Raw genomic sequence first — 57,671 nt, 5'->3', positions numbered from 1 at the left:
GCAGCCGCACCGACGTTCCCGAACTCCTGGCCGCTGCCGACCTGGTCGTGCTGTCCAGCCGTTGGGAGGCGCGGTCGCTGCTGGCCCAGGAGGCGTTGCGGATCGGTGTGCCGCTGGTCGCCACCGCTGTCGGCGGTGTGCCCGAACTCGTGGGCGACGCGGCGGAACTCGTGCCGTACGCGAACGCGGAGGCGCTCGCCCGGGCCGTGGCCCGCCTGCTCGGCGATCCGACGGAACGGGACCGGATGGCGGCCGCCGGGCTCCGGCAGGCGGCGAGTTGGCCGACCGAGGACGACACGATCGCCCAAGTGCTCAGCGTGTACGACGAGTTGGCGCAGCCGCTGGCGGCGGTCCGGCGCTGACGGCGTCGGTCACGTCGCGTGGCGGCGGGCGCGCAGGGCCAGGCTCAGCGCCAGGACGGCCTGCGGGTCGTCGAGATCGGTGCCGAGCAGCTCACCGATGCGGGCCAGCCGGTTGTACAGCGTCTGACGGTTCAGATGCAGTTCACGTGCCGTCTCCGCCTTGCGGCCCGCATGGGCCAGATACGTCTCCAGCGTGGGCAGCAGCGGCGGGCGCGAGGTGCGGTCGTGATCGCGCAGCGGGCCGATCGCCCGCTCGACGAACGCCGCCAGGTCCGGATGGTCCCGCAGCCGCCACAGCAGCAGATCGATGTCGAGCCTCCGGGCGTCGTACCAGGGCCGGTCGCCGAGCCCCTGCGCCGCCGTGGCGGTCTCCGCCGCGTGCCGCAACCCCGCCCCGGCCACCGCCCAGCCGCCCGCCACCCCGACCACCACCACGGGAGGATGGGAACCCGCCCGCTCCAGACCGGCCCGTTCCACCCCCGCCCGCAGCGCCGCGGCGACCCGGTCGGCCACCGCCGTACGTTCCGTCTCCGTGCGCAGCCCCAGCAGCAGCGGCACCCGGCCCTCCACCGGCCGCACGCCGAGCAGCACCGGCACACCGACCGAGGACAGCTCCTCCAGGACCGCGCGCGCCAGCAGGGCCCAGTTGCCGGAGGGCGAGAGCTCCGGAGCCAGCCGCATCACCACGGGCAGCAGCGGCGTCTCGCCCGGCCTGAAGCCCAGCACGCGGGCCTGCGCCGGCGCGTCCTCGGGCGCGATGCGGCCCTCCGCGAGATCGGTGAGGAAGTCGCCCCGGCCGCGTGCCGCGAGCTCCTCCTCCTGACGGGCCTGCATCAGCACCACCGCGAGGATGCCCGCCGCCCGCTCCGCCGCCATCCGGTGCACCGGCACCAACGGCCCGTCCACCGCCAGCAGGACCAGCCTGGCCCGCACCGAACCGGTCCCCGGACCGCCGCCCGGCACATCCACCAGCACCGCGCCGACGGGCGGCGACTCGCGGGCCGCACGGTCGCCGCGCATCCCGTCCCACACCTGCAGCGGATCGGCGGAGACGGGGCCCGACTCGGTGCCGGCCGCGTACAGCAGCTGGCCGTCCGCCGTCTCCAGGAAGACCGGATTGGCCGTGAAATCCGCCAGGATGCCGAGCACCTGGGGTACCCCGCCGCCACCGAGCAGCGCCTGCGTACAGCGCCGGTGGACCTCCTCGGCCTGCTGGAGGAGCGCGTAGTGGCCGTTGACGATCTCGGTGTGGATCTCCTCCGTCACCGTCACGAACGGCACCTCGCGGTGCAGCTGGACCAGCGGCAGCCCGGCCGCGCGGGCGGCGTCCACGATCGACGACGGCAGCCTGCTGAACCGCGGACCGAGCTCCACCACGAGCGCGGCGATGCCGCGGTCGGCGAGCCGGCGGACGAACGCGCGCTGCTCGGCGGGGCGGGTGCCGAGCCCCAGACCGGTGGTGAGGAGCAGCTCACCGCCCTTGAGCAGCGACGCGATGTTGGGGACCTCGCCCGCGTGCACCCAGCGCACGGTGCGGCCCAGCCGCTCGGCGCCGGTCACCACCTCGGGGAGTCCGCTGCGCAGCCCCGGCAGCTCAAGGGCACGCTGCACGGTGATGCCGCCTCGGGTCTCCACTGACTCTGGCCTCGCGCTTCACGTCGGTCGGACCGGGCGGTCACGCGATTGCGGTCGCCCTGGTCAGGAAGGTACCGGCCCGGGGCGCGCGCGGCTTCGTCGGGGCGGTACGCCGTTGACAGGGCCCGGGCACGCTGCGATCTTGAAAAAATCCCGTACCCGGACGCGTGGGAGGAACCCATGGGCCGCGATGTGCCTCGGCACGACCGTCTTCCCGGCCCGCTCGTCGGCGCCGACTGGCTCGCCGCGCGGCTCGGGTCGCCGGGGCTGCTGGTGCTCGACGCCTCCGTCGGCGCGCACCGGGGGAGCGCCCGGCGGATCGTGGGGGCGCGCCCGTTCGACATCGACGGCGCGCTCTCGGACCACTCGGGGCCGCTGCCCCACACGATGCCCGGAGCCGACCGCTTCACCGAGGAGCTGCGCACCCTGGGCCTCCACGACGGCGACACGGTCGTGGTCCACGACGCGGTGGGCATCTACTCCAGCGCCCGGGCCTGGTGGATGCTCAGGGCGATGGGCTTCGACCGGGTCGCGGTGCTCGACGGGGGCCTGCCCGGCTGGACGGCCGCGGGACTGCCGACGGAGAGCGGCGCGCCCGCGGCGCTCGCGGAGCGCGGCGACTTCACGGCCGCTCCGCGCGCGGGGATGTTCGTGGGCGCGGACGAGGTGGCGGCGGCCCTCGCCGACCCGGCGTCCGCCGTCTTCGACGCCCGGTCCCGGGAACGCTTTCGGGGTACGGCTCCCGAGCCGCGTGCGGGCCTGCGCGGCGGCCATATGCCGGGGGCGGTCAACCTGCCCTTCGGTGAGGTCCAGCACGAGGGCCGGATGCGTCCGGCGGCGGAACTGCGGGCCGCGTTCACCGCTCTGGCGCAGGACCGGGAGCGGCTGCTCCTCAGCTGCGGATCGGGTGTCACCGCCTGTGTCCTGGCGCTGGGCGCCGCGCTGGCCGGATACCGCGACCTGGCGGTGTACGACGGCTCCTGGAGCGAGTGGGGGCTGCCTTCGCAGGACCGCCCGGTGGTGACGGGACGGGAGACGGAGCCGAGCTGACGCCGGCGGTGCAGTCCCGTCTCCGCATCGTTCTGCTCCGCGGACACGCTGTGACACCGGCCGCCCGGTGACGGCGCCCTAACCGGTGGACTCCGATCCGGAAGGCCGCAGCAGCCGCCCGCCGAGCAGCACTGCGCATGCCCCCAGCGTCAGTAGCCCGCCGAGGAGGAAGGTGCCCCGCGCCCCGGCCGGCGGCAGGACCAGTCCGCCGAGTGCGGCGCCCGCTGCGATACCGGCGTTGTACGAGCCGGAGTTCGCCGCGAGTGCGATGTCTGTGCGGCCCGGCGCGCAATGCAGCATCGCGTTCTGGGTGGTCATGAACACCGGCCCGAGTGCACTGCCCATCAGCGCCAGGAACACGACCGCAGCCACCCGGTCGCTGCCGGCCGCGTAGAGACCGAGCATGCCCACCGCCTGCGTGGCAACGGCAGTCGTCAGCGTGGCCTGCGGAAAACGATCCAGCAGCGCCCCGGTGACGGTTACTCCGGCCAGGCACGCAACACCGAAAGCCACCAACAACGCACTGACCGCGCTCGCGGAGAACCCGGCCACGTCGCCCAGGAACGTGACGACGTAGGTGTATCCCGCGAAGGCTCCGGCAGAGGACAGGGTCCCGGCGGCCAGCACGATCCCGAACCGGCGGACGTCGGGACTGGTTCCGTAGGCGGCGGCCTCTTCTTCCGGACGGGAGGTGGGCAGCAGAACGGCGATGGTCACCAGCGAGACAAGCCCCAGAGCCGCGAGCAAGGCGATGGGCGCCTGCCAGCCGCTCTGCCGGCCCAGCCACGTCCCGGCGGGAACACCGAGCACGAGGGCGAGCGAACCGGCGACGGACAGCGCTCCGACCACCCGTCCACGGATCCCGGGCGCGAACAGGCCCACCGCGACCGGCCCCATCACGGCCCAGAACAACGCTTGGGCGAGCGCTGTCAGAAGCCGCGCGAAGAGGAGCACCCCGTAGGAGGTGGCCAGCGCCGCGACCAGGCTGGACACGACCAGCGCGGCCAGCAGTCCGGTGAGCACATGGCGCCGGGGCACCGTCCGTACGACGTGGGCGAGCGGTAATGACGCGACGGCCACTGACACGCCGTAACCGGTGACCAGGAGGCCGACCGCTGACACTGACACCTGGAGGCTTTCGGAGATGAGCTCCAGGAGGCCGATCGGCAGGTTCTCCGCGGTGTTGAGGGTGAAGGCGGCCAGCATCAGGGCCACGAGCACCGCGGCCCGGTGCCACGCAGGCGGACGCGTCGTGACCTTGCGGGCTCTGCCTGAATTCGCCCCTTGCGCCTGCTCGGCGGCATCGTTCATGTCGGTAGCCCACCGGGCCGCCCGGTTCCGCCGCAACCGGATTCAGCTGCGCGCGCAGGCGGGCATGCCCCGGTCGTCTGCGTCGATGACGACCGGGACGGTCCGGTGCAGGAGGGGAACCACCGAGGTCAGAGGCATGAATCCCGCCCCCGTGTCGTATCCGGCACGGCTACGGCATCCCCCGCGCGGAATCCGGCACGGGAAACGGGATCCCACAGCACGTCAGCCCACGTACGCCCCGCTCGCCGTCAGCCGCAGCGCCGTGTCGATCAGTGGCACGTGGCTGAACGCCTGCGGGAAGTTGCCCACCTGGCGCTGGAGCCGCGCGTCCCACTCCTCGGCCAGCAGGCCCAGGTCGTTGCGCAGGGACAGCAGGCGTTCGAAGAGCTGGCGGGCCTCGTCGACCCGGCCGATCATCGCCAGGTCGTCCGCCAGCCAGAACGAGCACGCCAGGAACGCGCCCTCGTCGCCCTCCAGGCCGTCCACGCCCGCGTTCTCGCCCGAGGTGGGATAGCGCAGGACGAAGCCGTCCTCGGTGGACAGCTCGCGCTGGATCGCCTCGATGGTGCCGATGACCCGCTTGTCGTCGGGCGGCAGGAAGCCCATCTGCGGGATCAGCAGCAGGGAGGCGTCCAGTTCCTTCGACCCGTAGGACTGGGTGAAGGTGTTGCGCTCGGGGTCGTAGCCCCGCTCGCAGACGTCGCGGTGGATGTCGTCGCGCAGTTCGCGCCACTTCTCCAGGGGCCCGTCCGTGTCGCCGGACTCGATCAGCTTGATGGTCCGGTCGACCGCGACCCAGGCCATCACCTTGGAGTGCACGAAGTGCCGGCGCGGACCGCGCACCTCCCAGATGCCCTCGTCCGGCTCGTCCCAGTGGTTCTCCAGGTACTCGATCAGCTTGAGCTGGAGACCGGTCGCGTAGTCGTTGCGGGTCAGGCCCGTCATGTGCGCCAGGTGCAGCGCCTCGGTGACCTCGCCGTACACGTCCAGTTGGAGCTGGCCCGCGGCACCGTTGCCGACGCGGACCGGGCCGGAGTTCTCGTACCCGGGCAGCCACTCCAGCTCGGCCTCGCCCAGCTCGCGCTCGCCCGCGATCCCGTACATGATCTGCAGGTTCTCGGGGTCGCCCGCGACCGCCCGCAGCAGCCATTCGCGCCAGGCACGGGCCTCCTCGCGGTAGCCGGTGCGCAGCAGCGAGGAGAGGGTGATCGCGGCGTCGCGCAGCCAGGTGTAGCGGTAGTCCCAGTTGCGGGAGCCGCCGATGTCCTCCGGCAGGGAGGTGGTCGGCGCGGCGACGATGCCGCCGGTCGGCGCGTACGTCAGGGCCTTCAGGGTGATCAGCGAGCGGACCACGGCCTCGCGGTAGGGGCCGTGGTACGTGCACTGATCCACCCAGTCGCGCCAGAAGTCCGCGGTGGCCTCCAGGGAGCCCTCCGGGTCCGGGAGCGCGGGCGGTTCGCGGTGCGAGGGCTGCCAGCTGATGGTGAACGCGATCCGGTCACCCGGGGCGACGGTGAAGTCGGAGTACGTCGTCAGGTTCTCGCCGTACGTCTCCGCAGGGGTGTCGTACCAGACCGAGTCGGGGCCCGCGACGGCGACCGTACGGCCGTCCACCTTGTGCACCCAGGGGGTGACACGACCGTAACTGAACCGCATCCGAAGCTCCGAGCGCATCGGAACCCGGCCGCTGATGCCCTCCACGATCCGGATCAGCTGGGGCGCGCCGTCGCGCGGCGGCATGAAGTCGGTCACTCTGACCGTGCCGCGCGGCGTGTCCCATTCCGATTCCAGGATCAGTGAGTCCCCGCGATAGCGGCGACGGTCCGCCGACGGCGGTTCCGTGCCCTCCGCGCGGGCCGGTCCCAGGCGCCAGAAGCCGTGCTCCTCGGTACCCAGCAGTCCCGCGAAAACGGCGTGTGAATCGAAGCGGGGCAGGCACAGCCAGTCGGCCGTGCCGTCCCGGCAGACCAGGGCGGCGGTCTGCATGTCTCCGATGAGTGCGTAATCCTCGATGCGCCCGGCCACGTGCATCTCCAGTCGAACGGCCATGTCGCCCCGTGGGGCATTACTGCGGGTCAAGAGGTCGTTGCAAGGGGTTGATGTGGGGGAACCTGCGAGCTCGTACCTCGCCCGGAGCGAGTGTCCGAGCAGGATACGACGCACCCGGGTGATCCGCGCGACGCTCTTGACAACAAGGAGAGCCGAACGGGTGGGGAGTGAGGGACATGCGGGGATCCCGTGCCCCGAGTGTGCCGGGAGTGGCCGGAAGCAGGCTCCCCTCGTCGCTGTTACCCTGGTAGCCCGTGGACGGTGGTCGTCAGCGAGAGCAGACGAGGCCCCCGAACCGCAGCGACGGCACCTCCGGACTCTCCGGACGGAAACGCCGGTACGCACCTCACGATCGCGACCACGGGAGCCCCCTTTGGCTATGCAGCCCACATCCACGACGACCAAGCACATCTTCGTCACCGGGGGTGTCGCCTCTTCCCTCGGCAAGGGTCTGACTGCCTCCAGCCTCGGTGCCCTGCTCAAGGCGCGCGGCCTCCGGGTCACCATGCAGAAGCTCGACCCGTACCTGAACGTCGACCCGGGCACGATGAACCCGTTCCAGCACGGCGAGGTGTTCGTCACCAACGACGGCGCCGAGACCGACCTGGACATCGGCCACTACGAGCGCTTCCTGGACGTGGACCTCGACGGCTCCGCCAACGTCACCACCGGCCAGGTCTACTCGACGGTCATCGCCAAGGAGCGGCGCGGCGAGTACCTCGGTGACACCGTGCAGGTCATCCCGCACATCACCAACGAGATCAAGCACCGGATCCGCCGCATGGCCACGGACGACGTCGACGTCGTCATCACCGAGGTCGGCGGCACGGTCGGCGACATCGAGTCGCTGCCGTTCCTGGAGACCGTCCGCCAGGTCCGCCACGAGGTGGGCCGGGACAACGTCTTCGTCGTGCACATCTCCCTGCTGCCCTACATCGGCCCGTCCGGCGAGCTCAAGACCAAGCCCACCCAGCACTCGGTCGCCGCCCTGCGCAACATCGGTATCCAGCCGGACGCCATCGTGCTCCGCGCCGACCGTGACGTACCGACCGCCATCAAGCGCAAGATCTCGCTGATGTGCGACGTCGACGAGGCCGCCGTGGTGGCCTGCCCGGACGCCAAGTCGATCTACGACATCCCGAAGGTGCTGCACTCCGAGGGTCTGGACGCCTACGTCGTGCGCAAGCTCGACCTGCCGTTCCGCGATGTCGACTGGACCACCTGGGGCGATCTGCTGGACCGCGTCCACAACCCCGACCACGAGGTCACCGTCGCCCTGGTCGGCAAGTACATCGACCTGCCCGACGCCTACCTCTCGGTCACCGAGGCCATCCGGGCCGGCGGCTTCGCCAACAAGGCCCGCGTCAAGGTCAAGTGGGTCGCCTCCGACGACTGCAAGACCCCGGCCGGTGCCAAGAAGCAGCTCGGCGACGTCGACGCCATCTGCATCCCCGGCGGCTTCGGCGAGCGCGGTGTCATCGGCAAGGTCGGCGCCATCCAGTACGCCCGTGAGAACAAGGTGCCGCTCCTCGGCCTCTGCCTGGGCCTGCAGTGCATCGTGATCGAGGCGGCGCGCAACCTCGCCGAGATCCCCGACGCCAACTCCACCGAGTTCGACGCCGCCACCGCCCACCCCGTCATCTCGACGATGGAGGAGCAGCTGGCGTACGTCGAGGGCGCGGGCGACCTGGGCGGCACCATGCGCCTGGGCCTGTACCCGGCGAAGCTCGCCGAGGGCTCGCTGGTCCGTGAGGCCTACGACGGCCAGCCGTACGTGGACGAGCGCCACCGTCACCGCTACGAGGTCAACAACTCCTACCGCGCCGAGCTGGAGAAGAAGGCCGGTCTGGTCTTCTCCGGCACCTCCCCGGACAACAAGCTCGTCGAGTACGTCGAGTACCCGCGCGAGGTCCACCCGTACCTGGTCGCCACCCAGGCGCACCCGGAGCTGCGCTCCCGCCCGACCCGCCCGCACCCGCTCTTCGCGGGCCTGGTGAAGGCGGCAGTCGCGCGCAAGACGGGCGCCAAGCCGGGTAAGTAGCGGCATCCCCGCAGGCGTTACGGTTGACCGGGGTACGCATCCTTCGAGGACGCGTACCCCGGTCACTGTTTTTTGTGGGAGGACGTAGATGGGTTTCCAGGACACGCCCGAGGACTGGCCGGTCACCGCGACCGGGACTCCGTTCCGGGGCAAAAAGACCAGCGTCCGCACCGACGACGTCGAGATGCCCGACGGCACGATCGCGCGCCGCGACTACCAGGTCCACCCCGGTTCGGTCGCCGTGCTCGCGCTCGACGACGAGGACCGCGTCCTCGTGCTGCGCCAGTACCGGCATCCGGTGCGCCACAAGCTGTGGGAGATCCCGGCCGGACTGCTCGACGTCCCCGGCGAGAACCCGCTGCACGCCGCGCAGCGCGAGCTCTACGAGGAGGCGTACGTCAAGGCCGAGGACTGGCGGGTGCTGACCGACCTCTACACCTCGCCCGGCGGTTCCGACGAAGCCGTACGGATCTTCCTCGCCCGGAACATCTCCGAGGCCGACGGCGAGCGCTTCGCCGTCTCCGAGGAGGAGGCCGACATGGAGCTGGCCCGGGTGCCGCTCCAGGACGTGGTGCGGGGCGTCCTCGCCGGGGACCTGCACAACAGCTGCCTCGTGGTGGGTGCGCTCGCGCTCGCGGCGGTGCTCGCGGGCGACGGGGCCGACTCGCTGCGGCCCGCGGAGGCGCCCTGGCCCGCCCGGCCGTTCGAGGCCTGATGGCCCGCGGGGAACACCGGGGGCGGGCCTCGGCACGCTTCCCGGTACCTCTTCGCGTCCCCTGATCGGACAAAATGCTGATCCGATCGGGGGACCTCCCCGTCGCGCTCCACCCGATTCGCCCACCCGCCTGAACTACGCTCGGAACGCCCTGACCGGAGTCCCGGCGGGCGACGCGTGCAGCGAAGTGGAGCGTGGCCCGTGACGGATCAGGCGGTGGACACCAGCGACCCGGCCGAGGCAGCGGGGACCGAGGAGCCGGCCGCCGTCGAACCACCCCGATTCTTCGGACGCGAGCGCGAGTTGAAGGAACTCCGGGCCGATATCGAACGGGCCGGACTGGACACCATGGCCGGTCGCAAGAGCGGCCGGGCCCGGGTCCTGCTGATCGCCGGCCGCCCCGGATCCGGCCGTACCGCGCTGGCGGACGAGCTCGCCCGCAGACTGCTCGCCGCCGGTGACTACCCCGACGGGATGGTCCGCGTCCGGCTCACCGAGCCCGGCGGCGGCGCCGTCCCCGCCGAACGCGCCGCGCGCGAACTCCTGCGCGGGCTGGGCGTGGCCGGGCCGCCCGGCGCGGATGCGGACGAACTGTCCGAGATGGTCCGCGAGGCGCTCGCCGTACGCCGTGTCCTGCTCCTGCTCGACGACGCCCCCGACGCCGAACAGGTCGACCCGCTGCTGCCGGACAACCCGGACTGCCTCGTCATCGCCACCGCACAGGGCCCGCTGACCGGGATCCCCGGCGTCCGGCCCTGCACCCTCGGCGGTCTGGACGCGGGCTCCGCCGTGGAACTGCTCGCCGGGGCGATCGGGCAGGTCAGGATCACCGTCGACCCGCTGACGGCCGAGACGCTGGCGGAGGAGTGCGGCGGTCAGCCCGCCGCACTCGTCATGATCGGGGGCTGGCTGGCCACCCGTCCGACGGCCTCGGTCGCCGATGTCACCAAACAGCTGCGGGACCTGCCGGACGACACCGAGCAGTCCGCCGGTGCCCGACCGCTGGCCCGTGCCTTCCGGCTGGTCCACGACTCCTTGCCGCCGACCGCCGCCCGGATACTGCGTCTGCTCTCCCTCGCCCCGGCCGGACTCGCCGACGCCCACACCGCCTCGGCGCTCGCCGGCTGTTCCGTCTCGGCCGCCCGGACCACCCTCGACGACTTCGTGCGCCTGGGCCTGCTGCGCAGCGACGGGGCCGAGCAGCCGCAGTACGAGGTGCCGGGCTGCCTCGCTGCGCTGCTGCGGGCGCTGCTGGAGGACCGGGACCGCCCGGCCGAGATCCAGCTCGCGCAGGCCCGGATGCTGGAGCGCACCGTGCGCCTGCTCCAGTCCTGCCGCGCGGTCACCGAACCGGAGGGCTCCCCGTCCCGGCGCAAGCTCGCCGGGCTGCCGCGCTCCCTGCGGTTCCCCGGCCCCGAGGCGGCGGCCGCCTGGCTGCGGATCCGCAGACCCGCACTGCTCGCCTCCGCCCGGATCGCCGTCGAGGACGGCGAACTCGACACCCTGGCCCGGCGGTTGGTGGCCGCACTGGTACGGGCGCTGGCCGCGCACGAGGGCACCGAGGCGGCCGCGCCCGAGCTCTACGGGCTGCACGGCCTGGTGCTGGCCGTCGCGGAGCGGCGCAATCTGCCGCGGGAACGGGCGGCCGCCCTCCTCAACCTCGCCGATCTGGACGCCGGGACCGGCCGGACCCGGGAGGCGCTGGCCCGCTACCGGGCGGCGCTGGACGCCGGACGGGCCGCGAAGGATCCGTACGCCACGGGCCGCGCCATGGAATCCGTGGGCGGCGCCTACGCGGAACTGGGCGACTTCCACCGGGCCTCCGACTGGTACGGCCGGGCGCTGGCCCAGCGCCTCACCCAGGGCGAGCGTGCCGACGAGGCGAGGCTCTACGGGCGCCTCGGCACCGTCCACACCTACGCGGGGCGGTACGGCGAGGCGCTGCGGAACTGGCGGGCGGCGGCGGCCGGCTACCGCAGGCTCGGTGATCTGCCCGCCCATGCCCGGGCGCTCAGCGAGGTCGCCCGGGTCCAGGAGTACGCGGGCCGCCCGCAGGAGTCGCTGCAGACCTGCCGGGAGGCCGTGGAGTGGGCGCGGCAGGCCAAGGACCTGCGGCTGCAGGCCGCACTGGAGCTCCGGCTGGCCGACACCCTCGACCGCCTCGGAGACCCCGCAGCTGCGGGGCTGCACCGGGGTGCGGCCGAGAGATTGCTGGGTGAGGAGAGCACAGCCTACGAAATCCGTAGTGCGACGACAGAAAATTAATGCTTTGTAAGGCTAGACAGCGAGAAGTCCTTCATTAGACTGGCTCTGCCGCGGGTGTTCGCGGTGTCTCCATTTACGCTGTGTCTATCCGGGTATGTATAGCTATGCCCTGATAACCCTCTGAGCCAAGGACCGTGATCGACGTGAAGGTCGGCATCCCCCGCGAAGTCAAGAACAACGAGTTCCGCGTGGCGATCACGCCTGCCGGTGTGCACGAGCTCGTCCGTCACGGCCACCAGGTCGTCGTCGAGGAGAACGCCGGGGCCGGCTCCTCCATCACGGACGAGGAGTACGTCGCCGCCGGAGCGCAGATCCTGCCCACCGCCGACGAGGTCTGGGCCACCGCGGACCTGCTGCTGAAGGTCAAGGAGCCGGTCGCCGAGGAGTACCACCGCCTCCGCAAGGACCAGACCCTCTTCACGTACCTGCACCTCGCCGCCTCCCGCGCGTGCACGGACGCGCTGCTGGAGTCCGGCACCACCGCCATCGCCTACGAGACCGTCGAGACCGCGAACCGCGCGCTGCCGCTGCTCGCCCCGATGTCCGAGGTCGCGGGCCGGCTGGCCCCGCAGGTCGGCGCCTATCACCTGATGCGTTCGGTCGGCGGCCGCGGTGTGCTGCCCGGCGGCGTCCCGGGCACCGCGGCCGGCAAGGCCGTCGTCATCGGCGGCGGCGTCTCCGGCTGGAACGCCACGCAGATCGCCGTCGGTCTCGGCTTCCACGTCACGCTGCTCGACAAGGACATCAACAAGCTCCGCGAGGCCGACAAGATCTTCGGTACCAAGGTGCAGACCGTCGTCTCCAACGCCTTCGAACTGGAGAAGGCCGTCATCGAGGCCGACCTGGTCGTCGGCGCCGTGCTGATCCCCGGAGCGAAGGCCCCGAAGCTGGTCACCAACGAGCTCGTCGCCAAGATGAAGCCCGGAAGTGTACTTGTCGACATTGCAATTGATCAGGGTGGCTGCTTCGAGGACTCGCACCCGACGACGCACGCCGAGCCGACCTTCATGGTTCACGGATCGGTCTTCTACTGCGTCGCGAACATGCCGGGTGCCGTCCCGAACACCTCGACGTACGCCCTCACCAACGCGACGCTGCCCTACATCGTGGAGCTCGCGAACCGTGGCTGGGTCGAGGCGCTGCGCCGGGACGCCGCGCTCGCCAAGGGCCTCAACACCCATGACGGGCAGGTCGTTTACCGCGAGGTGGCCGAGGCGCACGGCCTCGACCACGTCGAACTGAGCACGCTTCTCGGCTGACGGGTCAACACCCTTCGTCAACCTCACGCGTCCGGCCGGACCTTGCCGAGCAAGGTCCGGCCGGACGCGTGTCGGGCCTTGTCGGGGCCGCGCGCAACTCGTCTCGAACGTAACCCTTTAACCGATTCGTGCACCCGCGAAAAGTACGCCCGAGGGGCTGCGCGCCCTTGACAGCGGGGTGTTCGATTGCCGACACAACGGGCCGGGTCCGGCGGATTGTGTTGCTGCGGACCGGTGACACGCCATAGAGTCGCCAATCGTCGGCATGGTGCCACGCTGACCTATCGATAAGTTTCCTGGTCACGTCCAAGGAGGTAAGACGACTTGTGAATGAGTCGACATTTACTCCCGGGGGTGTTCATCCAGGGATGCCGGCGCGGGGCCAGAGCCCGAACGGGCTGGAGGCTGTCGGCTCCGTCGCTGTCCGCACCTTCGCCACCCACCAGCACATGACGACAGCCCCCCAGATGATGGACGGCCTACACGTGAACGCCATGGCCGGCAACGAGAGTGGCCGGGACACCGCCCACTTCGCCGACTTCGACGAAGCGCCCCAGGGGCACTTCTACGACCCAGACGCCGAGTACGAGCCCGATCCGGAGTACGCGGCCACCCTCGCGCCCGACGCCGCCCGGCAGCGCCGCGAGCGGATCGGCCCGACCGGCCGGCCCCTGCCCTACTTCCCGATCCCGGGCCCGCTGACCGATCACGGTCCCGCGAAGATCATCGCGATGTGCAACCAGAAGGGCGGCGTCGGCAAGACCACGTCGACCATCAACCTGGGTGCCGCGCTCGCGGAGTACGGCCGGCGCGTCCTGCTCGTCGACTTCGACCCGCAGGGAGCCCTGTCGGTCGGCCTCGGCGTCAACCCGATGGAGCTCGACCTCACGGTCTACAACCTGCTCATGGAGCGGGGCATGGCGGCCGACGAGGTCCTCCTGAAGACCGCCGTGCCCAACATGGACCTGCTGCCGAGCAACATCGACCTGTCGGCCGCCGAGGTCCAGCTGGTCAGCGAGGTCGCCCGCGAGTCCACGCTGCAGCGCGCCCTGAAGCCGCTGATGGCCGACTACGACTACATCGTGATCGACTGTCAGCCCTCGCTCGGGCTGCTCACCGTGAACGCGCTGACCGCCGCGCACAAGGTGATAGTGCCGCTCGAGTGCGAGTTCTTCGCGCTGCGCGGTGTGGCCCTGCTCACCGAGACCATCGAGAAGGTCCAGGAGCGGCTCAACCCGGAACTGGAGCTCGACGGCATCCTCGCCACGATGTACGACTCCCGTACGGTGCACAGCCGCGAGGTCCTCGCGCGCGTCGTCGAGGCCTTCGACGATCACGTGTACCACACGGTCATCGGGCGCACGGTCCGCTTCCCGGAGACCACGGTCGCCGGTGAGCCCATCACCACGTACGCCTCCAACTCGGTCGGTGCCGCCGCCTATCGCCAGCTCGCCAGGGAGGTGCTCGCCCGGTGTCACGCCGAGTGAGTCTGCCCGGGGCCGACGAACTGTTCCGTACGACCGGGGGGATGGGGCTCCAGTCCTCGTCCCCCGCGGAGCGGCGGCGCAAGGCGAACGGTGAGACCCGGGTGCCGGCTCCGGCCGGCGAGGCGGATTCCGGGGACGGCACGCCAGGGGAGGGCTCCGAAGCCTCCGAGGGCGCGGCCCCCTCCTCGCAGGAGGAGCACTCCGCGGCGGACACCGACGCCAACGCCGGCGGCTCGCGCAGCCGGGGCGGCGAGAACGACCGCGTCGCGGTGGCCGCACAGGCAGGCCGCCGCCCACAGCCGCCGTCCTCGCAGGAACCCGTGCCCGCCCCCGTCGTCCAGCAGCAGCGCAGACGGGGCGGCGGACGCGGCGCGAACCGACGGCCCAGCGGCCGGGAGCGCCACGACGAGAAGATCACGGTCTACGTCTCCGCCGAGGAGCTGATGGACCTCGAACACGCGCGTCTCGTGCTCCGCGGCGAGCACGGCCTTGCCGTCGACCGGGGACGCATCGTCCGTGAGGCCGTCGCCGTGGTCCTCGCGGACCTGGAGTCACGGGGCGACGCGAGCATCCTCGTCCGGCGGCTGCGCGGCCGCTGAGCGGTGCGGCGCCGGTAGCCTGCCCGCAGGGCGCCCGCCGGCCGAGCGGTGCGGCCCGTACCCGTACGGGCCGCCGCCCGTCTCCCGTCGCACCCTGGATCTCCATGCCGACACCCGACCAGTCCGCCCGTGCCTCCCGCCGCCCCCTGGGCCGCGGGCCGGGCGGCGGACCCGTGCCCGGGGACGGGCCGGCGGCGCAGGACGTTGCCCCGGTGCCGGACGAGGTCCTTCCGACGGAGGTTCCGGCAGCGGATGAGGGCCTTCCGGCCGAGGATCCGGTGGCTGACGAGGCGCCCGGACCCGTAGAGCCCGAGCCTGAGCCCGAGTACGAGCCTGAGCTCGATCACGAGCCTGAGGCTCAGCGCGAAGCCGAACCCGAACCCGAGCCGACCCCCGCCCCCGCCCTCGCCCCCGACGACGGGCGTTTCACCGTCCGGCTGGCGAACTTCGAGGGCCCGTTCGATCTGCTGCTCCAGCTCATCTCCAAGCACAAGCTGGATGTGACCGAAGTCGCTCTGTCCAAGGTCACCGACGAGTTCATGGCCCACATCCGGGCCATGGGGCCGGACTGGGACCTCGACCAGACCACCGAGTTCCTCGTCGTCGCCGCGACCCTCCTCGACCTGAAGGCCGCCCGGCTGCTGCCCGCCGCCGAGGTGGAGGACGAGGGCGATCTGGCGCTCCTGGAGGCCAGGGACCTGCTCTTCGCGAGGCTGCTGCAGTACCGCGCGTACAAGCGCATCGCCGAGATCTTCAGCGCCCGACTGGAAGCGGAGGGCCGGCGCTTCCCCCGTACCGTCGGGCTGGAACCGCATCATGCGCAGCTGCTGCCCGACGTCGTCATCAGCATCGGGGCCGAGGGCTTCGCCCGGCTCGCCGTGAAGGCGATGCAGCCGAAGCCCCGGCCGCAGGTCTACGTCGACCACATCCACGCCCCCCTGGTCAGCGTGCGCGAACAGGCCGGGATCGTGGTGGAGCGGCTCCGCGAGGCGGGGGAGATCAGCTTCCGGGAGCTGACCGAGGACGCTCCGGACACCCTCACCGTCGTCGCACGCTTCCTCGCCCTGCTGGAGCTCTACCGGGAGAAGGCCGTCGTCCTGGACCAGGAGGAGGCGCTCGGCGAGCTCACGGTGCGCTGGGCCGGGGGAGCGGGAGCCGGGCCCACCGTGACGGACGAGTTCGATCAGGAGGCACAGGACGTGCACGATGCACAGCGGGACGTGAAGGAATGAGCGAGCAGGACACCACCGGCTCCGCCGTCGCGGACCTCGATCTCAAGCCCGCTCTGGAGGCCGTCCTCATGGTCGTCGACGAGCCCGCGACCGAGGAACACCTGGCCAAGGTGCTGGAGCGGCCCCGGCGGGCCGTCGCCGACGCACTGCGGGAACTGGCCGACGAGTACACCGTCCAGCGCCGCGGTTTCGACCTCAGACTCGTCGCCGGCGGCTGGCGCTTCTACACACGCCCGGAGTACGCGCCCGCGGTCGAGGGCTTCGTCCTGGACGGGCAGCACGCCCGTCTGACGCAGGCGGCACTGGAGACCCTGGCGGTGGTCGCGTACCGCCAGCCGGTGAGCCGGTCGAGGGTCTCGGCGGTGCGCGGCGTGAACTGTGACGGGGTCATGCGGACCCTGCTGCAGAGGGGTCTGGTCGAGGAAGCGGGCGCGGAACCCGAAACAGGTGCGATCCTGTACAGGACGACGAACTACTTTCTGGAGCGAATGGGCCTGCGTGGCCTGGACGAGCTCCCGGAGCTCGCGCCCTTCCTCCCCGAGGCGGACGCGATCGAGGCTGAGACGCTAGAGGGTGTGCCGTCGTTCGATCCGGACGCACCGGACACCCCGGATACTCACGCACACGACAAGACGGAATTTTGATGCGAAGCAGTGGCAGGAACAGCGGCAGCAGCGGCGCCGGCGGCAGGAGCGGCGGCAACAGCGGCGGCGGCGCCAGGAGCGGCGGCAGCGGCGGCGGCAGGAGCAGCAGGAACAACACCGGCACCGGCAGGAACAGCAACCCGAACCCCCGGACCCCCGGCTCCGGGCGCGACGACAAGCAGGAGCAGCGCCCCCGTCGTCCCCGCCCCGAGGAGCGCCGCTACGACGTCGGCAACGACAAGCCGGGCGGCGACGGCGGTACCCGCAAGGGCCGCGGCGAGGCTGCCCGCGGCGGAGCCAAGGGCGGCCCGAAGGCGGCGTCGAGCGGCTCCAGGGGCGGCGGCCGGCGTGCCCCGTACGGCTCCCCGGCCCGCTCGCGCGAGCTCGACGCCAAGATCGAGCAGCGCAACCGCGACCGGTACGCGGACAAGCCCGAGATCAAGACGCCCAAGACCCACCCGGGCGCCGAGCAGGAGGGCGAGCGGCTGCAGAAGATCCTCGCCCGGGCCGGCATGGGCTCGCGCCGCGCGTGCGAGGAGCTCATCGAGCAGTCCCGCGTCGAGGTGAACGGCGAGATCGTCGTCGAGCAGGGCATGCGCGTCGACGTGAACCACGACGAGATCAAGGTGGACGGCCTGACCGTCGCCACCCAGTCGTATCTCTTCTTCGCGCTGAACAAGCCGGCCGGTGTCGTCTCCTCCATGGAGGACCCGGACGGTCGTCAGTGCCTCGGCGACTACGTCACCAACCGTGAGACGCGTCTCTTCCACGTCGGCCGGCTGGACACCGAGACCGAGGGCATCATCATGCTCACCAACCACGGCGAGCTGGCCCACCGTCTCACCCACCCGAAGTACGGCGTGAAGAAGACCTACCTCGCCGCCATCCAGGGCCCGCTCCCGCGTGACCTGGGCAAGCGGCTCAAGGACGGCATCCAGCTGGAGGACGGGTACGCCCGCGCCGACCACTTCCGCGTCGTCGAGAACACCGGCAAGAACTACCTCGTCGAGGTGACCCTCCACGAGGGCCGCAAGCACATCGTCCGCCGGATGCTGGCCGAGGCCGGCTTCCCCGTCGAGCGGCTCGTGCGCACGTCGTTCGGGCCGATCCCGCTGGGCGACCAGAAGTCGGGCTGGCTGCGCCGGCTCACCAACACCGAGGTGGGCATGCTGATGCGCGAGGTCGGTCTGTAGACCACCCCGCCGGGTGGGCCGACCACCCCGCACACCGCTCACGGCCCGCGGCCGGTTCCTGTTTCGCGATTTTCGAACAGGAACCGGCCGCGGGTCTTTTGCTGTCCCCGTTCCACCTTTATAGTCAGAGTGACTATTAAGGAGGCGGGCGTGAGTCTCGCGGATGTACTCGACCCTCTGCAGCAACCCCTGGTGACCGTGCTGGACACCCCGGTCAGCTGGACCGAGGTGCTGGGCTTCGGCAGCGGTGCGCTGTGCGTGTGGCTCGTGGCCCGCCAGCACCTCGCCAACTGGCCGATCGGCATCGCCAACAACGTCTTCTTCATCCTGCTGTTCGCCCAGTCCGGTCTGTACGCGGACGCGGGCCTCCAGATCGTCTTCATCGCCCTTGCCGCGTACGGCTGGTGGACCTGGACCCACGGGGGTGGACCAGGTACGGACGGCCTGCCGGTGCGGCGCACCACCCGCACCGAATGGGCCGGGCTGCTCGTGGCAGGGGCGGTGGGGACCCTCGCGCTCACCGTCCTGCTCGACCGGGCCACCGACTCGACGGTGCCCTTCTGGGACGCGCTGACGACCGCCCTGTCGCTCGCGGCGACGTACGGGCAGTGCAGGAAGCTCGTCGAGTCGTGGTGGCTGTGGATCGCCGCCGACGTGGTCTACATCCCGCTGTACGCGTACAAGGAGCTCTACCTGACCTCGCTGTTGTACGCCGGATTCCTGACGCTGTGCCTCATCGGCCTGCGCAACTGGACACGCGACCTCACCGTCCGCGCCCCGGAGCCCGTGGAGGCCGTGGCATGAAGCGTTTCGCCCACGGGCTGGTGCTCGGGAAGTTCTATCCGCCGCACGCCGGCCACCACCACCTCGTCCGTACCGCCCGGGACCGCTGCGAGCGGCTGACCGTGCTGGTCTGCGCCGCCTCGGTGGAATCGGTGCCGCTCGCCGACCGGGTCGCCTGGATGCGCGAGGTGCACCCGGACGTGACGGTGGTGGGCGCCATGGACGACACCCGGATGGATCTCCACGACCCGGCGATCTGGGACGCCCACATGGCCGTCTTCACCGGGGCCGTGCCCGAACCCGTGGACGCCGTCTTCACCTCGGAGGCGTACGGGGACGAACTGGCCCGCCGCTTCGGCGCCGAGCCGGTCTGCGTCGACCCGGACCGCACGGTCTTCCCGGTCTCCGGCACCGCCGTCCGCGCGGATCCGGCCGGCTGCTGGGATTTCCTCGAACCTCCGGTCAGGGCGGCGCTCACCCGCCGCGTCGTCGTCCTCGGTGCCGAGTCCACCGGAACCACCACCCTGGCCCGCGACCTGGCCGGCCACTACCGGCGGCGCGGCGGCATCTGGGCGCACACGGGTTACGTGGCCGAGTACGGGCGTGAGTTCAGCGAGCAGAAGCTCGCCGCGCTGCGCGCCCGGTGGCCCGAGGCCCAGTGGGAGGACGTCTCCTTCACCACGCACGACTTCCCCCTCATCGCCGAGACCCAGAACGCCCGAGAGGAGGCGGCGGCCCGCGCCGGTTCCCCGCTGCTCGTCTGCGACACCGACTCCTTCGCCACGACCGTGTGGCACGAGCGGTACGTCGGCGGCCGCAACCCCCTCGTCGAGCGGACGGCGGACCGGGTCACCCACCACCTGTGGCTGCTCACCGACCACGAGGGCGTCGCCTTCGAGGACGACGGACTGCGCGACGGAGAGGAACTGCGGCCCTGGATGACCGACCGCTTCCGGGCCGAACTCACCCGTACGGGAAGGACGTTCACCGAAGTCACCGGCAGCAGAGCCGAACGGCTGGCCGCCGCCGTCGCGGCCGTGGACGCCCTGCTCGCCGACGGCTGGAACTTCGCCGCGCCCCTCCCGGAGCGACGATGAACGCCGCCGCGCCCCAGGGCTACGACCCGCACGCCTTCGAGCCGTTCGCCGTCACCGTCGACCTCGCCGTCTTCACCGTTCGCGAGTCCCGGCTGCACGTCCTGCTCGTCGAACGGGGCGAGGAGCCGTACAAGGGCCACTGGGCGCTGCCCGGCGGCTTCGTGCTTCCCCGCGAGTCCGCCGGTACCGCGGCCCGCAGGGAACTGGCGGAGGAGACCGGGCTGACCGAGGACACCGTCCCGTCCCTCCACCTGGAGCAACTGGGTACCTACAGCGAACCGGACCGCGACCCGAGGATGCGGGTCGTCTCCGTCGCGTACGCCGCCCTCGTCCCCGACCTGCCGGAACCACGCGGCGGCGGCGACGCGGCCGGCGCCCAGTGGTGGGACGCCGGACAGCTCGGCACGCTCGCCTTCGACCACGACGTCATCCTCGCCGACGCCCGGGCCAGGGTCGGCGCCAAACTCGAGTACACCTGCCTGGCCACCGCGTTCTGCCCGCCCGAGTTCACCCTGGGAGAGCTCCAGCAGGTGTACGAGACGGTCTGGGGCGTCGAGCTGGACCGGCCCAACTTCCGGCGCAAGGTCCTTGCCACACCCGGATTCGTCCAGGCCGTGGAGGGACCGCCGCGCCGCACCGGAGGACGGGGAAAACCGGCCGCCCTCCACCGGGCGGGTGCCGCCACCGCCCTGCACCCCCCACTGCTGCGACCGGAAGGAAGAAGCACGTGATCGTGACCAGGACCCTCACCAAACAGGCCGCCACCGGCGCGCTGACCGGGCTCGCGCTCGGCGACGCCCTGGGCTTCCCGACCGAGTTCAACAACGTCCCCTCCATCCTCGCCACGTGCGGGCCGTGGCGCCAGATGCGGCTGCCGAAGCCGGCGTTCGTCACCGACGACACCCAGATGACCCTCGCTCTCGGACGCGGAATCCGTACCGCCATGGACCGCGGACTGCTCACCCCGCTGCGCCTCGCGCGGCCGGTCCGCGAGGAGTTCGTCGACTGGTACCACTCGCCCGACAACAACCGTGCCCCCGGCCGCACCTGCATGACCGCCTGCCGTCTGCTCGACAGCGACCGCCTCTGGCAGGAGGCCAGCCAGACCGGTTCCAAGGGCTGCGGCGCCAACATGCGCGTCGCACCCGTCGGCCTCGTTCCCGGACTGAGCGAGGAACAGCGCGCCGGCGCCGCCCAGCTCCAGGCGGCCCTCACCCACGGACACCCGACCGCACTCGCCGCGTCCGACCTGACGGCCCGTGCCGTCTACCTGCTGGCCCAGGGCGCGGAGCCGATGGGCCTGGTCGGCCAGTTGCGCAGCTACGCGTACGAGAACAGCAACCGTTACCTCACCCGCTGGCTCGGCGACCTCTGGCGCCACGCGGGCGACGCGTCCCCGGAGCTGTACATCCAGCGCGGCTGGGACGAGTGCCTCACCGCCCTGGCCCGGGTCCAGGACGCCCTGCGCCACCCGTCACCGGAGACCGACCCCTGCGAGAGCACCGGCGACGGCTGGGTCGCCGAGGAGGCCCTCGCCACGGCCCTGCACTGCTTCCTGCTCTTCCCCGACGAACCCGTCACCGCCCTGCGCCGCGCCGCCTGCACCCGGGGCGACTCGGACTCGCTCGGCTGCCTGACCGGCGCGCTGGCCGGCGCGCATCTGGGCTCGGCGGCCTGGCCCAAGGAGTGGTCGGAGCGGATCGAGTACCGGAGCGACCTCCTGTCCCTGGGGGCGCTCTGGGACGCTTGAGCCATGCTCACGAACACCGCACTCCTCAAGGAGGCCGGGCTGCCGGTCACCGACCTCGGCCCGGTCGTCGCGGGGGGACGCCACCCCCTGCTGTTCGCCACGGTCTCCGGGGCGCATCTGTACGGGTTCCCCTCCCGGGACTCGGACGTGGACCTGCGGGGGGTCCACGTCCTGCCCGCCGAGGACCTCGTCGGGCTCCGGGAGCCCGACGAGACCCGTTCGCGGATGTGGGACAGCGACGGGGTGGAGATGGACCTCGTCACCCACGACCTACGCAAGTTCGTCCGCCTGATGCTGAAGCCGAACGGCTACGTGCTGGAGCAGCTGCTGTCACCCCTGGTCGTGCACACGAGCGCCCTGCACGCCGAACTTGTGGCCCTCGCCCCGGCCGTCCTCACCCGCAACCACGCCCACCACTACCGCGGATTCGCCAACACCCAGTGGCGGCTCTTCGAGAGGACCGGTGAACTGAAACCGCTGCTGTACACCTTCCGGGCGCTGCTCACCGGTATCCACCTGATGCGCACCGGCGAGGTGCTGGCGCATCTGCCGACGCTGCTCGCCCGGGTTCCGGCACCGTCCTACCTCCCCGGGCTGATCACGGCGAAGGCCGCTGCCGAACACGGGGGAGCGGACGGGGTGGACACCGTGGCGGTGGCCCGGGACATCGAGTCGCTGCACCGGGCGCTCGACGGGGCCCAGGCGGACTCGGGGCTCCCGGACGGGGCGAGCGGCTTCGACGCACTGCATGAACTGGTGGTGCGGGCGCGCCTCGCTCCGGTCCCGGCGGGCTGAACCGCACCGCACCGCACCGCACCGCCCCGGCCGGCGGGACCGGCCTCAGCCCGCCGAACCCGCCTCGGACGCCAGGGCCGACGCCCGCCGGGCACGGATCAGGAAGTCCTCGACCCGCGCCCGGTCCGGCCGGTCCGGCAGCGGGGAGACGGCGGCCGCCTCGTCACTCTCGTCGGCCAGCGACGCCATGCGCCGCTCCACCTCCGGCCAGGGGACCTCGCCCCGCTTGACCGCCAGCAGTTCCTCCCGGGCCGTGCCCACGTCGATCGTGAGCTCTCCCGTACGCAGCAGGTCCCGGCAGCTCGCCAGCAGCCGCAGCAGATGCATCGCGTGCTTCCAGCGAGGCGCCCCGTACTGCCGGACATCCGCCTCCAGCTTCCGGCGCTGCCCCAGTGCGTACCGGACGAAGGTCTGATGGGCCTGCCGGGACAGGAACGCCTCGCGCAGGGAGAGGAGTTCACGGCCCGTCGCGTCGATCCGCTCCACGAGCGGCGAGTGCAGGCACTCCAGCACATTGGGGTTGGCCCGCAGAGCCAGGTCGCAGAACCGCTCCAGCTCCCACGAGAACTGTTCGTCGGCCGGCCCGTCGACATGCGTCGGAGGCTTGTCGAACCGCCAGAACAGCGGGGTCGGGGCGAGGAACACCCCGCGCCGGTCCGTGTCGCTGCCCTCCGTCGCGAGCCCGAAGGCGCGTGAGCCCATCACACAGGAGTAGACCGTGTGGTCGCGGACCAGGGACTCGTCGCCGGGGGAGATCATGCAGGGAGAGTACGGGCACGTGCCGCCGCGTCTCACGGACAGGGCGCCCCGGCGCGGGACGCCGTCATCCCTCTAGGCTGAAACGCAAGCGCAGACGCGGCAGGAACAGGCAAGGAGCACGACGTGGCGGTACGAGCGGTCCGCGGAGCCGTCCAGCTGGAGCGGGACGAGGCCGGACACATGGACGAGCAGGTCAGTGCCCTGCTCACCACCGTCCTGGAGCGCAACAGCCTGGTCGCGGACGATCTGATCAGCATCTGGTTCACGGCCACACCCGATCTGCACTGCGACTTCCCGGCCGCCGCGGCACGCGGCATCGGTATCGTCGACGTACCGCTGATCTGCGCCCAGGAGCTGGACATCGAAGGCGCCATGCCCCGGGTGGTACGGATCCTCGCCCATGTCGAGACGTATCTCGCCAAGTCCGAGATCGCCCACGTCTACCTCGGCGCCACCGCCGCCCTTCGCAAGGACATCGCCCAGTGAGAACCGCCCTCGTCATCGGAACGGGCCTCGTCGGCACCTCCGCGGCCCTCGCCCTCGCCGGGCGCGGTATCAAGGTCCACCTCGTCGACCACGACCCGGAGTCGGCGCGTACGGCGGCCGCCCTCGGAGCCGGTACGGACGAGCAGCCCGAGGGACGCGTCGACCTGGCGATCGTCGCCGTGCCGCCGGCCCACACCGCGACCGTGCTCGCCACCGCCATCGGCAGCGGCGTCGCCCGCGGCTACCTCGACGTCGCGAGCGTGAAGGGCGGACCGCGCCGCGAGCTGGAGGCGCTCGGCGTCGACCTCACCCCGTACATCGGTACGCACCCGATGGCCGGCAAGGAGCGCTCCGGCCCGCTCGCCGCCACCGCCGACCTGTTCGAGGGCCGGCCCTGGGTTCTCACGCCCACGCGGGACACCGACACCGAGGTCCTCAACCTCGCACTGGAGCTGGTCGCGCTCTGCCGCGCCGTCCCGGTCGTCATGGACGCCGACGCCCACGACCGGGCCGTCGCCCTCGTCTCCCACACCCCGCAACTGATCTCCTCGATGGTCGCCGCCCGCCTGGAGGAGGCCGACGAGACCGCGGTGCGCCTGTGCGGCCAGGGCATCAGGGACGTCACGCGGATCGCGGCCTCCGACCCCCGGATGTGGGTGGAGATCCTGTCCGCCAACCCGGGCCCGGTCGCCGACGTCCTCGCCGGTGTCGCCGCCGATCTGGAGGAGACCGTCAACGCCCTGCGCGGGATGCAGTCCGCCGACGAGGACAAGCGGCGCGAGGGCACCGAAGGCATCCAGGACGTCCTGCGCCGCGGCAACGCCGGCCGCGTCAGGGTCCCCGGCAAGCACGGGGCCGCCCCCGCCTCGTACGAGGTCGTGGCCGTCCTCATCAGCGACCGCCCCGGCGAACTGGCCGGGATCTTCGCGGACGCGGGCCGGGCCGGGGTCAACGTCGAGGACGTACGGATCGAGCACGCCACCGGGCAGCAGGCGGGCCTCGTCCAGCTGATGGTCGAACCGAGCGCCGCCCCGGCACTGAGCGCCGCCCTGCGCGAGCGGGGCTGGTCGATCCGGCAGTAGGGCCTTCTCCCGGGCCCTTGGGACACCGGGCCGGGAGGCACTTTTCCACAGGGGTGGTCGGGCCCGCCCCGGCACTCGGTAACCTTGTGCGGGGCGGGTTCACGCGTCCCGTCCCGCCCACCCCGTGTACCAGGAAGGTGTCCACCACCGTGGAAACCGTAAGCGCCGCCGCCCGGACCGCCCCGGCCGCAGTGATCGTCGCCATCGACGGCCCCTCCGGAACCGGCAAGTCCAGCACGTCCAAGGCCGTCGCCGCCCAGCTCGGCCTCAGCTACCTGGACACCGGTGCCCAGTACCGGGCGATCACCTGGTGGATGCTGAACAACGGCATCGACGTGCACGACGCGGCGGAGGTGGCGACCGCGGCCGCCAAGCCGGTCATCGTCTCCGGCACCGACCCCACCGGCCCGACGATCACCGTCGACGGCGAGGACGCCTCCGGCCCGATCCGTACGCAGGAGGTCACCTCCAAGGTCAGCGCCGTCAGCGCCGTCCCCGAGGTGCGCACCCGCATCACCGAGCTGCAGCGCACCATCGCCGCCGGAGCGGAGAAGGGCATCGTCGTCGAGGGCCGCGACATCGGCACCACCGTGCTGCCCGACGCCGACATCAAGATCTTCCTGACCGCGTCCCCGGAGGCCCGCGCGGCCCGCCGCAGCGGCGAGGTCAAGGGTTCCGACCTGGCCGCCACCAAGGAAGCACTGATCAAGCGGGACGCAGCCGACTCCGGCCGCAAGACCTCGCCGCTAGCCAAGGCGGACGACGCGGTCGAGGTGGACACCACCGAGCTGACCCTCCAGCAGGTCATCGAGTGCGTCGTCACCCTCGTCGGGGAGAAGCAGGCCGCCAAGTGACACCTGCCACGGGCGCGCCCACGCTGCGCGGAGCGGCGGTCGGGCGCGGCATCGGGATCGGGCTGATGCACGGGCTCTTCAAGCCCCGCGTACTCGGCGCCTGGCGGGTCCCCGCCTCCGGACCCGTCATACTCGCGGTGAACCACTCGCACAACATCGACGGGCCGATGCTGATGGGCACCGCGCCCCGGCCCGTCCACTTCCTGATCAAGAAAGAGGCGTTCGTCGGCCCCCTGGACCCGTTCCTGCGTGGAATCGGTCAGCTGAAGGTGGACCGTTCGATCGCCGACCGCACCGCCATCACCCACGCCCTCGGCGTGCTGGAGGACGGCGGAGTGCTCGGGATCTTCCCCGAGGGCACCAGGGGCGAAGGAGACTTCGCCTCGTTGCGCGCCGGACTGGCGTATTTCGCGGTACGCAGCGGGGCGCCGATCGTGCCCGTGGCCGTACTGGGAAGCACTGAGCGCCGCGGACGGTTGATATCGGCACTGCCGCCGTTGCGCAGCCGTGTCGACGTCGTCTTCGGTGAGGCGTTCGAGGCGGGCGATGGCAGCGGCAGACGGACGCGCACGGCGCTGGACGAGGCGACGGTGCGCATCCAGGGACGGCTGACCGGCCACCTGGAGCAGGCCAGGCGCCTCACCGGGCGCACCGAGTAAGACTTGAGTAGTGGACCGCGTGCTGCGTGGTCCATCGATGATGATGCAAAGAGGAACGGACTTCATGAACGACCAGATTCACTCCGGCGGCTCGGACCACGAGCACGGAGCGCTTGGCGATGCCGAGTACGCGGAGTTCATGGAGCTCGCCGCGCAGGAGGGGTTCGACCCCGAGGACGTCGAGGGTGCCATCGGTGCGGCCGGTCACGGCCCGCTGCCCGCACTCGCCGTCGTCGGCCGCCCCAACGTCGGCAAGTCGACCCTGGTGAACCGGATCATCGGCCGTCGCGAGGCCGTGGTCCAGGACAAGCCCGGCGTCACCCGTGACCGCGTCAGCTACGAGGCCGAATGGGCGGGCCGCCGCTTCAAGGTCGTCGACACCGGCGGCTGGGAGCAGGACGTGCTCGGGCTGGACGCCTCCGTCGCCGCCCAGGCCGAGTACGCGATCGAGATGGCCGACGCGGTCGTCTTCGTGGTCGACTCCACGGTCGGCGCCACCGACACCGACGAGGCCGTCGTCAAGCTGCTGCGCCGGTCCGGCAAGCCGGTCGTGCTCTGCGCGAACAAGGTCGACGGACAGAGCGGCGAGGCGGACGCCACCGCGCTCTGGTCGCTCGGCCTCGGCCAGCCGCACCCGGTCTCCTCGCTGCACGGCCGCGGCACCGGCGACATGCTGGACGCCGTGCTGGAGGCGCTTCCCGAGGCACCGGCCCAGTCGTTCGGCACGGCGGTCGGCGGCCCGCGCCGCATCGCGCTGATCGGCCGTCCGAACGTGGGCAAGTCCTCGCTGCTGAACAAGGTGGCCAACGAGGACCGCGTCGTCGTCAACGAACTGGCCGGCACGACCCGTGACCCGGTCGACGAGCTGATCACCCTCGGCGGCATCACCTGGAAGTTCATCGACACGGCGGGCATCCGGCGCCGGGTCCACCTCCAGGAGGGCGCGGACTACTACGCCTCGCTGCGTACCGCGGCCGCCGTGGAGAAGGCCGAGGTCGCCGTGATCCTGATCGACTCCAGCGAGTCGATCAGCGTCCAGGACCAGCGCATCGTCACCATGGCCGTCGAGGCCGGGCGCGCGATCGTCCTCGCCTTCAACAAGTGGGACACCCTCGACGAGGAGCGCCGCTACTACCTGGAGCGCGAGATCGAGACGGAGCTCGCGCAGGTCGCGTGGGCCCCGCGGGTCAACGTCTCGGCCCTCACCGGCCGCCACATGGAGAAGCTGGTCCCGGCGATCGAGACCGCGCTCGCCGGCTGGGAGACCCGTATCCCCACCGGCCGGCTGAACGCCTTCCTCGGTGAGATCGTCGCCTCCCACCCGCACCCGATCCGCGGCGGCAAGCAGCCCCGCATCCTGTTCGGCACCCAGGCGGGCACCACGCCGCCGCGCTTCGTGCTCTTCGCCTCCGGCTTCCTGGAGCACGGTTACCGCCGCTTCGTCGAGCGCCGGCTGCGTGAGGAGTTCGGCTTCGAGGGCACGCCGATCCACATCTCGGTGCGGGTCCGCGAGAAGCGCGGCCGCAACAAGTAGGCAACCGGGTGAGGCCTGCGCCGTCCCTGCGCCTGTGCAAGGCCCAGGGACGGCGCGCTGCGGCCCCCTCGGGGCCCCGAGGCCGTTTGAAGCCTCCAAGGGGCCGTCAGCGGCCTCCTGAACACACGACGGAGCCCCGGACCGCTCGCTGAACGAGCGGTCCGGGGCTCCGTCGTACGGTCAGGCTCCCCGTGAGCCCGGCGGCAGCGCCGCCGCCGGCCTGCCCCCGCCCGCGTGCCGTCCGACCCGCTGCCACGAGCCGAGGCTCCCCGTGTGGCCGCCCGGGCCGCCACTCTGCCCGCCCGTGCCGCTCGCGGTACTCCCCGCTCCACCGTGCCCGGAGTGGCCGCTCAGCGGGGCGCGGGAGCCGAAGAACCCGGAGCCGAAGGCCGGCAGGCCCAGACTCTCCTCGCCACTCCGATCACCCGGCAGCGCCCTGAACGACCTGCGGTACTCGGAGTACAGCGCGTCGTAGATCGGGGTGTGGGACGGGCCGCCCGATGGGCCCTGCGCGGGACGCATGGCAGGGATCGGGCTCGGACGCTGGTGGGAGGGGTCGTATGAGTGCACGTAGGTGCCAACGACCCCGCCGCCCGTCGGATGCGGGCCCGGGGGAGAATTAGCGGTTCGCCGCGGGTGCGCGGTCATGATCAGGTCCCGGCCAGCGGCATCGCGGCCGCGACCAGCAGCCCGCCGGCCGCGGCCTTCTCCAGGGCGTCGCGCAGCAGGTCCTCGCGGGGCTGCTGGCCGATCGAACCGGCCGGGGCGGCGTAGACCAGCACGGTCTGCGACTTGTTGGCCGCGGTCCGCCAGCCCTCGGTGACCTGAAGCGGTGCGTGCGCCTGCCACCAGGCCACCGGAGCCCCGCCGCCGGTCCCCGGCTGGAGCACCGCGTGCAGCTGCCCCATGGCGAGCAGGATCGACCAGCCGTGCAGCACCTCGGGGACCTGGTCCATCCGGTGGACCGGGCGGAAGTTCTGCTCCAGCAGCAGCTGGAGGAACTCGTCACCGGCACTGCCGTCGGTGCCCGGGCGGGCGATGGCGCCGGTCGGCTCGACGACCAGGGCGGGGTGGAGCTCGTCGTCGATCAGGACGAGGCCGCTGGTGATTCCGAGCACCGCCTGCTCGGGCGTCAGCCGTTCCGGGGCCTCCTGCTCGCTGCCGGTGATGCTGCGCACGGCCCCCTGCAGCTGTTCCTCGGCGACCTGGACCACCTGCGAGGGAATGCAGCTCGCATGGGCGAAGGCCAGGACGGCGGTCTCGTCGCCGACGAACAGCACCGTGCTGGTGCGCTCCTGCTCGGAGTCGCCGGGGGTGCGGCAGGAGGTGCAGTCGTAACTGCCGGGGGCGTTGTCGCCGACGAGCAGCCGGTCGGCTTCGGCGTCGCCGATCTCGGCGCGTACGTCCTCGCTGACGTCGAGCATGCGCGGCACGGGTGGCTCCTCGAACTCGGTACGTGCGCCGGGCGGTTCCCGGCTCATGAAGGAGACAACGGGTGAGCCGCTGCCTGGGTCACGCGAGAAGGGGAACGGAATCGAACCGCGCAGCGTGTTCGATTTGGTGATACCCGGACAAACGCGGACATGGCGAAACGTGCCGTACGCAGGTGAGTCACCCGGCGGGGAGGCGTCGGCCACGCCGGGGCCGCCGCTGCCGCGGAGGAGCGAGGGCACTGCCGGGCGCTCACGGCGGAGGCGCCCGGCACGGCTCTCGGCAGGCCGTGCGGGGCCGTAATGCGGAAGCTCCGGGTGTCCGCTATACGGGCGGAAGGGGGCGGGGAGGGGGCGTGGTGGGATGGTGTGGATATCGTCACCCAGGGATAAGGGTGCGATAAGGAAGGGTGAATTCCTGGTGGTGTGTTCATTTACGGATGGTCTCTCCGGAGGGAAATCGACATCACCCGGTAGTGTCTATTCCGCTTGTTTTCCGGGCTCTTTCCGCCCGCTTCGGTGATCGTTTTCTGCCCTGTGTGATTACTGTGCGTTCGACGGTGAATCGTGCGTCCGAACGAATGACCGCGCAGCGAACACGTGTAGTGATCCTGTGACACAAGTGTGACCGGCGAGGTACGTGGGGATGCGGTGCGACGGGGTGGCGCCCCCGCTTCCGTAGCGGTCGGGCGCCGCCTACGGTGAGAGGCATGGCACCTGTACCGACTCCTTCCGCCCAGCCCGACGACACTCCCGGCGCCTATGTCGGCCTCACCTCCGAGACCGCCGAACAGCGAGCCCGGAAGCGCGGCTGGGCCACGGTCAGAGCCCTGCCGCCGGGCACCGTGATCACCATGGAGTTCCAGAGCGGCCGGATCAACTTCGAGGTCGAGGCGGGCGTCGTCAGACGCTGCTGGACCGGCTGAGGGCCGCATGCCGCGTGGCTCGCCGCCCGCGCCCCTGGATGGCGGAAGGCCCCGACTCCGGTCGGGGCCTTCCGCCATCCAGGGGCGTGGCGCGCGCCGCGCCCGGGTTCCGCGGGGTCAGCCGCCCGCCACCGGCCGGGCAGGGGCCGCGCCGCCGCGGGGCGTACGTTCCGTGTGCGGTGGGCGGCGGCTGCCCGCCGGGGTGACCGGGGTCCGCTCGGAGCGCGTGGTGTGGCCCGGGTGCGCGGGCGGTGCGGTGTGCGCCCGGGGGCGGCCGCCGGTGACCGTGACCACCGACGTCTGGTGTCCGCCGGTGCCGGCCGGTTCACGGGCGGAGCCCTGTGCCGCGTTGCCCATGGCATGCAGGCCGGCCGTCGCCGGCTGGGGAGTGCCGGCCGGGGCGGGGTGCGGTGCCACGGTCCTGCCGCGGGCGCTGAGCCATTCGCGGGCCGCGAAGATCCAGTTCTCGGCCCGGGTGATCAATGGCTCGACCCAGGGCAGGCCCAGGAGGATCAGCAGCCCGGCCGCCCATCCGAGCACCACATCGCTGAGCCAGTGCGTACCGAGGTAGACCGTCGTCAGACCGACCCCGAGGGAGACGATCGCGGACATGGCCGACAGATAGCGCCTGGCGCGCGGGGTGGCGGCCAGATAGGCAAGGATTCCCCAGGTCACGACCGCGTTGGCGGTGTGGCCCGAGGGAAATATATCGCCGCCGGCGAAGAGCTCCGCCGATCCGATCTGCGTCGCGTAGTGCGGGCCGAGCCGGCCGAGGCCGATCTTGACCGCGCCCACCGTCACGTTGAGCAGCAGGAGTGAGGCGCCCAGCGTCAGCAGGGGTCGCAGGGTGTGCTGCCGCCAGGAGCGCCAGCCCAGCCAGCAGGCGACCATGACCGCCGTCGGCCCGCGCTGTCCGAGGACGACGTAGTAGTCGAGGAAGGCGTGGATGCCGGGCCACTGCTGGTACGGCCGGAAGAGCATGACCTTCCAGTCCAGGGTCACCAGCCAGGACGACATGAGCACGGCAATGACGATGGCCAGATAGAACGCCAACGTCCCGCCGAAGAGAGCGATGCGGTGAGGACTCATCCGCGGTGTCTCTATCTTCGGCGGTTCCGGCTCCCGGTCCAGACGGGCAAAGATGTCGGTACGCACCCAATCGACGTTACAGCGAGTGAGTGGGTGAACCGGTCGATCCGGCCGCTTTGTGATGACGATGTGATGTGGACTATGTCTCAGTCCGAGCCGATTTTCTGAGTTTCCGGGAGTTCGGAATTCCTTTCGATCCATTCATTCGGCAGACGTTTCCGGCAATGCATTCGGTGATGAACGGAAAGGCGCTCCGGGCGGCGAAGAGCATTTGTCCGGAGCGCCCGCGAGAGGGAACGGACGGTATCGGTCCGGTTACTGGACGCCTTCGGGCGGTGCACGCCCGGGGCCCCTCGCGGCCTCCGTGCCCCTGGTCCGCGCGGCGGGAGGGCCGGTCGTCGCAGGTCGGCGCGGGGTCCCGGCGGGGGGCGGCTCCGGCGCCCGTAGTGGCGTACGCCACACTCGACGGCGTCGGCCGGTATGAGATGGGCCACGTGTGGCCCTGCCGAACTCGCGTACGCTGACGGATCACTCGCCCGTCGATGCCGGGCCCGGAGGGACAGCGGACGCTGAATCCCCGGGGGGCCTGCCGAGCGCGAGGGACCTTTGGGAGGTAGATGCATGTCCGGGACGACCACAGCCCGAATCCGTCTGCGCGAAGCCGCCGACGGAGCCAATCGATGGGTCGTCCTGGTCGTCCTCTGCCTCAGCCTGCTGCTCGTGGCACTCGACGCGACCGTGCTGCACGTCGCCGTCCCCGCCGTCACCGAGGACCTGCGGCCCAGCGCCGTCGGTCTGCTGTGGATCGTCGACGTCTATCCCCTGGTCTGCGCGTCCCTGCTGATCCTCTTCGGCACGCTCGGTGACCGCGTGGGACGGCGGCGCATACTGCTGCTCGGCTACGCGCTCTTCGGGGTCGCATCCGCCGTCGCCGCCATGGCCGACAGCGCGGGCGTGCTCATAGCGGCCCGGGCCATGCTCGGCGTCGGCGGCGCGATGATCATGCCGGCGACCCTGTCGATCCTCCGGCAGGTCTTTCCCGACCGCCGTGAGCGGGCGGTGGCCATCGGCGTGTGGTCGGCCGTCGCCGCCGTCGGAGCCGCCACCGGCCCGGTCATCGGCGGCTTCCTCGTCGAACACTTCTGGTGGGGCTCGGTCTTCCTCATCAACATCCCGCTGATGGCCCTGATCCTGCCGCTCGGCCGGCTGCTGCTCCCGGAGTCCCGCGGCAGCAACGACGGCCCCTGGGACGTGCTCGGCGCGCTGATGGCCGCCGCCGGTGTCCTCGGCGTCGTCCTCGGGGTGAAGCGCGCGGGAACCGGCGAGGGGCTGTTCGGCCCGGGCACTCTCGTGCCGCTGCTGGCCGGGGTCGCGCTGCTGGCCGCGTTCGTCCGCCGTCAGAAGCGCCGGACGCATCCGCTGGTCGACATGGGGATGTTCGCCAGGCCCGCCTTCACCACCGCGGTGGGCTGCATCGTCCTCGCCATGCTCGCCCTGGTCGGCCTGGAGCTGATCGCTGTCCAGTACCTCCAGCTGGTCCTGGACCTCAGCCCGCTGGAGACCGGTCTGCGCCTTCTGCCGCTCACCTTCGCCGCGATGGCCGCGGGTGCCACCGGCTCGTACACCCTGCGCCGGGTCGGACCGCGCCGGATGGTCGGCTGGGGCTTCGTCCTGACGGCGGCCGCGGTGCTGATGCTGACCGCGATGGGCCAGCACGACCGGCCCGGCCTGCTGACCGTCTCCTTCGTCCTGCTGGGCTTCGGCCTGCAGTCCACGCTCTTCGGTGCGTACGAGTCCATGCTCAGCGAGGCCCCGGCCGACCGGGCCGGCGGGGCCGCCGCGATAGGCGAGACCTCCTACCAGCTGGGGGCCGGCATGGGCATCGCCCTGCTGGGAAGCGTGATGAACGCCGCGTACGCACCCGGTCTGGCCAAGCTGCCCGACGAGGGGGTCCCCGCCTCCGCGGGCGCCGCCGCGGCGCACTCGCTCGGCGAGGCCTATCAGGTCGCCGCGCAACTGGGCGGCCCGCTCGGCGCCGTATTGCGGTCCACCGCACGGGACGCCTTCGTCGGCGGGCTGCACATCACCCTGCTGGTCAGTGCGGGTCTGCTGCTCCTCGGGGCCCTCGCGGCACTGAAGCTGCCCCGCGCGATGGAGTGCCCGCCGTTGCTCTGCGAGGCCCGGGAGTCCGTGGACGGTCATGAGGTGCCCGGCCCCCGGGACGCGGCCGGTCACCAGGAGCTCCCGCACCCGCACGAGCTGCCGGACCGGGAGCGGCCCGAGGTGCTGCTCCGGCTGCCCGCGCGGCGCACGCCGGCCGAGGCGACGGGCTCTGGACGCGCGGCACACTGAGTCGTAACGTCGGGACGACGCCGTAACTAACACTGCTAGTTTTCGGCGTTCCCCACCGACATCGGTACCGTGCGAGCCGCCGGAGGCACCCCCTCATGTCCACCGCTCCGTCCTCGAAACTCCCGCCCTTCGACCCCCGTGACCCGATCGGCATCGACGATCTCCTGGGCGACGAGGATCTCGCGATCCGCGACACCGTCCGGGTCTGGGCCGCCGACCGGGTCCTGCCGCACATCGCCGAGTGGTACGAGAACGGCGAGCTGCCCGGCATCCGCGAGCTGGCCCGCGAGCTCGGATCGCTCGGGGCCCTGGGCATGTCCCTGGAGGGCTACGGCTGCGCGGGCGCCACCGCGGTCCAGTACGGGCTGGCCTGCCTGGAGCTGGAGGCCGCCGACTCCGGGATCCGCTCGCTCGTCTCCGTACAGGGCTCCCTCGCCATGTACGCCATCCACCGCTTCGGCTCGGAGGAGCAGAAGCGGCAGTGGCTGCCCGGTATGGCGGCCGGTGAGATCATCGGCTGCTTCGGCCTCACCGAACCGGACCACGGTTCCGACCCGGCCGGCATGCGGACGTACGCCAAGCGCGACGGCGACGACTGGGTTCTCAGCGGCCGCAAGATGTGGATCACCAACGGCTCGGTCGCCGGGGTCGCCGTGGTCTGGGCGCAGACCGACGAGTCCACGGCGGGCAGCGGCATCCGCGGATTCGTGGTGCCGACCGACGCCCCCGGTTTCTCCGCGCCGGAGATCAGGCACAAGTGGTCCCTGCGCGCCTCGGTCACCAGCGAGCTGATCCTCGACGACGTGCGGCTGCCGGCCGACGCCGTCCTGCCGGGCGTCACCGGGCTGCGCGGCCCGCTCAGCTGTCTCAGCCATGCCCGCTACGGCATCGTCTGGGGCGCGATGGGCGCCGCCCGGTCCAGCTTCGAGGCGGCCGTCGACTACGCGAGGACTCGTGAGCAGTTCGGGAAGCCGATCGGCGGCTTCCAGCTCACCCAGGCCAAGCTCGCCGACATGGCCGTCGAACTGCACAAGGGCATCCTGCTCGCCCACCACCTCGGCCGTCGGATGGACGCGGGCAGGCTCCGTCCGGAGCAGGTCAGTTTCGGGAAGCTGAACAATGTGCGGGAGGCCATCGAGATCTGCCGCACCTCGCGCACGATCCTCGGCGCCAACGGGATCTCGCTGGAGTACCCGGTGATGCGCCACGCGACGAATCTGGAGTCGGTGCTCACCTACGAGGGAACCGTGGAGATGCACCAGCTGGTGCTGGGCAAGGCGCTCACCGGCCTGGACGCGTTCCGGTGAACCGGAACGGCGGCCCGACCGATCGGTGAGCGCCCCGCTCAGCTCTGGTTGAAGAAGCCGTCGGCCGGCCGGCCGACGGCTTCGCCGGTGACGACCTGCGTGTCGGCGGGGCTCAGCAGGAAGACCCGGGTGGCCACGCGCTCGATCGAGCCGCGCAGTCCGAAGATCAGTCCCGCGGCGAAGTCCACCACGCGCTTGGCGTCGGCGGAGTCCATGGACGTGAGGTTCATGATCACCGGGACGCCGTCCCGGAAGAGCTCTCCGATGGCCCGGGCGTCCCGGAAGCTGTCCGGGGTCACGGTCGCGATCCGGCGGCCCGTCTCCTCGGCCGTCTCCGTGGCCACCCGCACCCGCGGATCGGTCACCCAGGCCTGACCGGTCCCGGTCCTTGCACCCTCGGCGTACTCGTCGTCGTCGTAGTACCGCTCGTCGTTGTCCTCTACGAGGCCCAGCCAGGCACTCGCCTTGCGCACCGATCCCATGGACGCCTCCTCTCACCGCGGTTCCTTGGCGTTCCGCATGTCTTTCGTATCCCTATGGTCGTCCATGATGCGGATCGTGCGCCAAGGGGATAGGCGGCGCGCAGGGCATTCGTGACGGTACTGGTGCAGAAGATGTGGCGATTCGTCAAGGTTCCTCCTGCATAAGGGCCCTGGAGATAAGAAAATATGCTCCTCCGGTCCGTACGGGTGACATGGGGGGCGTACGGGTGAACGGGTCACTCGATACGATGCACGTCGCGCAGGCGCCCGAGCGCCGCGCACAGCTGAACGACTCCCGGGGGATGGCCGTGTTCGGAATCGTCAGGCCCTGCACTCACCGCTTGTCGGAGGGGCTCAAGGCCGAGTGGATGGCCCATCTCTGCGGGCTCTGTCTGGCACTTCGCTCCGATCACGGGCAGTTCGCCCGGATCGTCACGAACTATGACGGTCTGATCGTCTCGGTCCTGACGGAGGCTCAGACCGAGCGCACCCCCGGGCAGCGGCGCACGGCCGGTCCCTGCCCCCTGCGCGCCATGCGCACCGCCCCGGTGGCGCGGGGTGAGGGCGCCAGGCTCGCGGCGGCCGTCTCGCTGGTGCTGGCCTCCGCCAAGGTGCGCGACCACGTGGCCGACCGGGACGGCCTGTTGGCGCGCCGCCCGGTGGCCGCCGCCGCACGCCGGGTGGCCGCGGGCTGGGACCGGGCCGGGGCGCGCACCGGGGCGCAGCTCGGCTTCGACACCGCGCTGCTCGTCGACGCCGTCGACCGGCAGACCGGCATCGAGCTGCTCGCGGGGCCGGGCACCCCGCTGCTGACGGTCACCGAGCCCACCGAGACCGCCACCGCCGCGGCCTTCGCACACACCGCGGTGCTCGCGGGCAAGCCGCAGAACGCGGAGCCGCTCGCGGAGGCGGGGCGGCTCTTCGGACGCCTCGCGCATCTGCTGGATGCCGTGGAGGACCAGGAAGCTGACGCCGCGTCGGGCGCCTGGAACCCCCTGACGGCGACCGGCACCTCGCGCGCCGAGGCCCGCCGGCTGTGCGACGACGCGCTGCGTGGCGTACGGCTGGCGCTGCGCGACGCGGAGTTCGCCGACGACAAGCTCGCTCATGTGCTGCTGGCACACGAGCTGCGGCGCTCGGTGGACCGGGCGTTCGCCACGGACGTCTGTTCCCATCAGGGTGGCGGGCTTCTCACCGAAGCCGGCCACCCGTCAGGAGCGCGGCCCACGGGGTCCTTCGGGCCGCCTCCCGGCAATCCGTACGCCCCCACGGGCCCGTCCGGCCCCTTCGGTCCGCCGCCGCCGGAGCCCCCGCGCGACCGGCGGGGGCTCGTCCTGGGGTGCCTGGTGTGGGCGGGCCTCGCCTGCACCTGCCAGATGTGCTGCGGGACCTTCGACGATCCGTGGAGCGGTCAGCGGCGCGAGGGGCTGTGCAGTAAGTGCGACTGCGGCGACTGCTGCGACGCCTGCGACTGCTGCAGCAATTGCGGGGACTGCTGTGACGGCTGCGACTGCTGCGGATGCGACTGCAGCTGCTGACCCGGCGCCCGGAACCTCGTCCGCCGTCAACGTCACTGACTGTGCGTCACTTGATCTCCGGCGGCGAGATCTGCGAGGTCGCGACCGCCGAGGCGGAGATGCCCCACTTCTTCAGGATCCGGTCGTAGGTGCCGTCCGCCTTGAGCCGGTTGACGGCGGCCTGGAACGCGGGCGCCAGCGGGGTGCCCTTCTTGAAGGCGAAGCCGACGTCGAGCCGCTTGAACTCGTTGAGGAAGCGCACCCCCTCCTGCTGCCCCACCGCGTACCGCAGGCCGTTGATGGTCGACATCACCACGTCCGTGCGCCCCTGCTGGAGCGAGGTCCAGACCGCCGACTGATCGGAGTACGTCTTCACGTCGTACGCCTCCTTGCCGGCTTCGGAGCACAGGTGCCGGTTCTTCTCCAGCGTCACCTCGAAGGTGGTGCCCGCCGCCGTCCCCACCGTCAGACCGCAGAGCTGGGCGAGACCGGTGACCTCGGCCAGCTTGCTGTCGTCCCGGACGGCGAAGCCCTGGCCGTCGTTGAGGTAGGTGACGAAGTCGATCGTCCGGCTGCGTTCGTCGGTGACACCGAAGTTGCCGGTGCCCACCTCGTACTTCCCGCTGCCGAGCGCGGGCAGGATCGCCTCGAACGCGGCGACCTCCCGTTGCGGCTTCAGCCCCAGGACCCTGGCCACGGCGTCCCCGAAGTCGATGTCGACGCCGGCCAGGGTCGTGCCGTCCGCGAGATAGGTGGCGCTGGGCGGGGAGCCGACGCTGGAGGCGATGCTCAGGGTGCCGGACGAACGGACTCCGGCGGGCAGCAGGGCGGCCGCCGCCGCGTCCTTCCTCACTCCCGACACGACATCGGCGGTGGGGACGGCGCCCTTGGGGGCGGAACCAGCCGCGCCCGCCGGGGAGGCCGCCGGATCGCCGGACCCGCACGCGGTCAGCGTCAGAGTGGCGGCGGTGATCAGCGCGAAGGCAGCGGTGTGCCGGGTACGGGGCATGAGGGATGGTTCTCCAGATTCGTCGGCCGCGGACGGGCGCGGGGCAGCGCGCGACGGCCCACGGACGGGGCGGAGGAAAGGCGGAACTCGAGGCAAGACCGGTGCGAGGGGAGGGTGGTGCGGCGTTGTGTACGCGAGGGCACGCGGGGAGAAGAGCTCAGACGCCGGTCACGGCGCGAGCGGGAATGCGGGACGGAGCAGGGCGAAGGCTCAACAGGAACAGGACCACACGCGACCGAAGTCGATGTGGGAGCGCTTGACCAGCCACTGCTGCGAATGCATGGCCCAAGTGGAACAGGCATCCGGTGGTCCGTCAACTGACCTGAGACGCACCTCTCATAGTGTGGACGGGGTTGACAAGCCGCGCCGAACAGCGCTTACCGCAAAGGCGGATCGGGCTGAGGGGCCCGCTCCCCGTTGTGTTCCACCGTTGTGTTCCGTGCCGAGGGCGCGCCCCGTGTTCGATCGCCGCATCCACGGAGCCCTCGTATGTCCGCACAGACAGACACCCTCCCGCCGGCTCTTCCGGCCGAGCCCCTCGAAGACAACGATGCCGACCGGCTGCGGATCGTTCCGGTGCGCCGGACCGGCCAGTGGACGGCCGCCGCCGCCGTACTGGTCCTGCTGGCCCTCGCGCTGAACTCCGTCATCCGCAACGACGCCTTCCAATGGGACGTCGTCGGCGACTACTTCACCACCACGGCCGTGCTGCGCGGCCTCGGCCTCACGCTCTGGCTCACCGCGCTCGTGATGGCGCTCGGCTTCGCGCTGGGGACCCTGCTCGCCGTTCTCAGACTCTCCGCCAACCGCGTGCTCCAGGCGGTCGGCTGGGGGTACGTGTGGCTCTTCAGGTCGACCCCGATCCTGGTCCAGCTGCTGTTCTGGTTCAACATCGGCGCGCTCTACCCGGAGATCCTCGGCATCCGCACGGTGAACCTTCTCGGCCCCGTCACGGTCGCCGTCATCGGACTGACGCTCCACGAGGCCGCGTACGCGGCGGAAGTCGTCCGCGGCGGCATCCTGTCCGTGGAACGCGGACAGTTGGAGGCCGCCCAGTCGCTCGGGCTCGGCCCGTGGCGGCGGCTGCACCGCATCGTGCTGCCGCAGGCGATGCGCTCCATCGTGCCGCCCGCCGGGAACATGCTGATCGGCACGCTCAAGGGCACGTCGATCGTCAGCATCATCGCCGTACAGGACCTGCTGTACTCGGTGCAGCTCGTCTACCACCGCACGTACCAGGTCATCCCGCTGCTGCTGGTCGCCACCCTCTGGTACGTCGTCGTGACCTCACTGCTCAGCGTCGGACAGCACTACGTCGAGCGGCACTACGCGCGCGGCACCGGGGACGCCCGGTGAACGCCGTCCCGACGCTCGTCGTCATCGGCGCCGGACCGCGCGGCACCGGCGTCATCGAGCGCATCGCGGCCAACGCCCCCGCGCTGTACGGCGGCAGGCCGCTGGACATCCACCTCGTCGACCCGTTCCCGCCCGGCGGGGGCCGGATCTGGCGCCACGACCAGTCGCCGCTGCTGTGGATGAACTCCATGGCCGAGGACGTCACCATGTTCACCGACGACACCGTCCGCCTGGAGGGTCCCGTACGGCCCGGTCCGGCGCTCGACGCCTGGGCGGCCGACGTGCGCGAGGGACGGACCGCACCGGGCCCGGACATCGCCGCCGACCCCGGACTCCGCGCCGAGATCGACGAGTTGACGGGGGAGGACTTCCCGAGCCGGCGGTTGCAGGGCGCCTATCTGCGCTGGGTGTACGAGGAGTCGGTGGCCGCGCTCCCGCCCACCGTCACCGTCCACGAACACCGCGGCCGGGCCCTGCGCGTCACCGGCCCCCGGGACGGCCGCCAGACCGTCCACCTGGAGGGCCGCGCCGAACCGCTCACCGCCGACCTCGTGGTCCTCACCCTCGGCCACCTCGACGCCGAACCGGACGACGAACAGCGGCGGCTCTCCCGCTTCGCGGACCGGCACGGCCTCATCCATCTGCCGCCCGACTTCACCGCCGACAGTGACCTCAGCGCCCTGCCCGCCGGAGAACCCGTCATCGTGCGGGGCTTCGGACTCGCCTTCATCGATCTGATGGTGCTGCTCACCGAGGGCCGCGGCGGACGCCACGAGAACGGCACCTACCTGCCCTCCGGCAGGGAACCCGTCCTCTACGTCGGATCCCGGCGCGGTGTCCCGTACCACTCCAAGATCGGATACGTCCGCCCCGGCGAGCGGCCCCCGCTCCCGCGCTTCTTCGGACCCGACCGGGCCGAGGAGCTCCTGAGCCGCGCCGAGCCCCCCGACTTCCGCCGTGACATATGGCCCCATGTCGACAAAGAGCTCGGCTACGCCCACTACCACCGGCTGTTCAACGCCCACCCGGAACGCACCACGGCCGACTGGACCGCCTTCGAGGAGAAGTACGCGGCCGCCGACCCGGGCAGTGCCGATCTGCGGGCGGTGATCGCCGCGGCCGTTCCCGACCCCGCCGACCGGCTCGACCTGGCGGCGCTCGATCACCCGCTGGACGGGATGCGCCACACCTCGGCCGCCTCGTTCCAGGAGGCGACACGCGCCTACATCACCGCCGACCTGGACCGCCGGCACGATCCCGGGCACAGCGAGGACCTCGCCGTCTTCCTCGGACTGCTCTCCGTGTACGGCCAGTTGACCCGGTTCCCCGACATCGGGGAGTGGTGGCACGGCTTCTTCAGCTACCTCGCGTCCGGACCGCCCGGCCCCCGGCTGCGGCAACTGCTCGCGCTGTCGCGGGCCGGTGTCGTCCGCTTCCTCGGTGCCGGGATGACGGTCGGAACCGACGAGGAACTGGGTGTGTTCCGTGCGGCCGGCGCCACCGTGCCGGGGGAGCGGCTGGAGTCCCGCGCCCTCGTCGAGGCCCGGCTGCCCGACCCCTCACCGCGACGCACCCGCAGCACCCTGCTCCGGGCGCTGTACGAGGACGGGGCGGCCGCCACCGCCTCCGGACTCCTCTCCGTCGAACCCGCGAACGGCCGGATCCTGGACCGCGACGGCCTCCCGCACCCCCGCCGCTTCGCCCTCGGCCCGCACACGGCCGCCCGGACGAGCGGCGCGTTCACCCGGCCGCGCACGGGCGGCCCGGCGTTCGGGCAGAACGACGCCACCGCACGCGCCGCCCTCACCTTCCTGCGCGGCCTCGGCGGCACCGATGACTGACCGGCACGCGCACTCCCGAACGAAAGCCCCCGAGGACATGCCCATGAAGACGACCAGCCGTCCCCCGAAGACCGAACCGGCCGACGCGTCAGCCGCTGCCCCCGCCACGCCCATGGTCGAGATCCGGGGGGTGCACAAGAGCTTCGGCTCCCTCGACGTCCTGCGCGGCATCGATCTCTCCGTGCGCCCGGGTGAGGTGACCGTGATCCTCGGCCCCTCCGGGTCCGGCAAGTCCACCCTGCTGCGCACCGTCAACCACCTGGAGAAGGCGGACCGGGGCTCGATCACCGTGGACGGGGACTTCGTCGGCTATCGCAGGAAGGGCGACCGGCTGTACGAACTCCCCGAGCGCGAGGTCCTGCGCCGCCGCACCCGGATCGGCTTCGTCTTCCAGAACTTCCACCTCTTCCCCCACCTCACCGTCCTGGAGAACGTCACCGAGGCGCCGGTGGCCGCACTCGGGCGGACGAAGCAGCAGGCCGCCGCCACCGCACACCGGCTCCTGGCCCGCGTCGGACTCGACGACCGGGCGACGGCGTATCCGAGGCAGCTCTCCGGCGGCCAGCAGCAGCGTGTCGCCATCGCCCGGGCCCTCGCCCTCGAACCGAAACTGCTGCTGTTCGACGAACCCACCTCCGCGCTCGACCCCGAACTGGTCGGCGAGGTCCTCGACGTCATCAAGGACCTCGCGGAGCAGGGCACCACGATGATCGTCGTCACCCACGAGATCGGGTTCGCCCGCGAGGTCGCCGACACCGTCGTCTTCATGGACGAGGGACGGATCGTCGAACAGGGCCCGCCCGCCGAGGTGATCGACCGGCCGCGCCACGCACGCACGCGCGCCTTCCTCTCCAAGGTGCTGTGACCCGGCACTCCGGGGCCCTGCGCCATGTCCGTACCCGCCGAAAGAGCCCGCCCATGCCGCCTCTCCGTCCGCTCCACCTGGCCGCCGGTATCGGTGGCCCGCCCCGCTACGACCCCGCGCACTACACCGGCCTCGCCCGGCTCGCCGAGGACGGGGCCCTCGACTTCGTCTCCCTCGGCGACTCGTTCGCCCGGCCGGGGCCCGACGCGCTCGCGGTGCTCTCCCGGGTCGCGCCCGAGACCCGCAGGATCGGTCTCGTCCCGACGGTCACCACGACCCACACCGAGCCCTTCCACGTGTCCTCCGCCGTGGCCACGCTGGACTGGGTCAGCCGCGGCCGGGCCGGCTGGTGCGTGGACGTGTCGAGCACCGCCGCCGAGGCCCGGCTGTTCGGCCGCCGCTCCGCCGCGCCCGCCGCCGAACTGTGGCGTGAGGCCGGCGAGGCCGCCGACGCGGGGACGCGTCTGTGGGACAGCTGGGAGGACGGTGCCGAGATCCGGGACGCCGCCACCGGACGCTTCCTCGACCGCGGCAAGCTGCACCGCACCGACTTCGAGGGCGCCGCCTTCCGTGTGCGTGGCCCCGCCGTCGTGCCCCGGCCTCCGCAGGGCCACCCGGTCACGGTGGTCGACGGCACGGCCGGTCCGGCGCGGGAGGTGGCCGCGCACCACGCTGACGTGGTGCTCGTACGGGCCGGCACACCCGAGCGGGCCGCCGGGATCCGCGACGACGTGCACCGCCGCGCGGCGGACCACGGACGGGACCCCAGGACGCTGCGGGTGCTCGTCGCGCTCACCGTCGACCTCGGCGACGCCGAATCCCCTCCGGAACCCGGGCTGGCGAGCGGGCCGCCGCTCGCCGGGCACGGGACGTACTACCGCGGCGGCCCGGTCGACCTCGCCGACCTGATCACCCAGTGGTACCGGGCCGGAGCCGTCGACGGTTTCCACCTCACCCCGCTCACCCCGGGGCGCGACCTCGAACGGATCGTCAACGGCACCGTGGCCCTGCTCCAGCACCGCAGTCTGTTCCGCACCTTCTACCCCGGCGGCACCCTCCGCGAGCATCTGGGCCTGCCCCGCCCGGCCAACCGGTACGCCCTCCAGGGAGCACGGGCATGACGGCCGCACCGAAACAGATGCATCTCGCCGCGCAGTTCCCGGTGGACGACATGACCGTCTGGGACGACCCGCGCTCCGGCAGTCAGATCGAGTTCGCCTCCTTCGCACACCTCGCGCGGACCGCCGAACGAGGGCTGTTCGACTTCCTCCTCCTCGCCGAGGGGCTACGGCTGCGTGAGCACGACGGCCTGGTCCACGACCTGGACGTGGCCGGCCGCCCCGACCCCCTCACGGTGCTGCCCGCGCTGGCCGCGCTCACCGACCGGCTCGGTCTCGCCGCCTCCGTCAGCGCCACGTTCCACGAGCCCTACGAACTGGCCCGCCGGTTCGCCACCCTCGACCACCTCAGCGCCGGCCGGTCCGCGTGGAACGTCGTCACCTCGGCCGACGCCTTCGCGGGTGAGAACTTCCGGCGCGCCGGCCACCCCGGCCGCGCCGACGGGGACGCGTACGCCCGCACCGCGGAGTTCGTCGCCACGGCCCGCGGGCTGTGGGACTCCTGGACGCCCGAGGGCGCCCCGCGCCCCTTCGCCCACCACGGCCGGCACTTCCGGGCCGAGGGCGAGTTCACCGTCCCGCGCCCGCCGCAGGTGCACCCCGTCGTCATCCGGACAGCGGACGGGGCACAGGACCGCGAGTTCGCCGCGGCCACCGCCGACGTCGTGCTCACCCGGCACGGCACCTCGCGGGCGGGCCGCGCGTTCTGTGCCGACATCAGGAGCCGGCTGGCGAAGTACGGCCGGGAACCCGGCGAACTGAAGATCATGCCCGGCACCGGTGTGGTGCTGGGCGACAGCGACGCGGAGGCACGGGAGCGGGCGGCCGGGATCCGCCTGCAACAGGTCTCGCCGCAGCACGCGATCGCCGCCCTGGAGCGCATCTGGGGCCGCGACCTCTCCGCGTACGATCCCGACGGGCCGCTGCCCGCGTGCGATCCGGATCTCGCGGCGGCGCGGCCCGGGAACGGTGACGCCCTCGCGCTCGCGGCGCGCTGGCGCGAACTGTCCCGGGAGAAGGGGCTGTCCATCCGGGGCACGGTCATCGCGGCGACGGACCGTCAGCCCTTCATCGGCAGTCCGGAGACCGTGGCGGCGGAGATGACCCGTCGCGTCGCCGCGGGAGCCGCCGACGGCTTCGTCCTCGTTCCCCATCTCGTCCCCGGCGGCCTCGACGACTTCGTCGACCGGGTCGTTCCGCTCCTCCAGGAACGGGGGGTGTTCCGCACCGCGTACACCGGCTCCACGCTGCGGTCGCACCTCGGGCTCGCCGCGCCGGTATGGAAAGGTTGACCACATGAGCACGGACGCACAGCAGCAGGCAGCGCGGGACTGGAACCACTGGCACGAGGAGCGGACCGCCACGGTCGCCGCTCCGCACGGGCCGCTGTCCCTCACCGGCACCCACTGGCTCTCCGACTACCCGGAAGGTCGAATTCCGGCCGTCCCGGGGCACTGGGCGGAGGACGGTGACGAGGTGGTGCTCACCGCGGGCCCCGAGGACGGGCTGAGCGTGGACGGGAAGGCGTTCACCGGCCAGGTCCGCCTCGGCGCCGACCGCGGGCCGATCGACGGTTCCCGGGTGGCGCAGGGCGGGCGCCGGCTCGTCGTGCTGAGCCGCGAAGGCCTGTGGGCGGTACGGGACTTCGACCCGGACTCTCCGGCGCGACGCGCCTTCCGCGCGATCGAGGCCACACCGTACGACCCGCGCTGGGCCGTGCCGGGCCGCTTCCGCCCGTACGACACCTCCCGTACCGTCCGGGTCGAGAACGCCGACGGTGTCGAGCGGGGGCTGGGGCTCGGCGGCGAGATCGCCTTCGCGCTGGACGGCGTGGAGCACACGCTCCAGGTGGCCGTGGAGGGCGACGGCTCGCTCTGGGCGGTCTTCGCCGATGCCACCAGCGGGGACACCAGTTACCGCTTCAGGTTCCTGCGGCCCCCGGCCCCGGCCGCCGACGGCTCGGTGACGGTCGATCTCAACCGCGCGCTGTTGCCGCCCTGCGCCTTCGCGGACCACTTCATCTGCCCCTTCCCGCCGCCGGGCAACACCCTGCCGATCGCCGTCGAGGCCGGAGAGCGGCGCAGGACCGACGGCTGAACCCACCCCCTCGTCCCGGCCGCGCCCGGCCCCGGCAGACCGTCCTGTGCCGGGGCCGGGCGCGGCGGCGGGAAAGGGGGTGCCCCGCAAGCTCAGGCCAAAAGGCGCCCTTGCGCCAGAAGTTGACGCCTTGAATACTCCCGAGCAGCGCTTGTCAGGGGCACGGCACATCCGGAATGCGGACGGATGGCCGCGCCCATGACTGCGCCTCACGGGTCCGACCACCCCACAGGCGGACCCCCGACCTCCTCGGGAGGAAACAAGTGAGGATCAAGCGCACCACCCCCCTCAGCACCGCCGCGAGACGCAGCAGGGCCATCGGTATCGCCGCAGGTCTCGTGGCCGTCGCCGCACTCACCGTCCCCAGCGCCCAGGCCAGCTCCACCGGAACGTACAGCGCGAACCAGCTCTCCGCCGCCAGCGACGCCGTGCTCGGCGCCGACGTGGCCGGTACGGCCTGGAACGTCGACCCCGTGACGAAGAAGGTCGTGGTCACGGCCGACAGCACGGTCTCCGCCTCGGAGATCCAGCAGATCAGGGACTCCGCGGGCGCCAACGCGGGCGCCCTGCGCATCGAGCGCACCTCCGGTAAGTTCAGCAAGCTGCTCTCCGGCGGTGACGCCATCTACGGGCCCGGCTTCCGCTGCTCCCTCGGCTTCAACGTCCGCAGCGGCACCACGTACTACTTCCTGACCGCCGGTCACTGCACCGACGGCAACCCGCCCTGGTACACCAACTCCGCCAACACCACGAGCATCGGTCCGACGGCCGGGTCCAGTTTCCCGACCAACGACTACGGTCTGGTCCGGTACGCCAACACCTCCCTCGCCCACCCGGGCACCGTCGGCAGTGTTGACATCACGAGCGCGGCGAACGCCACGGTCGGTATGTCCGTCACCCGCCGCGGCTCCACCACGGGCATCCACAGCGGCACCGTCTCGGCGCTCAACGCCACGGTCAACTACGGCAACGGCGACATCGTCTACGGCATGATCAAGACGAACGTGTGCGCGGAGCCCGGCGACTCCGGCGGTCCGCTCTACTCCGGCTCCAGGGCGATCGGGCTCACCTCGGGCGGCAGCGGCAACTGCAGCTCCGGTGGGACGACCTTCTTCCAGCCGGTCACCGAGGCACTCAGCGCGTACGGCGTCAGCATCTACTGACACGCCGAGTGGCCGGTCCAGCCCCCCGGAACCGGCCCGTCCCTCGAAAGCGCAAGTCGAACACGCCGAGCCCCCGCCCGAATTACGGGCGGGGGCTCCCGCTGACCCCGCGGCTTTTGAGAGGATGTGACACAGGACGGTCACGCAGGAGCAACGGGGGCGGATGCTGCGCCTCCCGGAGGGACGGCCTCCGGGAACCCCCCGGCAGACACCCCAGGGGGTTCCAGGTCCGTGAAACGCATCGGAGTGACCGGTCATCGCAGCATTCCGCAGGAAGCCCACGACCATGTGCTGGCCTCGATGCGAGCGGCGTTCCGCGGATTCGACGGCTCGGTGGAGGCACTGTCCAGCCTGGCCGTCGGGGCGGACCAGCTCTTCGCCGACCTCGCGCTCGCCCATGGCGCCCAGCTGACCGTGGTCATCCCCAGCGGCGACTACGAGGCCTGCTTCGCCGACGGGGCGGAACTGGCCCGCTACCGGGCGCTCAAGGCCCGGGCCGTGCGCGAGGTCAGACTGGACTACCCGCACTCCACCGACGAGGCGTACTACGCCGCCGGCGCCTACATCGCCGATCACTGCGACCGGCTGATCGCCGTGTGGGACGGCCGCCCCGCCCGCGGCCTCGGCGGTACGGGGGACATCGTGACGTACGCCCGCGGGCTCGGCCGCCCGGTGACGGTGATCTGGCGCGACGGGGTCGAGCGGAGCTGACCGGCCGTCACGGGCGGTGGTGCCCCGCGTGACGGCCGGCCGTCACGCGGGACGGTGTGCCGGTGGCCTCACATCTGGTGCCGGGCGAGCCAGTCGGTGTGCTGCGGGGAGACGATGCGCTCGGTCTCGAACACCGCCCGCGGCCACTGGCGCTCGTTCAGTGTCGTCTCCATCGCTATCTGCATCGACTCCAGGTCCTTCTCCACCAGGGAGTGGGCCGAGATCAGCGGATGGTGGCGGCGCATCTCGGCCCAGGCCAGACAGGCGGCGGCCGCGGCGGAGAGCACTCCGGTCAGCGCGAAGGACTGGCCCACCGAGAAGGCCCTGAGCAGGGCGAGCAGCAGTGCGAGGGCCGTCAGCACGGCGATGGTGGTCGACCAGACCAGGGTGGCCCGCCGGGAAACCTCCTGGCGGCGGCGGTACCAGCTGCGCTGTTCGATCAGCCGGTCACGTACATATGTCTCCTTGCGCACGGTGAATGCCTTCTCCCGCAACGCGCGCATGGAATCGGTGATGAGACCACCGGAATCTGCCGCCCGGTCCCGGGGGTCGGACCAGCCGACCTTGCGGAGCTCCTGCAGCCCTTCTTCGAGCCGGTTGGCGAACACCGCTTCGGGGTGCTGTGTGCCGGTGTCGAACGGTGAGCCGTGCACCGAGTAACGCCAGCACATCGATTTGATGAACTCCGCCGCGGAGCGATTGAGTTGCCAATGCGACTTTGCTTTCCGCCGAGAGGTGAGGAAGGTGGCGACCAGGACGCCGAGGTAGGCCAACACTGCGGCACAGTCGGTGAGTTGGAGGGTGCCGCCGACCTCCGCGCGCCAGGGCAGTGCGGCAGGTATCGTGCCCCCGACCAGCAGGATGAGCTGCCATCGGGTGGTATTCACCGCCTCCCGCTGGCGGGAGACCGCAATGGCGTCCGTATGGTGAAAGAGCTCCGGCAGATCAGCGTTCCTGAAGACCATGCTCTGCAGTGGTCCGGGAATCGCCGTCATGTTCACTCCCGTCTGCGGTTATGTCGTCACCCCGATGGCGGAATCCGTTGTTCCGCTCGATCGGCGCCGGTCCCGTGTGACGCTCGTGTTCCAAGTGGGCGTCCTCAGTTGCCAACCGAAGCCATGAGAGTAAAGTCGTGCCGCCGGACACTGCAATGGTGCAGGTACCAACGCTGGTTTCCTGTCCGGAACCATTCCATCGGAACGAATCCCCTCAAGGACGGCCGTGAAGACCACTGAATCCTCCCTCTCCTTCGCCGTTGCGAAGAAGAGCCGTGTGCCGCTCGCCTCGATCGACGCGCGTGGCGGCGAAGCAGCCAGGAAGCTCGGTCGGGTGCACGTCGCCTCCGCCGGTCGCCCCAGCCAGGCATCCACCTTCAACTCCTCCCTCTGAACCCTCTCCAACGGATCAATCCTCCGGGACGGTCAGGTCTGCCGGATCACCCTTCCGGCCTGGCTAGACTGGTGGAATGACAGGACCCCTGGTCCCTTTCCGTGAAGTAGTCCTCAAGGTTCACAGCAGGTGTGATCTTGCCTGTGACCATTGCTATGTCTACGAACATGCCGATCAGAGCTGGCGAACCCGTCCGAAAACAATCTCTGACGAAGTCATCTTCCGGACTGCTCAGCGCCTGGCTGAGCATGCCAAGACACACGCACTGCCCTCCGTGTCAGTAATCCTGCACGGAGGGGAGCCTCTGCTGGCGGGCCCCGCCCGGCTGCGGCGCATCTGCGAAGAGCTGACCTCCGCCTTCGACGGCATCGCCGCGCTCGACCTCCGGATCCACACCAACGGACTGCAGCTCAGCCCGCGCTATCTCGATCTCTTCAACGAGTACGACGTCAAGGTGGGCATCTCCCTCGACGGCGACCGCGCGGCCAACGACCGGCACCGCCGCTTCGCCGACGGGCGCACCAGCCACCCGCTGGTACTCAAGGCCGTCGAGCTGCTCCGGCAGGAACGCTACCGCCATCTCAACCTCGGCCTCCTGTGCACCGTCGACATCGAGAACGACCCGGTCGCGGTCCTCGACGCGCTCACCGAGCTCGAACCGCCGCTCATCGACTTCCTGCTTCCCCACGCCACCTGGGACGACCCGCCGCCGCGGCCGGACGGATCGCCCACCGCCTACGCCGACTGGCTCCTCGCGGTCTTCGACCGCTGGCAGGAACAGGGGCGTCCGGTGCCGGTGCGGATCTTCTCGTCGGTCGCCTCGACACTCAACGGCGGCCCCAGCCTCACGGAGTCGCTGGGCCTGGCCCCGACGGACCTCGTCGTCGTCGAGACCGACGGCAGCCTGGAGCAGGTCGATTCGCTGAAGAGCGCCTACGAGGGCGCGGCGGACACCGGCTTCGACGTCTTCGCGCATGCCTTCGACGAGGTCGCCGCGCACCCCGGCGTACGGGCCAGACAGCTCGGCCTGGAGGGGGTCAGCGACACGTGCCGCCGCTGCCCCGTCGTACGTTCGTGCGGGGGAGGCCTGTACACCCACCGCTACAGTTCCGCCGGTGCCGGTGAGGGATTCGACAACCCGTCCGTGTACTGCCACGACCTCGCCGCCCTGGTGCACGGAATCGAGGCCCGGACACCCGCGGACGCCGTGGCGCCCGAGGTGGCCGATCCGGCCGAACTGCTCACGGCCCAGGAGGACCTCACCCGCACCCTGCTGGCGCGGCTGCACGCCGACCTGGACGGCAGGGGCGGTGAGCGGTGGGCGCGGGCCTGGGAGCTGGCGGCCGTCCTGGAGGGCTCGGACGAAGAGGCCCGGGGGCTGGACGCCGTACTCGCCCATCCGTACACGCGTACCTGGCTGCTCGACGCGCTGGACGCCCTGTACGAGGAGCGGGCCGGGGCGCCTTCCGGTGCGGCGGACGGGCTGCAGACCCTTGTCGCGGCGGCGGCCGTGCGGGCCGGCCTCGACGTACGGGTGCCGGTGCCCTACCGGGACGGCGGGCTCGTCCTGCCGACCCTGGGCCGGCTGACGGTCGCCGGGCCGGGGGAGCACGGCACCGTGCTCGTCCGCGCGGCCGGTGACGGGTTCCTGGCGGGCCCCGCCGCCGGATCGGCCGAGCGGCGCATCCGGCGGTCCGCCGCGGCCGAACCCGGCTGGCTGCCGGTGCGCGGGTTCGCCCTCCCGGGCGCCCCGTTCCCGGGCCGCGGCTTCGTGATCGACGACCTCGACCCGTACCGGGACTGCTTCGGCGCACCTGCCGCGGCCACGCTCGACGCGGCGGCGGCCGGCCGTCTGGGTGACGCGCTCACCGAGGCCTGGGCGCTGATCGAGGAGCGGGCTCCCGCCCACGGCGCGCGGTCGCTCGACGGTCCGCTCACCCTCACCCCGCTCGGCGGGGTGATGCCGGGCGAGCCCTCCGTGGGCCGGCACGGATACGGAGCACTCGGCATCGGGGCGGACGGGAACGCCGGCACGCTGGCGCTCACGCTGCTGCGCGGCGTGCGCCGGGCGAGGTTCCGGGCACTTGTGGACGTCACGGATCTTTACGCGGCGGACGGCTCCTGGGAACATCGAATGCCCTGGAAGGACGAATTGGTTCCGCTTTCCGGGCTGCTGGAAGCTGCCTATGAACGGCTGGCGCTCGCGGTATTCGATCACCGGTTCCGGAACGGTATCCCGCAGGCGCTCGACACGCTGGAAGGGGCCGCCGAACTCACCATCGGCGGGAAACGACTGCTGACTCTGATGCGAAAAGAATTCTGAACCCCGAATTCCGGTTCGATCGGGAGGGTGGGCGCAGACTTGGGACAACCGGGAGGAACAGCCGCAGACCGCATCCGTGCGGGAATGTGATCGACAGGGTCCGGGAACAGATGACTGAAAAGTGGCGTTGATTGACCGAACGTCATGGGGGTGGAGCAAGGTCCGCTCCGGAATGATGAATTCGCTCGCATTCTCTTCACTCCTCGGGTGCGGGTGCTCACACAGGACGGGGGTCGTGTGCACGCGACGACGCAGCAGCGAGCGGCGGACCATCGGCCGTACTTCTTCTTGAGTTATGCCCACACACCGGGGTACGGCGGTGGCACGGACCCCGACATGTGGGTCGAACGGCTCTTCCAGGATCTCTGTGGCCATGTGATGGCCATGACCGATCTGCCCGCGGGCGCACCCGCCGGCTTCATCGACCGCGAGATACGTTCCGGCGAGGGCTGGTCGGAACGGCTCGGCGAAGTCCTCGCCACCTGCCGGGTGTTCGTACCGCTGTTCTCGCCCCGCTACTTCGCCAGCGAGATGTGCGGCAAGGAGTGGTACGCGTTCGCCCAGCGGGCCATCCACTACCGGGCCCGCTCCAACCAGCCCGCCGAGGCGATCGTCCCGGCGCTCTGGGTGCCGGTGCCGCCCAGCCAGCTGCCCGGACCGGCCGAGCGATTACAGTTCAACCACCGCGATTTCGGGGACCGTTACGTCAGCGACGGACTGTACGGACTGATCAAGCTCAAACTCTTCAACGAGGAGTACGAGCGTGCGGTGTACGAGCTCGCCAAACGCATCGTCAGCGTCGCGGACACCGTACGGATCGGAACCGGCCGCCCCGTCGACTACCGGCTCGCGCCCAGCGCCTTCGGTTCACCGAGCAGCATGGCCGCCGGCGGCCCCCGCCCCATGCAGGTGACCATCGCCGCCGCCACCCGCCACGACCTGCCCGAGGGGCGCAACGCCGACTACTACGGCGACAACCCGCAGGACTGGAACCCCTACCACCCGGACGCCGCACGGCCCCTGGCCTATGTCGCCGAGGACCTGGTGCGCTCCCTCAACTACCAGGCCACCATCGCCTCCTTTGACGAGGAGGCCGGCCTTCCGGTCGGCAAGCAGCCCCCGACCACTCCGGAGATCCTCCTCGTCGACCGCTGGGCGCTCCAGGACGAGGACCGGTGCCGGCGGCTCGCCGCCTTCGACGCGGAGAACCGCCCCTGGGTGACGATGGTCGTGCCCTGGAACCGCGACGACCACGAGAGCAGAGCCGCGGAGGCCGAACTGACCGCCAAGCTGGAGCGGACCATGCCGACCAAGATGCGCCAGGGCCGGGCCTACTGCCGCGCCGCCGCCAAGGGCGTACCGAGCATGGAGGCCTTCGGCCAGATCCTGCCGCAGGTGGTCGAGGTGGCCGCCCAGCAGTACCTGAGACACGCGGCCGTCTATCTGCCCGCCACCGGCGGCGGAGGCCCCACCGAACGGACCCGCCTGATGGGACCCATGGCGCAGACCCAGTACATCCCCGGGACACATGACGCTTCGACGGATGCGGAGGACACGGATGACGGCCAGTCGTGACGGGCGCATCGTCACCTTCTACTCGTACAAGGGCGGTACGGGGCGCACCATGGCCCTGGCCAACACCGCCTGGATCCTCGCCGCCAACGGCAAACGGGTACTGGCTGTCGACTGGGACCTGGAGGCACCCGGACTGCACCGGTTCTTCCACCCGTTCCTCGACCCCTCGACGCTCGGGGCCACCACCGGTGTCATCGACCTGATCACCGAGTACGCCTGGGCCGCGACCAGCCCCGTGCAGCGGGCCGACGACTGGCACCGGGACTACGCCCGGATCCAGCCGCACGCCGTCTCGCTCACCCCCGAGGCGCTCGGCTGGGAGTTCCCGCACGGCGGGACGCTCGACTTCGTCTCCGCCGGACGGCAGAACCGCGAATACTCCGCGACCGTCTCCACGTTCGACTGGGACAACTTCTACGACCGGCTCGGCGGCGGCCACTTCTTCGACGCCCTGCGCGACGACATGAAGGCCAACTACGACTACGTCCTCATCGACAGCCGCACCGGCCTCAGCGACATCGCCGACATCTGCACCGTCCACCTGCCCGATGTGCTCGTCGACTGCTTCACCCTCAGCGATCAGTCCATCGACGGCGCCGCCTCGGTCGCCCGGCAGATCTCCGAGCGGTACACCGGCCGCCCCATCTCCATCTTCCCCGTCCCGATGCGGATCGACGAGGGCGAGAAGGAGAAGGCGGACGCCGGACGCGCCCTGGCCCGGCTGAAGTTCGACCGGCTGCCCCGCGACCTGTCGGGCGACGAACTCACCGCCTACTGGGGTGCGGTGGAGATCCCGTACCGCCCCTACTACGCGTACGAGGAGACGCTGGCCACCTTCGGCGACGAGGCGGGACTCACCAACTCCCTCCTCTCCGCCTTCGAACGGCTCACCTCCGTCATCACCGACCAGCAGATCACCTCGATGCCGGCGGTCGGCGAAGAGGTACGGCTGCGCATCCGTGACGCGTTCACCCGGCGCAGGCCCGCCCTGCCCGCCGATCTCCTGCTCAGCTATGTGGCGGAGAACCGGATGTGGGCCGACTGGATCGAGTCCGTGCTCACCCGGGCCGGCTTCCGCGTCGTCCCCCGCGACGTGTCCGCCGAGCGGGAGCCGCAGGAGGCGACGGCCGGCGCCGCCGAGAACGCGGTCCGGACCGTGGTGCTGCTCTCCAGCGCCTACCTCAAGTCGCAACGCGCGGTGAACCTCTGGGACCGGGCCGTCGCCGAGGACCCGGGTGGCGGGCGGCGCCATCTGCTGCCGCTCAGGGTCGGTGACGTACGGCTTTCGGCGCCCTACATCGACCGCAACCCCGTCGACCTGTTCCGGCTCGACGAGGTGCACGCTACCGCCGCCCTGTTACGTGCCCTGGACCGGCCCGTCCAGCTCACCGACGCGGTGTCGCCCGGCCCTCGCTTCCCCGGCACCGTCCCCCGGATCTGGAACGCACCGCCGCGCAACCCCGGCTTCACCGGCCGCTCCCTGGTCCTGGAGCGGATGCGCGACCAGCTCGGCGGCGGCATGGCCGTCGTGCTGCCGCAGCCGCAGACCCTGTACGGACTCGGCGGCGTCGGCAAGACCCAGGTCGCCCTGGAGTACGTGCACCGGTTCATGGCCGACTACGACCTCGTCTGGTGGATATCGTCCGAGCAGACCGACGACGTGGTCGCCGGACTCGCCGAACTCGCCGTCCGGCTCGGCGCCCAGGGCGGCGACGACATGGCGGCCGCCTCCCAGGAGGCCGTCGACCTGCTGCGCCGCGGTGTGCCCTCGGACCGCTGGCTGCTGGTCTTCGACAACGCCGACGACCCCGAGCGGCTGCGGCGCTACTTCCCGCAGGGCGGCTCCGGCCACATCCTGGTCACCTCCCGCAACCAGGCCTGGTCCCAGCACGGCGACGCGCTGCCCGTCGACGTCTTCCTGCGCGAGGAGTCCATCGAGCACCTCCAGCGCCGGGCACCCGGGCTGAGCGACGAGGACGCCGCCCAGGTGGCCACCGCGGTGGGCGACCTGCCGCTCGCCGTCGAACAGGCCGCCGCGTGGATCGCGGAGACCGCCACCCCGATCGACACCTATCTCGAACAGCTGGCCCAGCAGGCTCCGGAGGTCCTGGCGCTGAACCAGCCGGCCGGCTACCCCGAACCGGTCGCCGCGACGTGGAACATCTCCATCCAGCGCCTCAAGGAGCGCTCGCCCGCCGCGGTGCGCCTGCTCCAGCTCTGCGCCTTCTTCGCCCCCGAGCCGATCTCGGGGAACCTGCTGTACAGCAAGGAGATGATCGAGGCGCTGAAGCCGTACGACGCCTCGCTCCAGGAGAAGCTGGTGCTGGGCCGCGTCATCCGGGAGATCGGCAGGTTCGCCCTCGCCAAGGTCGACCAGGTCTCCAACTCCATCCAGGTGCACCGGCTCGTCCAGGCCGTCATCCGGGCCCAGCTCACCGAGGAGGAGCAGCGGGACGCCCGGCACGCCGTCCACCGCATCCTGGCGGGTGCCAGGCCCGATGACGACGAGCCGATCGACAACCCCGCCAACTGGCCGCAGTTCGCCACGATATGGCCGCACCTGGGCCCGTCCGACGCCCGCAACTGCAAGGAGCCCGAGGCCCGGAGGCTCATGATCGACCGGGTGCGCTACCTGTGGAAGCGCGGCGACTTCAGGACGGCCACCACGGTCTGCGAGGAACTGCGTGACATCTGGCGCGAGACGCTGGGGGAGCGGGACATCCAGTACCTCTACCTCTGCTTCCACCTCTCCAACATCTACCGCTCGCGCGGCCGTTACGTGGAGGCCATGGAGCTCGACGAGATCACCCTGGCGACGCAGCGGGAGGTGCTCGGCCCTGAGCATCCGCACACGTACATGAGCACCAGCAGCCTGGCCACGGACCTCGGCACGCTCGGCGAGTACACCAGGGCGATCGAGCTGGCGACCGAGGCCACCGACGGGTTCAACCAGATCTTCCACGACTCGCACCCGAGGGCGCTGGCCGCGGCCAACAACCTGGCGTTCACCCTGCGGTCCATCGGCCAGTACGCGAAGGCCCGCGAGATCGACCAGGACGTCTTCGACCGGCGCCGGGAGGTGCTCGGCGAGGAACACCCGTACAGCCTCTCCTCGGCCATGAACCTGGCCCGCGACCTGCGGGACGTCGGACGGTACGAGGACTCGGTCGGCATCCTCAGCCGTACGTACGACAGCTACAAGGCCACCCTCGGCCGGTCCTTCCCCGGCACGCTCAGCGCGGCCAAGAGCCTGGCGGTCTCGCTGCGCCGGGCGGGCCGGCTGGAGGACGCCCGCCGGCTCACGGTGGCGACCCGGGCCCGCTACCGGGCCAAGTACACCTCCGCCAACCCGGAGTGGCTGGCCTGCGACCTCAATCTGGCGGCGGACCTGTTCGCGGCCGGGGAGACGGCCGAGGCCCGGACCACCGCCCAGGAGGTGGTCGACCAGTACATGAAGGTGCCGGGCGAGAAGCACCCGTACACCCTGGCCGCGCTGAACAACCTGGGCGTCTACCTCTGGGGGACCGGGGCGGCGGAGGAGGCGGAGCAGGTGCTGACCCGGGTGGTCGCCTCGATGCGCGAGGTGTACGGGAGGGAACACCCCAACACACTGTTCAGCGTGATGAACCTGGCCAACGCCACGGCGGAGCGCGGCGATATCGACGTGGTGCTGAAGACCGAGCGGTCACTGGCGGTACAGTTCCGGGACGTGCTGGGCGCGCACCACCCGGAGACGCTGGCCATGAAGTCGAACATGGCGGTCACCCTCGGTGCGATGGGGCGCAAGGACGAGGCGCTCCATGTCAGGGCGGAGACGGTCGAGGAGCTGACCCGGCAGCTCGGTGAGGACCATCCCCTCACCCGGATCGCCCGGGACGACCGCCGGTTCCAGCGTGAACTGGAACCGCAGGCGGTGTGATGCGCGCGGGAGCGTCCGGCCGATGGCCGGACGCTCCCGCCGCTCAGATCCTGGGCGTGTCCAGCAGCCAGGTGAGGATGCGGGGGAGCGCGTGCAGCGCGTCGAAGTGCGCAGCCGCCGGTTCCACCACGACCTTGGCGCCCGGGATGCGGCTCGCCAGCCAGCGGGTGTGACCGACCGGTGAGAACACGTCCTTCTCGCCGTGCCACAGCAGCACCGGGCCGGTGATGGTGGCCGGGTCGAACCCCCACGGGTGACTGAACGCGAGCGCGTCGTCGATCCAGCCGTACGCCGAAGTGCGCAGCCCTTCACGGTAGTTGCGCAACAACATGGTTCGCACCCCGGCGTCGTTGACCACCATCCGGTCGGAGTCGGTCAGCTCCCGGCGCAGATCGTCGATCAGCCGCACCGGATTCTTCCTGATCACCGCGGACCGCGAGATGAACGACTCCGCGAGGCTGTCCGGATCGGACCGTGCCGTGGTGTACGCCAGGACGTTGGAGGGGGCCATCCCCTCGAACCAGTCGAGCCCCTCGGCGTCCCGGGGGGCCAGCCCGACCAGGGCGGCGGTGCGGGTGACCCGCTCGGGCATCAGTGCGGCGCAGGCCAGAGCGTGCGAGGCGCCACCGGACCGGCCCACGACGGCGAACCGGTCGAGCCCGATGTGGTCGGCGATGGCCCGTACGTCCTGCACCGCGTCGGCGACGCATCTGCCCGGCAGCCGGTCGGAGTCGCCGTACCCCGGCCGGTCGTAGGTGATCAGTTGTGTCTTGCGCTGGTACAGCACCATGCCGCGCGGTGCCGGACCCAGCCTGCTGCCGGGCATCCCGTGCAGCAGGAAGACCGGTCTGCCGCGAGGATCCCCCAGACGCTCCACCACCAGTTGCCGTCCGTCGGCCGCGCGCACCCGACTGCGCACTCCGTGCCTCCTCGCGATTCCTGCGGGCACGACGTGCCCGGCTTTCCCCGCACCATCCGATGATGACCTATCAGAGTCGATCCCGGCATGGCGCGTGGGGAGAATCTGAGCGGCCGGCGGGGAGACGCGGACCCGGGTGCGCCGGGAATCGGATCGGCGGGGGCGAATACCGGACAGGACTAGTCCTCACCCGTTGCCGCCCCGGCGGTTGCAGCGGGTGTTCGCAGATGGAATCGACGGGCTCCGACCTCCGGAAGTGAACGTGACACGACCGAACCGGTGGTGTCGTGTGTGCGTCCTGAAGTCGGCCTTGTGTGCTAACTGCCCGGTCGGAATAGTGGGCGCCCCATCCTCCGCGTACGGGCGACCCCACATCATCCGTGCGCGGCCCCACAGGAGGTCGAAAGTTGAAGCATCGACGCATGTCCAGGAAGCGCGCAGTGCTGGCCGGGTCGGCCGTGGTCGCCCTGGTCGCGGCAGGAGTGACGTTCCAGAGTGCGAACGCCAGTGACGACGTGCCGCAGTTCACCGCGCGTACGCTCGACGCGGTGGCGGCCGGAAAGCTGGCCACCGGACTCGGCAAGGACCTGGGCACCGACGCGGCGGGCGCGTACTACGACGCCTCGTCCAAGAACCTCGTGA

49 protein-coding genes (2 of these 49 only partly in view) are annotated in these 57,671 nt (G+C 71.4%); 38 read left to right on the top strand and 11 right to left on the bottom strand.

Features of this window, described 5'->3' with window-relative positions; all coding sequences use genetic code 11:
- Positions 1 to 362, top strand: the 3' portion of a protein-coding gene (locus OG446_RS06750; protein WP_328893162.1) for a glycosyltransferase family 4 protein. The gene continues 733 nt to the left of window position 1, outside the view; the window shows 362 of its 1,095 coding nt (coding positions 734-1,095); the start codon falls outside the window, past its left edge; the stop codon is at positions 360 to 362.
- A 9-nt stretch (positions 363 to 371) separates the two neighbouring features.
- Here the strand turns inward: OG446_RS06750 and OG446_RS06745 are convergent, their stop codons facing one another.
- On the bottom strand, positions 372 to 1,997 hold the full coding sequence (locus OG446_RS06745; RefSeq protein WP_328893161.1) for a PucR family transcriptional regulator: 1,626 nt from the start codon (positions 1,995 to 1,997) through the stop codon (positions 372 to 374).
- Positions 1,998 to 2,177: 180 nt separating this feature from the next.
- On the opposite strand from OG446_RS06745, the gene OG446_RS06740 reads away from it, so the two are divergent.
- A complete protein-coding gene (locus tag OG446_RS06740; RefSeq protein ID WP_328893160.1) occupies positions 2,178 to 3,047 on the top strand; it encodes a sulfurtransferase in 870 nt (289 codons plus the stop codon).
- 78 nt (positions 3,048 to 3,125) lie between these two features.
- Here the strand turns inward: OG446_RS06740 and OG446_RS06735 are convergent, their stop codons facing one another.
- Positions 3,126 to 4,358 (bottom strand): MFS transporter, encoded by a 1,233-nt coding sequence (locus OG446_RS06735; RefSeq protein ID WP_443050046.1) that lies wholly within the window; start codon positions 4,356 to 4,358, stop codon positions 3,126 to 3,128.
- A 222-nt stretch (positions 4,359 to 4,580) separates the two neighbouring features.
- Positions 4,581 to 6,383, bottom strand: a complete 1,803-nt coding sequence (locus tag OG446_RS06730; protein WP_328898222.1) for a glycoside hydrolase family 15 protein — start codon at positions 6,381 to 6,383, stop codon at positions 4,581 to 4,583.
- 403 nt (positions 6,384 to 6,786) lie between these two features.
- Between OG446_RS06730 and OG446_RS06725 the strand changes: the two genes are divergently transcribed.
- From OG446_RS06725 to OG446_RS06660, 14 genes are all read left to right on the top strand, one after another.
- Positions 6,787 to 8,448, top strand: coding sequence for a CTP synthase (locus OG446_RS06725; RefSeq protein ID WP_328893159.1), 1,662 nt, complete (start codon positions 6,787 to 6,789; stop codon positions 8,446 to 8,448).
- 88 nt (positions 8,449 to 8,536) lie between these two features.
- Entirely contained in the window at positions 8,537 to 9,163 is a 627-nt protein-coding gene (locus OG446_RS06720) for an NUDIX hydrolase (RefSeq protein WP_328893158.1), read from the top strand.
- A gap of 201 nt (positions 9,164 to 9,364) precedes the next feature.
- Positions 9,365 to 11,428, top strand: coding sequence for a tetratricopeptide repeat protein (locus OG446_RS06715; protein WP_328893157.1), 2,064 nt, complete (start codon positions 9,365 to 9,367; stop codon positions 11,426 to 11,428).
- A gap of 143 nt (positions 11,429 to 11,571) precedes the next feature.
- Entirely contained in the window at positions 11,572 to 12,687 is a 1,116-nt protein-coding gene (gene ald, locus OG446_RS06710; RefSeq protein WP_328898221.1) for an alanine dehydrogenase, read from the top strand.
- Between the two features lie 368 nt (positions 12,688 to 13,055).
- Entirely contained in the window at positions 13,056 to 14,174 is a 1,119-nt protein-coding gene (locus tag OG446_RS06705; protein WP_323177982.1) for a ParA family protein, read from the top strand.
- Positions 14,171 to 14,773 (top strand): hypothetical protein, encoded by a 603-nt coding sequence (locus OG446_RS06700; RefSeq protein ID WP_328898220.1) that lies wholly within the window; start codon positions 14,171 to 14,173, stop codon positions 14,771 to 14,773. Before OG446_RS06705 ends, OG446_RS06700 begins: the two co-directional genes overlap by 4 nt.
- A 104-nt stretch (positions 14,774 to 14,877) precedes the next feature.
- Positions 14,878 to 16,005: a segregation and condensation protein A gene (locus tag OG446_RS06695; protein WP_328893156.1), complete on the top strand. Its 1,128-nt coding sequence runs from the start codon at positions 14,878 to 14,880 to the stop codon at positions 16,003 to 16,005.
- Positions 16,002 to 16,649: an SMC-Scp complex subunit ScpB gene (scpB, locus tag OG446_RS06690; RefSeq protein ID WP_328893155.1), complete on the top strand. Its 648-nt coding sequence runs from the start codon at positions 16,002 to 16,004 to the stop codon at positions 16,647 to 16,649. Before OG446_RS06695 ends, scpB begins: the two co-directional genes overlap by 4 nt.
- A complete protein-coding gene (locus OG446_RS06685; RefSeq protein ID WP_328893154.1) occupies positions 16,649 to 17,842 on the top strand; it encodes a pseudouridine synthase in 1,194 nt (397 codons plus the stop codon). The genes scpB and OG446_RS06685 overlap by 1 nt, the downstream gene beginning before the upstream one ends.
- A 150-nt stretch (positions 17,843 to 17,992) precedes the next feature.
- Positions 17,993 to 18,646, top strand: a complete 654-nt coding sequence (pnuC, locus tag OG446_RS06680; protein ID WP_328893153.1) for a nicotinamide riboside transporter PnuC — start codon at positions 17,993 to 17,995, stop codon at positions 18,644 to 18,646.
- Complete coding sequence (locus tag OG446_RS06675; RefSeq protein ID WP_328893152.1) at positions 18,643 to 19,722, top strand: AAA family ATPase; 1,080 nt, start codon at positions 18,643 to 18,645, stop codon at positions 19,720 to 19,722. Before pnuC ends, OG446_RS06675 begins: the two co-directional genes overlap by 4 nt.
- Complete coding sequence (locus tag OG446_RS06670; protein WP_328893151.1) at positions 19,719 to 20,453, top strand: NUDIX hydrolase; 735 nt, start codon at positions 19,719 to 19,721, stop codon at positions 20,451 to 20,453. Before OG446_RS06675 ends, OG446_RS06670 begins: the two co-directional genes overlap by 4 nt.
- Positions 20,450 to 21,472, top strand: a complete 1,023-nt coding sequence (locus tag OG446_RS06665; RefSeq protein ID WP_328893150.1) for an ADP-ribosylglycohydrolase family protein — start codon at positions 20,450 to 20,452, stop codon at positions 21,470 to 21,472. Before OG446_RS06670 ends, OG446_RS06665 begins: the two co-directional genes overlap by 4 nt.
- A gap of 3 nt (positions 21,473 to 21,475) precedes the next feature.
- Positions 21,476 to 22,267, top strand: coding sequence for a nucleotidyltransferase domain-containing protein (locus OG446_RS06660; protein ID WP_328893149.1), 792 nt, complete (start codon positions 21,476 to 21,478; stop codon positions 22,265 to 22,267).
- Between the two features lie 45 nt (positions 22,268 to 22,312).
- Here OG446_RS06660 and OG446_RS06655 read toward each other — a convergent pair whose 3' ends face one another.
- Positions 22,313 to 23,026 (bottom strand): nucleotidyltransferase domain-containing protein, encoded by a 714-nt coding sequence (locus OG446_RS06655; protein ID WP_328893148.1) that lies wholly within the window; start codon positions 23,024 to 23,026, stop codon positions 22,313 to 22,315.
- A gap of 123 nt (positions 23,027 to 23,149) precedes the next feature.
- Between OG446_RS06655 and aroH the strand changes: the two genes are divergently transcribed.
- From aroH to der, 5 genes are all read left to right on the top strand, one after another.
- Positions 23,150 to 23,512 (top strand): chorismate mutase, encoded by a 363-nt coding sequence (gene aroH, locus OG446_RS06650; protein ID WP_328893147.1) that lies wholly within the window; start codon positions 23,150 to 23,152, stop codon positions 23,510 to 23,512.
- Complete coding sequence (locus OG446_RS06645) at positions 23,509 to 24,594, top strand: prephenate dehydrogenase (RefSeq protein WP_328893146.1); 1,086 nt, start codon at positions 23,509 to 23,511, stop codon at positions 24,592 to 24,594. The genes aroH and OG446_RS06645 overlap by 4 nt, the downstream gene beginning before the upstream one ends.
- Before the next feature lie 137 nt (positions 24,595 to 24,731).
- Positions 24,732 to 25,448: a (d)CMP kinase gene (cmk, locus tag OG446_RS06640; protein ID WP_328893145.1), complete on the top strand. Its 717-nt coding sequence runs from the start codon at positions 24,732 to 24,734 to the stop codon at positions 25,446 to 25,448.
- A complete protein-coding gene (locus OG446_RS06635; RefSeq protein WP_328893144.1) occupies positions 25,445 to 26,107 on the top strand; it encodes a lysophospholipid acyltransferase family protein in 663 nt (220 codons plus the stop codon). Before cmk ends, OG446_RS06635 begins: the two co-directional genes overlap by 4 nt.
- 64 nt (positions 26,108 to 26,171) lie before the next feature.
- Positions 26,172 to 27,641 carry a ribosome biogenesis GTPase Der gene (der, locus tag OG446_RS06630; RefSeq protein WP_326663852.1) on the top strand — a complete coding sequence of 490 codons (1,470 nt, stop codon included), beginning with the start codon at positions 26,172 to 26,174 and terminating at the stop codon, positions 27,639 to 27,641.
- 180 nt (positions 27,642 to 27,821) lie between these two features.
- On the opposite strand, the gene OG446_RS06625 is transcribed toward der, so the two are convergent.
- Positions 27,822 to 28,163, bottom strand: a complete 342-nt coding sequence (locus OG446_RS06625; protein WP_328893143.1) for a hypothetical protein — start codon at positions 28,161 to 28,163, stop codon at positions 27,822 to 27,824.
- 128 nt (positions 28,164 to 28,291) lie between these two features.
- A complete protein-coding gene (locus tag OG446_RS06620; RefSeq protein ID WP_148016047.1) occupies positions 28,292 to 29,074 on the bottom strand; it encodes a hypothetical protein in 783 nt (260 codons plus the stop codon).
- A gap of 707 nt (positions 29,075 to 29,781) precedes the next feature.
- Between OG446_RS06620 and OG446_RS06615 the strand changes: the two genes are divergently transcribed.
- Positions 29,782 to 29,997, top strand: coding sequence for an I78 family peptidase inhibitor (locus tag OG446_RS06615; RefSeq protein WP_328893142.1), 216 nt, complete (start codon positions 29,782 to 29,784; stop codon positions 29,995 to 29,997).
- Between the two features lie 117 nt (positions 29,998 to 30,114).
- Here OG446_RS06615 and OG446_RS06610 read toward each other — a convergent pair whose 3' ends face one another.
- Complete coding sequence (locus tag OG446_RS06610) at positions 30,115 to 31,152, bottom strand: phosphatase PAP2 family protein (RefSeq protein WP_328893141.1); 1,038 nt, start codon at positions 31,150 to 31,152, stop codon at positions 30,115 to 30,117.
- Positions 31,153 to 31,707: 555 nt separating this feature from the next.
- On the opposite strand from OG446_RS06610, the gene OG446_RS06605 reads away from it, so the two are divergent.
- Both OG446_RS06605 and OG446_RS06600 read left to right on the top strand, forming a co-directional pair.
- Positions 31,708 to 33,438, top strand: coding sequence for an MFS transporter (locus tag OG446_RS06605; protein WP_328893140.1), 1,731 nt, complete (start codon positions 31,708 to 31,710; stop codon positions 33,436 to 33,438).
- 95 nt (positions 33,439 to 33,533) lie between these two features.
- The gene (locus OG446_RS06600) at positions 33,534 to 34,745 is read left to right on the top strand and encodes an acyl-CoA dehydrogenase family protein (RefSeq protein ID WP_328893139.1); all 1,212 of its coding nucleotides are present in this window, start codon (positions 33,534 to 33,536) and stop codon (positions 34,743 to 34,745) included.
- A 38-nt stretch (positions 34,746 to 34,783) separates the two neighbouring features.
- On the opposite strand, the gene OG446_RS06595 is transcribed toward OG446_RS06600, so the two are convergent.
- A complete protein-coding gene (locus tag OG446_RS06595; RefSeq protein ID WP_328893138.1) occupies positions 34,784 to 35,227 on the bottom strand; it encodes a cell division protein SepF in 444 nt (147 codons plus the stop codon).
- A 308-nt stretch (positions 35,228 to 35,535) separates the two neighbouring features.
- On the opposite strand from OG446_RS06595, the gene OG446_RS06590 reads away from it, so the two are divergent.
- Entirely contained in the window at positions 35,536 to 36,765 is a 1,230-nt protein-coding gene (locus OG446_RS06590; RefSeq protein WP_328898219.1) for a DUF5685 family protein, read from the top strand.
- Between the two features lie 46 nt (positions 36,766 to 36,811).
- Here OG446_RS06590 and OG446_RS06585 read toward each other — a convergent pair whose 3' ends face one another.
- Complete coding sequence (locus tag OG446_RS06585; protein WP_328893137.1) at positions 36,812 to 37,753, bottom strand: ABC transporter substrate-binding protein; 942 nt, start codon at positions 37,751 to 37,753, stop codon at positions 36,812 to 36,814.
- A gap of 489 nt (positions 37,754 to 38,242) precedes the next feature.
- Between OG446_RS06585 and OG446_RS06580 the strand changes: the two genes are divergently transcribed.
- From OG446_RS06580 to OG446_RS06545, 8 genes are all read left to right on the top strand, one after another.
- The gene (locus tag OG446_RS06580) at positions 38,243 to 39,109 is read left to right on the top strand and encodes an amino acid ABC transporter permease (RefSeq protein WP_328893136.1); all 867 of its coding nucleotides are present in this window, start codon (positions 38,243 to 38,245) and stop codon (positions 39,107 to 39,109) included.
- Positions 39,106 to 40,950 carry an FAD/NAD(P)-binding protein gene (locus tag OG446_RS06575; protein WP_328893135.1) on the top strand — a complete coding sequence of 615 codons (1,845 nt, stop codon included), beginning with the start codon at positions 39,106 to 39,108 and terminating at the stop codon, positions 40,948 to 40,950. The genes OG446_RS06580 and OG446_RS06575 overlap by 4 nt, the downstream gene beginning before the upstream one ends.
- A gap of 112 nt (positions 40,951 to 41,062) precedes the next feature.
- Positions 41,063 to 41,815 (top strand): amino acid ABC transporter ATP-binding protein, encoded by a 753-nt coding sequence (locus tag OG446_RS06570; protein WP_328898218.1) that lies wholly within the window; start codon positions 41,063 to 41,065, stop codon positions 41,813 to 41,815.
- Positions 41,816 to 41,868: 53 nt separating this feature from the next.
- Positions 41,869 to 42,936, top strand: coding sequence for an LLM class flavin-dependent oxidoreductase (locus OG446_RS06565; protein ID WP_328893134.1), 1,068 nt, complete (start codon positions 41,869 to 41,871; stop codon positions 42,934 to 42,936).
- Positions 42,937 to 42,953: 17 nt separating this feature from the next.
- Complete coding sequence (locus OG446_RS06560; RefSeq protein WP_443050264.1) at positions 42,954 to 44,225, top strand: NtaA/DmoA family FMN-dependent monooxygenase; 1,272 nt, start codon at positions 42,954 to 42,956, stop codon at positions 44,223 to 44,225.
- Between the two features lie 4 nt (positions 44,226 to 44,229).
- A complete protein-coding gene (locus OG446_RS06555) occupies positions 44,230 to 45,030 on the top strand; it encodes a DUF1684 domain-containing protein (RefSeq protein WP_328893132.1) in 801 nt (266 codons plus the stop codon).
- A gap of 263 nt (positions 45,031 to 45,293) precedes the next feature.
- Positions 45,294 to 46,193 carry a S1 family peptidase gene (locus OG446_RS06550; RefSeq protein WP_328893131.1) on the top strand — a complete coding sequence of 300 codons (900 nt, stop codon included), beginning with the start codon at positions 45,294 to 45,296 and terminating at the stop codon, positions 46,191 to 46,193.
- A gap of 231 nt (positions 46,194 to 46,424) precedes the next feature.
- Positions 46,425 to 46,904, top strand: a complete 480-nt coding sequence (locus OG446_RS06545; protein WP_328893130.1) for a hypothetical protein — start codon at positions 46,425 to 46,427, stop codon at positions 46,902 to 46,904.
- A gap of 68 nt (positions 46,905 to 46,972) precedes the next feature.
- Here OG446_RS06545 and OG446_RS06540 read toward each other — a convergent pair whose 3' ends face one another.
- The gene (locus OG446_RS06540; protein ID WP_328898217.1) at positions 46,973 to 47,869 is read right to left on the bottom strand and encodes a DUF4231 domain-containing protein; all 897 of its coding nucleotides are present in this window, start codon (positions 47,867 to 47,869) and stop codon (positions 46,973 to 46,975) included.
- Positions 47,870 to 48,125: 256 nt separating this feature from the next.
- Here OG446_RS06540 and fxsA point away from each other — a divergent pair, with 256 nt between their 5' ends.
- From fxsA to fxsT, 4 genes are all read left to right on the top strand, one after another.
- Positions 48,126 to 48,293: an FxSxx-COOH cyclophane-containing RiPP peptide gene (gene fxsA, locus OG446_RS06535; RefSeq protein ID WP_328893129.1), complete on the top strand. Its 168-nt coding sequence runs from the start codon at positions 48,126 to 48,128 to the stop codon at positions 48,291 to 48,293.
- A 76-nt stretch (positions 48,294 to 48,369) separates the two neighbouring features.
- Positions 48,370 to 50,616: a radical SAM/SPASM protein FxsBH, inactivated beta-hydroxylase extension form gene (gene fxsBH, locus OG446_RS06530; RefSeq protein WP_328893128.1), complete on the top strand. Its 2,247-nt coding sequence runs from the start codon at positions 48,370 to 48,372 to the stop codon at positions 50,614 to 50,616.
- A 213-nt stretch (positions 50,617 to 50,829) separates the two neighbouring features.
- A complete protein-coding gene (fsxC, locus tag OG446_RS06525) occupies positions 50,830 to 52,191 on the top strand; it encodes an FxsC protein (protein WP_328898216.1) in 1,362 nt (453 codons plus the stop codon).
- Positions 52,175 to 56,110: an FxSxx-COOH system tetratricopeptide repeat protein gene (gene fxsT, locus OG446_RS06520; protein ID WP_328893127.1), complete on the top strand. Its 3,936-nt coding sequence runs from the start codon at positions 52,175 to 52,177 to the stop codon at positions 56,108 to 56,110. Before fsxC ends, fxsT begins: the two co-directional genes overlap by 17 nt.
- 43 nt (positions 56,111 to 56,153) lie before the next feature.
- Here fxsT and OG446_RS06515 read toward each other — a convergent pair whose 3' ends face one another.
- Entirely contained in the window at positions 56,154 to 57,029 is an 876-nt protein-coding gene (locus OG446_RS06515; RefSeq protein ID WP_328893126.1) for an alpha/beta fold hydrolase, read from the bottom strand.
- A gap of 407 nt (positions 57,030 to 57,436) precedes the next feature.
- On the opposite strand from OG446_RS06515, the gene OG446_RS06510 reads away from it, so the two are divergent.
- Positions 57,437 to 57,671 carry the 5' portion of a S1 family peptidase gene (locus OG446_RS06510; RefSeq protein ID WP_328893125.1) on the top strand. Its footprint extends 851 nt past the window's final position, so only the first 235 of its 1,086 coding nucleotides appear in the window; its start codon is at positions 57,437 to 57,439; the stop codon falls past the right edge of the window.

This window comes from Streptomyces sp. NBC_00236, from assembly GCF_036195045.1.
Classification (GTDB): Bacteria; Actinomycetota; Actinomycetes; order Streptomycetales; family Streptomycetaceae; genus Streptomyces.
Note: the sequence above shows the minus strand (reverse complement) of the source record. Positions and strands in the feature narration are given on the sequence as shown.

Bases quoted from the DNA above. Each gene is read 5' to 3' on its own strand.
- scpB (WP_328893155.1), top strand. From the start codon at position 16,002: ATGAGCGAGCAGGACACCACCGGCTCCGCCGTCGCGGACCTCGATCTC.
- OG446_RS06615 (WP_328893142.1), top strand. From the start codon at position 29,782: ATGGCACCTGTACCGACTCCTTCCGCCCAGCCCGACGACACTCCCGGC.
- OG446_RS06725 (WP_328893159.1), top strand. From the start codon at position 6,787: ATGCAGCCCACATCCACGACGACCAAGCACATCTTCGTCACCGGGGGT.
- OG446_RS06740 (WP_328893160.1), top strand. From the start codon at position 2,178: ATGGGCCGCGATGTGCCTCGGCACGACCGTCTTCCCGGCCCGCTCGTC.
- OG446_RS06625 (WP_328893143.1), bottom strand. From the start codon at position 28,163: ATGCGTCCCGCGCAGGGCCCATCGGGCGGCCCGTCCCACACCCCGATC.
- OG446_RS06705 (WP_323177982.1), top strand. From the start codon at position 13,056: ATGCCGGCGCGGGGCCAGAGCCCGAACGGGCTGGAGGCTGTCGGCTCC.
- OG446_RS06660 (WP_328893149.1), top strand. From the start codon at position 21,476: ATGCTCACGAACACCGCACTCCTCAAGGAGGCCGGGCTGCCGGTCACC.
- OG446_RS06595 (WP_328893138.1), bottom strand. From the start codon at position 35,227: ATGGGATCGGTGCGCAAGGCGAGTGCCTGGCTGGGCCTCGTAGAGGAC.
- OG446_RS06580 (WP_328893136.1), top strand. From the start codon at position 38,243: ATGTCCGCACAGACAGACACCCTCCCGCCGGCTCTTCCGGCCGAGCCC.
- OG446_RS06565 (WP_328893134.1), top strand. From the start codon at position 41,869: ATGCCGCCTCTCCGTCCGCTCCACCTGGCCGCCGGTATCGGTGGCCCG.
- der (WP_326663852.1), top strand. From the start codon at position 26,172: ATGAACGACCAGATTCACTCCGGCGGCTCGGACCACGAGCACGGAGCG.
- OG446_RS06655 (WP_328893148.1), bottom strand. From the start codon at position 23,026: ATGATCTCCCCCGGCGACGAGTCCCTGGTCCGCGACCACACGGTCTAC.
- OG446_RS06570 (WP_328898218.1), top strand. From the start codon at position 41,063: ATGGTCGAGATCCGGGGGGTGCACAAGAGCTTCGGCTCCCTCGACGTC.
- OG446_RS06735 (WP_443050046.1), bottom strand. From the start codon at position 4,358: ATGAACGATGCCGCCGAGCAGGCGCAAGGGGCGAATTCAGGCAGAGCC.
- OG446_RS06555 (WP_328893132.1), top strand. From the start codon at position 44,230: ATGAGCACGGACGCACAGCAGCAGGCAGCGCGGGACTGGAACCACTGG.
- OG446_RS06670 (WP_328893151.1), top strand. From the start codon at position 19,719: ATGAACGCCGCCGCGCCCCAGGGCTACGACCCGCACGCCTTCGAGCCG.
- OG446_RS06695 (WP_328893156.1), top strand. From the start codon at position 14,878: ATGCCGACACCCGACCAGTCCGCCCGTGCCTCCCGCCGCCCCCTGGGC.
- OG446_RS06605 (WP_328893140.1), top strand. From the start codon at position 31,708: ATGTCCGGGACGACCACAGCCCGAATCCGTCTGCGCGAAGCCGCCGAC.
- OG446_RS06585 (WP_328893137.1), bottom strand. From the start codon at position 37,753: ATGCCCCGTACCCGGCACACCGCTGCCTTCGCGCTGATCACCGCCGCC.
- fxsT (WP_328893127.1), top strand. From the start codon at position 52,175: ATGACGGCCAGTCGTGACGGGCGCATCGTCACCTTCTACTCGTACAAG.
- OG446_RS06685 (WP_328893154.1), top strand. From the start codon at position 16,649: ATGCGAAGCAGTGGCAGGAACAGCGGCAGCAGCGGCGCCGGCGGCAGG.
- fxsBH (WP_328893128.1), top strand. From the start codon at position 48,370: ATGACAGGACCCCTGGTCCCTTTCCGTGAAGTAGTCCTCAAGGTTCAC.
- OG446_RS06560 (WP_443050264.1), top strand. From the start codon at position 42,954: ATGCATCTCGCCGCGCAGTTCCCGGTGGACGACATGACCGTCTGGGAC.
- OG446_RS06675 (WP_328893152.1), top strand. From the start codon at position 18,643: ATGAAGCGTTTCGCCCACGGGCTGGTGCTCGGGAAGTTCTATCCGCCG.
- OG446_RS06600 (WP_328893139.1), top strand. From the start codon at position 33,534: ATGTCCACCGCTCCGTCCTCGAAACTCCCGCCCTTCGACCCCCGTGAC.
- OG446_RS06720 (WP_328893158.1), top strand. From the start codon at position 8,537: ATGGGTTTCCAGGACACGCCCGAGGACTGGCCGGTCACCGCGACCGGG.
- OG446_RS06540 (WP_328898217.1), bottom strand. From the start codon at position 47,869: ATGGTCTTCAGGAACGCTGATCTGCCGGAGCTCTTTCACCATACGGAC.